This window comes from Endozoicomonas acroporae (assembly GCF_002864045.1).
In the GTDB taxonomy this organism is placed as follows: Bacteria; Pseudomonadota; Gammaproteobacteria; order Pseudomonadales; family Endozoicomonadaceae; genus Endozoicomonas; species Endozoicomonas acroporae.
The window spans coordinates 1-57,671 of record NZ_PJPV01000007.1; the positions used below are offsets into that span (position 1 = coordinate 1).

The window sequence follows — 57,671 nt, forward strand, 5'->3', positions numbered from 1 at the left end:
TGTCTCTTCGTATAAGTAGCTAACCATATGGAATCATATATTTCTGACTCCTTGTTCAGGCACTCTGCTTCGTTACAACTCCGGTCACATAGCTACGGCTATGCTCCCTCCGTTGTGCCTCGCATAGTACCTGCCCAAGTAGCCAGAAATATATGATTCCATATGGCCAGCTACTTAGATGACGTGCCCAAAGGAGTAAGATAATGGCATCATTGATGCCGGGTTATCGATTCAAACAGGTTTTTCCGTTGGGACGTGACTAACCGATGTGTCCCAGTAGGCTACTTTCTCTTTTTTCTGATTGGTTGCTACAACGAATTCTGGCGATTTGACCAGTTCGGGCAAATACTTTTCAAGAAAAATCTTATCATAGAGGAAAAAGCATTGGTCTATAAGGTCTACATAGGAGAGGAAGGCATTAGAATGCGGTAATTTTGAGTCTTGGTTTAGAATATTTGTGTAAATCCGGCTGGAAGCTTGAAGACAGCTTTCCATAACGTATTTAGGCATTTTTATTTGAATATCTGCTTCTGCCCTTGCACAACAGGCTCTGGAGGGTAGAGTTTTATATCCATGAAGCCATAAAAGCAGCTGTGATGCAGGTTTTTTTATATGAGTGTGACCGTTTAAATAGCCCGGTTTTACCAGCTTGCTATATACACTAACTTTAACCCTGATGCCTTTTGTCGGATCCTCTGGATCTTTCGGTTCATAAGCATATTTTGTATAGCCTTGGTTAACGCAGCCGCTAAATTTTTTATGCTCAGGCAAGTTGGGGTAGGCGGGCTGTTGAAAACTTGTAATCTGACCCGTATTCATAATCATTATTTCCAAGGTTTTATGAATTAAATTTAATGGATTTGGAGTGAATCCATTTTCAGGCATCAGAACTTAGAATATCCGTAAGGTTAAAAAGTTCAGTTTTAAAGTATCTGTGCTTCCCGAATCATCACAGAGAGGGTTTTCACAATGACCAGGGCCATAAGCAGCCTTGGAGCCCAATGCATCTCCCGAACGTCTTGTACAAACTGTTTGATCATCATTGCACCTGTAATTTTCACGAAGTGGGGGCAGGTTATCGTTTTTTCCTTAAAAAATAAAAGCCGGATTGTTGTTTGCCCCGCCCTGCTTGCTGTTTGTGGGTAGTCCGATAGACTACGAAGGATTTTTGCAACCGATTTAAATGCCAGAGGGAGTGTGACATGACCAGAGTTGCCATTGCAGGTGCCGCCGGAAGAATGGGGCGAATGCTGGTGGAAGCCGTTGCCGCTGATCAGCAGTGCCAGCTGGGAGCAGCAATTATCAAGCCTGGCGACGCTCTGTTGGGGGTAGATGCTGGAGACCTGGCAGGGGTTGGCTCACTGGGTGTGCCATTAACAGATAGCCTGGTGGCAGCTGTTAATGACTTTGAAGTTTTGATTGATTTTACCACTCCGGAATTGACCATGCAGAATGTTGCCCTGTGCCAACAGTATGGGAAAGGCATTGTGATTGGCACCACTGGCTTAAGCAATGATCAGAAGGTAGAACTCGCCAAAGCGGCAGAAGATACCGCCATCGTTTTTGCGCCCAATATGAGTATCGGGGTTAACCTGGTGTTCAAGCTGCTGGAGATGGCTGCCAGGGTGCTCGGTGATGATGCAGATATTGAAGTTATTGAGGCGCACCATCGTCATAAGGTGGACTCACCCTCCGGAACGGCACTGAAAATGGGTGAAGTGGTGGCAGATACCCTGGGGCGTGATCTGCAAAAGTGCGCTGTTTACGGTCGCGAAGGGTATACCGGGCCAAGAGATCGGGAAACCATTGGCTTTGCCACTGTCCGAGCCGGTGATGTGATTGGTGACCATACGGTGCTGTTTGCCTGTGAAGGTGAGCGCGTGGAGGTAACCCATAAAGCCAGCAGCCGGTTGATCTATGCCCGGGGCTCATTGCGGGCGGTTCGATTTATTTCTGATAAAAAGTCCGGCCTGTTCGATATGCAGGATGTTTTGGGTCTGAGAAACCTGAATCCACTGGATTTCAATGAATGATTTCAGTTCAAGGGTCCCTCAGGTTCTCAGGCTTGACCTGTCATCATCATTACAATTCCCTGGGCTATAACAATACCCTTCATTTTTGCACTGATGGCGTTGTAAGTAGTTAGTGATTTATCTGGGATCAACTGTCTGGCTGCATGATTGATCACTGAAGAGAACTTAAATCACTGCCCGATGCGCTGATAATGCGGAAAATGGGTGAAAAAGGAGGTTGATAGTGATGATAGTATCCGGCGTTGTTACCCCTCAGGAGTGGGGGGATTGGTTAGTGAATCAGAGTCTTGATGGCATTCTTGATGGCATTGAAGGTTTCCCGAGGACAGCTGAAGGACAGAAAAAAATGCTTCCGGGCAGTAATACAGCTTGTGACAGAGCTGCCCGCAGCCTTTGTTCCCGTCATATTGCGCCTTATAATGGCTCTGTTCCAACGGGAAGCATGGGTAAATCGATGAAAAGGCCGTTGCCTGCATGCACGGACCTTGAAGTGGTGCCTCAGAAATTAGCAAGAAATGAGCTATCCACTTTTGGTAAAAACAACCCGCCCGGGGCAGCAAATAACCACAGGGAGAGCCGTAACTCTGATGTATTCAGGATATGCTTTCAGCATCGGATGGAGGGAATCATCAAAAAAAACAGATTTCAGCTCTTGTTCGAAGCACAGAAAAAAAAGAGTGAGCTGAAAAGCAAAGAAAATAAGGCGAAGAGAGTTGTTGAAAATCTAGGTTGCTGCAGACGCAGTCTGGGTAATTTAATGCATCCTATGGAGTATGCATTCAAGGTGCTTGTACACGATGAATCTTTAAGAAAACTGATCGAATTGAAAATAGAGATTCAACAACTGACATTTGAACTTAAGCAGGAGGAGTTGCAGAAGAAGTTTAGGGCGCGTGTGTATAATCAGGCGATCCGTGAGATGTCCAATTGTGCAGAGTTGGCCGGAGGAGTGGGAAGAGCGGTGGAAGAATTTATGAATAAACAAGACTGGGTTGAGTTGCTGCCTCTTGATGCTCTGAATCAAAAATCACCTGACGACCAAAAAAAGTAGTGGAAAAGTTAATTGATTTATAGTCTAATAGCTGAAATTTGCCTTGAATTTATGGTGTGTGCGACAGGGTGCCAGATCAAAAGCGAGATGGTTTTTTAAAACATCTCGCTTTTTTTGGGTCTTCAAACTGGAGGGCTTAAAGCATCATAGCGTTCGGGCATAAGGCGCTCAGGTTCAAGTTCGGGAGGATCCTTTGACTAAGACGGCTGTTTTAGCTCTGGAAGATGGCAGTATTTTCCGGGGAATTGCCATCGGTATTGATGGTGAGACCAGTGGTGAGGTGGTTTTTAACACGGCAATGACCGGTTATCAGGAAATTCTCACCGACCCTTCTTATTCCCGCCAAATCGTTACGCTCACCTATCCTCATATTGGTAATACCGGTATTACTCCGGAAGACGAAGAATCCCCACAAATCCAGGCCGCAGGTCTGATCATCAAGGACCTGCCACTGCTGGCCAGTAACTGGCGCAGTAAAATGTCTCTGGATGACTATCTGAAATCCCGCAATATTGTCGCCATCGCTGGTATTGATACCCGCCGCCTGACTCGAATTCTCCGGGAAAAAGGTGCGCAGAACGGCTGTATCCTGGCGGGAGACGCCCTGACCGGAAAAGCGGCTGAAACCAAAGCACTGGCCAGGGCCCGTGAATTTCCGGGCCTGAAAGGGATGGACCTGGCAAAAGAAGTCACCACTGACCAGCCTTACACTTGGACAGAAGGTGTCTGGAATCTGGAGACCGACAGTCATGCCGACGTGACGGACCTGCCGTTTCACGTCGTGGCTTACGATTTTGGTGTTAAAAGAAACATTCTGCGCATGCTGGCTCAGCGAGGCTGTCGCCTTACCGTTGTGCCAGCCAAAACACCCGCCGAAGAGGTTCTGGCCCTGAATCCGGATGGTATTTTCCTCTCTAACGGCCCCGGTGATCCTGAGCCCTGTGATTACGCCATCGCCGCCATTAAAGAAATTCTGGACACTTCTCTGCCGGTGTTTGGTATCTGTCTGGGGCATCAGCTGCTGGCTCTGGCCAGTGGTGCCAGGACCGAGAAGATGAAGTTTGGTCACCACGGCGGCAATCACCCGGTTCAGGATCTCAAGACCGGTCAGGTCATGATTACCAGCCAGAACCATGGTTTTGCAGTAGCGGAAGACTCGTTGCCAGAGCACCTGCAGGCAACCCATAAGTCACTGTTTGATGGCAGCCTTCAGGGTATTGAGCGGACTGATCGTCCTGCTTTCAGCTTCCAGGGGCACCCTGAAGCAAGCCCGGGTCCACACGATGTGGCCGGGCTGTTTGACCGTTTTGTTGAGATGCTGAAGGCAGCAAAGTAACCAACCCCGTTTTGATGTGAGAACAAGATGCCAAAACGTACTGATATTGAAAGTATTCTGATACTCGGGGCTGGTCCAATTATTATCGGCCAGGCCTGTGAGTTTGACTATTCCGGAGCGCAGGCCTGTAAGGCGCTGAAGGAAGAGGGGTTTCGGGTCATCCTGGTCAACTCCAACCCGGCGACCATTATGACCGACCCGGCCATGGCGGACTCAACCTATATTGAGCCAATCCGCTGGGAGACCGTCGAGAAGATTATCGAAAAAGAGCGCCCGGATGCCATTCTTCCCACCATGGGCGGTCAGACCGCGCTGAACTGTGCCCTGGATCTGTTCCATAAAGGTGTGCTGGAAAAGTACGGCGTGGCCATGATTGGTGCCAACCAGCAGGCCATCGACAAAGCCGAAGATCGCCAGCTGTTTGACCAGGCCATGAAAAATATCGGTCTGGCAACGCCGCGCTCCGGTATTGCCCATACCATGGAAGAAGCCCGCGCCGTTCTCGATCAGGTTGGCTTCCCCTGTATTATTCGTCCGTCGTTTACCATGGGCGGCACCGGGGGTGGGATTGCCTATAACAAGGCAGAGTTTGAAGAGATCTGCTTCCGTGGCCTCGACCTTTCGCCCACCAATGAGCTGCTGATTGATGAATCGCTGATTGGCTGGAAAGAGTACGAGATGGAAGTGGTTCGTGACCGCAATGATAACTGCATCATTGTCTGCGCCATCGAAAACTTTGACCCCATGGGGGTTCACACCGGAGATTCCATTACCGTCGCGCCAGCCCAGACGCTGACCGATAAGGAATACCAGATCATGCGTAACGCCTCCATTGCGGTACTGCGTGAGATTGGTGTGGAAACCGGCGGTTCCAACGTACAGTTTGGTATCTGCCCGGATACGGGCCGCATGGTGGTCATTGAGATGAACCCCCGGGTGTCCCGTTCTTCTGCCCTGGCTTCCAAGGCCACCGGTTTCCCTATTGCCCGTGTTGCCGCCAAGCTGGCGGTGGGTTACACCCTGGATGAACTGAGCAATGAGATCACCGGTGGCGTGGTTCCCGCCTCGTTTGAGCCATCCATTGATTACGTGGTGACCAAAATCCCACGCTTTGCCTTTGAGAAGTTCCCTCAGGCAGATGACCGTCTGACCACTCAGATGAAATCGGTGGGTGAGGTAATGGCCATTGGTCGTTCATTCCAGGAGTCTGTGCAGAAAGCACTGCGTGGTCTGGAAACCGGTGCCACGGGCTTTAACTCCATGTTTGATATCAAACTGGATGCCTGCTCTGATGCAGAACGTGAAGATGCACTGGCCAGAATCCGTCGTGAACTGGTGACACCGAAAGCTGACCGTATCTACTACGTTGCGGATGCCTTCCGTGCCGGTATGACCCTGGAAGCGATCTTTGCTGAGTGCATGATTGATCCATGGTTCCTGGTACAGATTCAGGACCTGGTGAATGAAGAAGCGTTACTGGCTAACGACGCGGCTGATGGCAAAGGCCTGACCTCCCTGTCGAAAGAGCGTTTGTTCCGTCTGAAGCAGAAAGGCTTCAGCGATGCCCGTATGGCTGAACTGCTGGGTATTAAAGAAGCCGAGGTTCGCAACTATCGTCGTGAACAGCAGGTAAAGCCCGTCTATAAGCGCGTGGATACCTGTGCGGCTGAATTCCAGTCTACGACAGCGTACATGTACTCTTCCTATGACGAAGAGTGTGAAGCCGAACCTTCTGGCCGTGAAAAAATCATGGTGATTGGTGGTGGACCAAACCGTATCGGTCAGGGGATTGAGTTTGACTACTGCTGTGTCCATGCGGCACTGGCCGCGCGGGAAGATGGTTACGAAACCATTATGGTTAACTGTAATCCGGAGACCGTTTCTACCGATTACGACACCTCTGACCGACTCTACTTTGAGCCGGTAACCCTGGAAGATGTGCTGGCCATCATTGATGTTGAGAAACCCACCGGGGTTATTGTTCAGTACGGTGGCCAGACGCCGCTGAAACTGGCCCGTGCCCTTGAAGCCGAAGGTGTGCCGATTATCGGTACCAGCCCTGAAGCCATTGACCGTGCCGAAGACCGTGAGCGCTTCCAGCAGATGATCCAGAAACTGGGTCTGTTGCAGCCCGCTAACGCCACGGTTCGCAGTGAGCAGGAAGCGGTGGCCAAAGCGGCGGAGATTGGCTATCCACTGGTGGTTCGTCCCTCCTATGTTCTGGGTGGCCGTGCCATGGAAATCGTCGCCGGCGAAGATGAGCTGGTGCGTTATATGAAAGACGCTGTTCAGGTATCGAACGACAGCCCGGTGCTATTGGACTACTTCCTGAACCGTGCGGTAGAAGTGGACGTCGATGCGGTGTGTGATGGTGAACGTGTGGTGATTGGCGCGATCATGCAGCACATCGAGCAAGCGGGTATTCACTCCGGTGACTCCAGCTGCTCGCTGCCGCCTTACAGCCTGAACCGTCGTCATCAGGATGAAATCCGTGAGCAGGTTCGTGCCATGGCACTGGAATTGGGTGTTGTGGGCCTGATGAATGTGCAGCTGGCCATTCAGGATGACCAGATCTACGTGATTGAGGTGAACCCCAGGGCTTCCCGTACCGTGCCATTTGTCTCCAAGTGCATTGGCCACTCCCTGGCCAAGATTGCGGCACGGGTGATGATGGGCAAAACCCTGGAAGAGCTGAACTTTACTGCTGAGATTGTGCCGCCATACTACAGTGTCAAAGAAGCGGTTTTCCCATTTAATAAGTTCCCCGGCGTGGACCCGATTCTTGGCCCGGAGATGAAATCCACCGGCGAAGTGATGGGCGTTGGGGCTACCTTCCCGGAAGCCTTCCACAAGGCTCAGCTGGCTGAGAACATGCAGCTGCCACAGGGAGGGAAGGTCATTCTCTCCGTACGGGACTTTGACAAACCGGAGTTGCCGATGGTGGCTCGTCTGCTGATGGATATCGGCTTCGAGCTGCTGGCCACCTCCGGCACGGCAAAAGTGATAGAAGAAGCCGGTTTGCCGGTCACCACCATCAACAAAGTGCATCAGGGAAGACCGCATTTGGTGGACATGATCGTCAATGGTGATATAGCCTTCGTCATCAATACGACTGAGGGTCGTCAGGCCATTGCTGATTCTTACCTGATCCGTCGCTCTGCATTGACCAATAAGGTGCTATATACAACCACCATGGCGGGAGCAGAAGCGATTGCGCGTTCGATCGCCTTTGGATCTGAAAGATTGGTCAGACGGCTTCAGGGTCTACACGAAGGTAACGTTGGATGAAAAGAATTCCCATGACAGTGGAGGGTGAAAAAGCCCTCCGTGCGGAACTGGCTCATTTGAAGGGGGTGGAACGTCCTCGTATTTCTGCGGCTATTGCTGAAGCACGTGAGCTCGGAGACCTTAAGGAGAATGCTGAATACCATGCCGCCCGTGAGCAGCAGAGCTTTGCCGAAGGTCGCATCAACGAGATTGAAGCCAAGCTCTCCAATGCCCAGGTAATTGATATTACCACCATCACCAAGACCGGCAAGGTGCTGTTCGGTACCACGATTGTACTGATCAACCTGGATGATGACCGGGAAGTCACCTACAAGATTGTCGGCGATGATGAAGCGGATATCAAAGTGAACAAGATCTCTGTCAACTCACCCATTGCCCGGGCCCTGATCGGCAAGGAGGAAGGGGATGTGGTTGTGGTTAACACGCCTTCTGGCGGTGTTGAATATGAGATCGATGAAGTGCAGCATATTTGATTAATGCATTACTGAGTGCGGTATCTTTTTCCATACTTATTGAAGCCCTGTGTTGTCTGAGGCAGCACAGGGCTTTATTTTGGCTAACGAATGTGTACTTACTCTTTAGTCATGATGGAAAACTTTTCCTTGCAAAGCGGGGCGGACCATATATGACCCCGTTTTTCTTTCCTTTTTATTTCCTCTTATTTCTTTCTTCTGGGTGTCCTTTATTTCTTTGGCCGATTAGTCAAATTCTTGGGAGTCATCCTTTATTTTTTTTCTTGGGTGTCCTTTATTTTTTTCTTTATTTTTTCTGGGTGTCCTTTATTTTTCTTTATTTCTTCTGGGTGTCCTTTATTTAATTTCTTTATTTAATTTATCGCAACCAAACGACTGCATGGATGCAGGAGCTAGCCCGGATATTTCATAAACTGCCCCGAATCTCGCGCAGGACTTTGTCGCTCTAAGGGATTTTGCGAGGGAGCGCCGTTACCTGGGAGTACGGTCGACTGAGCAAAACTCCCTTAGAGCGGCAAAGGACAAGCGAGATCGGGAGCACGTTTATGAAATATCCGGGCTAGAGCAACGCAGGAGCAGTTGCCGCGCAGGGCAGTCTATTCTCGGACAGCCTCCAGGGTCCTGATACCCCGCTCTCATGCAAGTTGTGGAAATAGCAGAATGCAAAGTTGAAAAAGTCGGTTCGCAAGGTGATACCAACCGAATAAAGCAAATTAATTTTTACGGCAAAAGAAATTGCTGACGACTTTATTTAGTTCAAATCAATCTTACCAAAACTGAAATAACGACAAAAAGTCATCTAGGCTACAGGCTCACTGGCTATGTGCCTTTGTTTTTCAGCCATACGACAATGACACTCAATGTCTAACCGAAATAATATCTATGGAGTAAATTGTGCAACCATTTTCTTCAACTCGTGTACCACTGTCAGATGTAACCAGCAATCTCTACCCTGACGAACCAGCAAAAACAAATCCCTCTGGCACATTAGGAAAGTTTGCAGTTGCTGTCCAGTCAGGTGTTACCTCCTTCTTCAGCTCTCTCTCCCAATTATATTCCTGAGCATCAACGACAAACCAAGCAGGCAACTGCACCGGTTGCCAGTACGCTGCCTGCTGACAATAAAAACGACAAAACAAGTTTAGTGGCGAATGTCTTACAAGGGGTCGGGCTGGCCAGCAAGGCAATTTCCTGCTGGGTACCCAATGCCAGTGCAGTCAGCGATGCGGTAGGAACGCTCTGTTCTTCCTTTTCCCTGGCTCATAGCCTGGACAATATGGCCATGTCTGGCAAGTCGGGTAAAGAATCATCCAGCGGTGCGGAAAATGAGTCAAAAAGCCATTCGCAAAAGATAACTGATAACAACCGGAAGGATGAAAAGCCGGGCAAGCCGGTAACTGCTTCCGGCACAACAAACAGTGTTTCCGGCAGTGTTTCCGGTCCGGCCATAGCAACTGTTACCCTGATGGCGATGGATCGGCTGGCAGGAGCTGCGGCTCAGCCCGCAGACGGAAAACCAGGGACCAGTAGCGCGCGTCAACTGACTTCAAGCCTCCACCAAAGCAAAAATTTTTCGGTTGGCAGTGACAGCTCGCGACCTTATAGCACGCAGACATCAGCATCCTCTAACAGTAGTACCTCGAATACTGTTAGAACCTCACGACAACCGACAATGCCATCACTCAATAAAATGGACAGCACAACCAACCTGCCCAGCCATACTTCGACCGGCACAAGCCCTCTGTTGTCCAGTTCTGCCCAGGCCACCCAGTCATTGCTCAACACAAACATTACAGCAGACACCATCTCAACGCCATTACCGCCCACCGATGCCAGGATCACTACCACAACACCATTGGCAACGGCGGCAATGACAACCACAGCATCAGTGACGGAAACCGTGGTGACGTTACCGGAAGCATCAATGACATTCTCCGGCACGCCCCCGGCAGCGGCACTCCCCATCACGCCTGCACCATTGGCTGGAACCATCAGTACCTGGGTTGTCGTCTGCCTGGGTACCGCTGTCGCGTTCGTTGCAGGCATTGGTCTATCCGCTCTCTACCAATATTATCATCGTCGGGACGAGGCACAGCAACAAGCGGAACCTGAGATACCACTGGAACACTTAAATCAGAAGGCCAATAATTGATTGAGCCTTGAATACCCTGGCCGAGGTCTGTGACCGTTTTAACTGGACAATTCATTCCTGGTGTCTGATGACCAATCATTATCACCTGGTAGTGGAAACGCCAGACACTAACCTTTCTGCTGGTATATTAGCGCTTTTCTGAACTATTCCGATCGTCTGCTCTTACGCTAGACAAAGGGGCTGTTTTAAAAATTATTGATCACTAACTCAGAATAACTCCGTTGTCATTCTGTACAGGGATTGTACAGAATCCATCTTACATGGATGTGAACGGCCGTTGGCTATCCCTGCAAGGTGGATTCCGTACAATCCGGAATGACAGCGGAGTAAGGCAACCGGTTTTTTGCTATAAATTGCTTAATGTCTACCCTGGAACGTCTGTTCACAGCTCTATCAATACCAATTATTGGCCTGTTACGGCTTTTTATTAATTTAATGCATATAAAATTGCCGTAAACACAGACATGACCCATTAAACGAGCAGTACGCTATGTTAAACCGGAAATTACGGGGACACTTTGCGTATTTTGGCATTACAGGCAATCTCAAGGCCCTGAAAGCAGTGCATCATAAAGTACAGGAAATCTGGCACAAATGGCTGGGGCGTCGATCTCGGAAAAGCTATATTCCGTGGGAGAAATTCACCCAGTTCCTGAAACGCTTCCCCCTGACACCGCCAAGAATCCAGCATCAGTACTACCAAGGTTATCAGTTAGTGAACCAGTATCCATGAGGAACCGGATGCCTTAAGTGGGCTCGTCCGGATCTGCGAGGGCTGAGGGCGGTAACGTCCTCATCTACTCGGAATTGTGCATAATAATTGTCGTTTATAGAGAAAAGCGAAAACCGGGGTCGGGTCTTGAAAACCGGGGTCGGGTCTTGAATCTTGAACACATCGAAGATAAAACTGCCTTTCAATTCTTGCCCTAAAATTTTCAACCCACTTTTTCAGTTTTATGATCCATAACTATTCGCACTGTTTTTAATCGATATCTGGTCATTTAACGTCCAAAAATCATAAATAACCCCAAGGCCAAAAAAACCAATGGTAAACAGATAAAAAATTCCCGATATCCATTTCCCCAGGTACATACGATGGACACCGAATACACCAAGGAATGCCAGCAATATCCATGTAACAGAGTAATCATACTGGCCACTATGGAAACGAAAATCCGCTTCCCGATCCATGGCCGGGATAAGGAAAAGATCGATCAGCCAGCCGATGCCAAAGAGACCAAGAGTGAACAACCAGATAGTTCCTGTTAAGTAGTTAACCAAATGAAATCGTATTTTCTGACTAAGTGGGCAGTCACTCTGCGGCGTTACAACTACGGTCACATAGCTACGGCTATGCTCCCTGCGTTGTGCCTTGCATAGTAACTGCCCACTTAGCCAGAAATATACGATTCCATTTGGCCAACTACTTATAATGAAATCGTTGATCATCAGAATTCCAGGGTACATATTGATCCAGAGCTGATTGAGGTATCTCGGGAATATCATTGACGAAAGTGTTTGCTGAAGCGGCAAGGGTTGAAGAATTAATAGTATATTTATTCAATGAATTAAAAGAGTCGGCAAAATTTTCATGTGTATCTGACTGATTATGGTAAACCGGAAAAGGAGCGTTCAGTGTCTGAACAAACAGGCCCAGGTATTCAGGCTGTTGCCCACTGACACCAGATTTATACGTTTGCCCCGGTAAATCTGACACGCCGCAATGAAGGTCGGTAAAATAACAATCGAATGAAGGTATGTTATTAAGGTGATTCATTGAATTGTAGTATTACTGACTTACAGCTAGAGATTACTCTTTCTTATAAAAGTTCCTTTCTGACACGGTTTCAATGTAATTGATGGGTTCCTTCTATCATGCAATTCGTTTAATTGCTCATTCCAAGAGGTTGTTACTATGCAGGCTTCAGGTGTAAACCAGGTTCAACAAGGTGCCCACGATGCAGTTGACAATCTGCCATCGGCTGGTGTTTCACGCCATATAAGGAAAAAAGCAACAGATTTTGGCCGATGCGTTGCCATTATTACTGCGGCAGTACCTTTTTGTGTAGGTTGTATCGGACATCATTACCTGTTGTCCAGTACCGAGCTAGGACGTCGGTTAATAGCACGTGAATCGGATACTGCGTTGAAGGTGGTAACTGTTCTAGAGGCAATTTGTATATATCCTGTGATTGTGACCGTTACGAAAATTGCCGAACAGGTATGTATGCGCCCTGGTGGCTTTATTTTCGAGCGAGTCTGTACTTTGTTGGATGCGTGTGAGCGACAAGCAGCCGGGGATGACGTTCCAGATCGACCAGAATGAAGTAGATAGGGATGCTCTTCTCAATAGGTGCAGATTTGGCTTCTTTTCTGCACCTTAAGATAGTCGCGTGTCAAGCAAGCATCGGTTTCAGGAAGCGGCCGGTATGAGACTCTGGAACATCCGATACGGCTTCCGGGGTGCCAGCGGCAATAATCTGCCCACCACCATCACCACCCTCCGGGCCCAGGTCAATAATCCAGTCTGCCGTTTTAATCACATCCAGATTGTGCTCAATGACGACCACGCTGTTGCCATGATCCCGCAAACGATGAAGGACAGTGAGTAGCTGTTCAATGTCGTGAAAATGGAGCCCGGTGGTGGGCTCGTCCAGTATATAGAGTGTTTTACCGGTATCCCGTTTGGACAGCTCTTTCGCCAGTTTCACCCGCTGGGCTTCACCACCAGACAAGGTGGTAGCGTTCTGCCCGAGATGAATATAGGAAAGCCCTACATCCATCAGGGTTTGCAGTTTGCGCTTGATCGCGGGTATTGGATCGAAATATTGCAGTGCTTCTTCCACGGTCATTTCAAGTACTTCGTGGATGTTCTTGCCTTTGTATTTTACTTCCAGGGTTTCGCGGTTATAACGTTTGCCCTTACAGACATCGCAGGCAACGTAGATATCTGGCAGAAAGTGCATTTCTACCTTGATAACACCGTCTCCCTGGCAGGCCTCGCATCGGCCACCTTTGACATTAAAGCTGAATCGGCCGGGTTTATAGCCCCGGGAACGAGCCTCCTGAGTGCCGGCGAAGAGTTCACGAATGGCGGTAAAAATCCCGGTGTAGGTGGCCGGGTTAGAGCGTGGTGTACGGCCAATGGGGCTCTGGTCTATATCAATGCATTTATCAAAATGCTGAATGCCGGTTAGCTTTTTATAGGGAGCAGCGGTTAATGTCGTTGCTTTATTGAGCGCTGTGGCGGCCAGCGGATACAGTGTGCCATTGATTAAGGTGGACTTGCCGGAGCCCGAAACGCCGGTAACACAGGTCATTAAACCCACTGGAATTTCCAGTGTGACATTTTTCAGGTTATTGCCGTTGCAACCACTGAGTTTCAGGGTTTTCTTTGCGTCTGTGGGTGTTCTTTTGGATGGCACATTGATCCTGCAAATACCTGAGAGGTATTTACCCGTTAAAGAATTGGGTGAGTCCATGATCTGCCCCGGGGTTCCCTGGGCGACGATGGCACCACCATGAACACCGGCACCGGGGCCAATATCGATGACATGATCAGCGCTGCGAATGGCATCTTCATCATGTTCAACGACGATCACCGTGTTACCCAGGTCTCGCAAACGGGTCAGCGTATTCAGAAGACGTTCATTGTCCCGTTGATGTAGCCCGATACTGGGTTCATCAAGAATATACATAACCCCGACAAGACCTGCGCCAATCTGGCTGGCCAATCGTATTCTCTGGGCCTCACCACCGGAAAGGGTATCCGCACTGCGCTCCAGGGTAAGATAGTTCAGGCCGACATTGACCAGAAAGCTCAGGCGATCGCAGATTTCCTTAAGTACTTTCCTGGCAATTTCGCCACGGCGACCAGGCAGGTCAAGATCCTGAAAATAGACCAGCGCTTTTTCAACGGGTAATTTAACCAGGTCCGGCAGGGTTTCATTCTGGACAAATACATTCCGGGCTTCTTTCCGTAAACGGGTGCCTTTACAGGATGGGCATGGCTGGGTGCTGAGGTACTTGGCCAGCTCTTCCCGGACGGACTGGGAGTCGGTGTCCCTGAAACGTCGCTCAAAGTTGGGAATAATGCCTTCAAAAATATGCCGTTTTTTATAGACATCTCCCCGGTCATTGACGTAACTGAAATTGACCTCTTCATCACCGGACCCATGAAGAATAATATTCTGCTGTTCCGGGCTTAAGTCATCAAACGGGGTGTCAATGCTGAAACCGTAGTGAGCGGCCAGTGATTTCAGCAGGTGAAAGTAGTAAACACTGCGCCGGTCCCAACCACGGATTGCGCCTTCTGCCAGGGTCAATTCAGGGTGCTGTACTATACGATCCTGGTCGAAGAACTGCTTAACACCCAGCCCATCACAAGTGGCGCATGCTCCGGCCGGATTGTTAAAGGAAAAAAGCCGTGGTTCCAGCTCATTGAGGCTGTAACCGCATTCCGGGCAGGCGAACCGGGAAGAGAAGACAATGTCGTCTTTAGCGTCATCATCCATGTAGCTGACAGTAGCAAGACCATCAGTCAACTCAAGGGCCGTTTCAAACGACTCGGAGAGGCGCAGTTGTAAATCATCACGCACCTTGAAGCGGTCTATGACCACTTCGATGGTGTGCTTCTTCTTTTTATCCAGTTTTGGTGGTGTATCAAGATCCGTAACAATCCCGTTGATTCTGGCACGGATAAAACCGTTGCTTCTCAGTTCGTTGAATACATGGAGGTGTTCACCTTTGCGCCCCCTGACCACCGGGGCCAGCAGCATCAGTTTGGTGCCTTCAGGCAGTGCCAGAACCTGGTCTACCATCTGACTGACGGTTTGAGCTTCCAGGTGCAGGTGGTGTGTCGGGCAGTGTGGAATGCCGACGCGGGCAAACAGCAACCGGAGATAGTCATAGATTTCTGTGATCGTACCGACGGTGGAGCGCGGGTTATGGCTGGTGGATTTCTGCTCAATGGAGATAGCCGGCGAGAGTCCTTCGATATGGTCTACATCGGGCTTTTCCATCATGGATAGAAATTGGCGGGCATAGGCTGACAGGGACTCAACATAACGACGCTGACCTTCTGCATACAGCGTGTCAAAGGCCAGGGAAGATTTACCGGAACCCGATAGGCCGGTGATTACTATCAGGCTGTCACGGGGCATCTCCAGGTTGATGTTCTTCAGATTGTGTGTACGTGCGCCCTGTACGGTAATCTTTTCCACAGCCTTTTCTCCGTGCCAGTGAGAGAGCCTGTTGGTGGCCTTTCTGCAAGCTGAAAAAGGTCACCAACAGGCTCTGAGAGCAAACGGAGTATTATAAGTAGTCGATCGCCAAGTCTGTAGTAAAAATTGCGACATTCAGCAAAAGCATCCAGAGGTGGCCGTTGAAATAAAGGCCACCTTTGCTGTCGGTAAAATAGCCGGGGCATCGACAGTCCCATTTCAGTGCGGCTGAATCCAGAGCCAAGGTCAGAATTTGACCGGCATAAGGATACTCTGAAACTCTGGATATGACGTGGTTCAGTGTGTCGGACCATGCAATTTCATCATTCTTGAATTCAGATGTTTTGCTGTCAGGGGCTGCAGCACCGGGATTTATATAGGATTGAATATAACGCCAGCCATGATATCCGAGGCTCAGGAGGTAGTAGGTAAAAAAGAAACCTTTGGTCATTAACCGGTCCGGGTTATTGCTGATGTCCATTAATTTCCCGCTGCAGGGGCAGGCTTCCTGTTGAGTCCAGAGGATATTTCCCGAGTCCAGAAGTTTGTAGACGTGCACGGCCATATAGGACCACATCAGCAGGTTGCGGGTAGTGAGTAATATCTGTTTGGTTTCATGGTAGGGGCTATGGGAGATCAGAATGACTGACTGATCATTAGGGTCAGTTGACATGGGGAGCTTACAGTCTGTGCTTTTCAACGCTTGCAATTTTTCAATGTGATCGTTACTTGAGATTGTGCAAAGGGTTTCTTTTCCGTGTTCATTAATTGTCGTGTAGCTGGCTGACATCGAGAAGCCTGTGGTTTCTTCTTTGATAGTGTCGGACAGACATGGGAGAGAAATGGTAAGCAGCATGGACAGGATGCATTGAAACCAAAAATTAAACAAATGTCGTTTTATTCTGATAATTTTATTATGGGCAATGTTATAGGTGCTTTTTGACATGGATAAAGTTTATCCCTCTGGTTTACTCTCCAACCAACTTACTGGCTCTGAATAGCTCTCTAAAAGGGTACCAACCAAAAGATTGATTTATTTGATTTTGCAGGCTCCTACGTCAGTCAGGCACTTTATTGGAAATGCCTTGTCCGGTTTATATTGCCATATCAAGGACAAAGTGTAATAAATCCAGATCGAGCATCAGACTGTTTATGTTAAAGCCAAAGTTAGGGGCCTCCAGCCACCACATAATAAGATCTGCGCTGATGACCAGCATGTGGCCTCCAAGGCCAAGGCTTTCAGGTTCATCGTTATTACGGTTATCCCGGCCATCAGGATAAAAGTAAGATGAGAGGTGTTTACCAAGGAATGGGTAGAGTGTCTGGTTGGCATTACGGGACAAGCCTACATTATATAGTGCTGAAAAAACCAGGTATTTCAGTGCTTCACCAGGATGAAAAACCACCAGATTGAGGACCGCAAAAGGTAAGGTGCGAGAGATATTGACGGCATGGAGGCCGCTGTTTAACCACATTAAATAGTATTTGGAGGTCATCAGGATCGATCTGGGACCAGTGTTTGTTTTTAATGTGACCTCAACATCAATATCAGGGTTATTTCGCAGTGTTTCCAGAGTACAGCCAGCTATGTGCAGCCTTTCCCGTTCTTCTTGAGTTTCATTCCCGGTCACAATGCAGCTGATTTCTGTACCATCACTATTTTGCTTTTTGTAATGTGCCGAAATAGGGGGGTCGGAAACTAATGTATCAGCAGGAAATGCCGTAGATGCAGCAAGTAAGGGAATACAAATGACCAATATAATAAAGGTGTTTTTTTTTAAAGTATCACTCATGAATTAATCTACTCACGTGAGGATAGCGTAATAATTCCTGATAGTTTCGATGTCAGGCTGCTGCCGCTAGCGTTAAACCAGATCATGATACGTGTGCTCGGCTGTTGTTCTTGATATTTGTGATGTTTTTGATAGGCACACAACGAATTTTCAAGAGGCTCTGACTTGTATTTATAGTCAGCATGTCAGGGTAGCAACAGTGACATTTTGTCGCAGACGCAAGAGAGTGTTTTTGCCTGACCACCTGACCTGGCGACGATTGCCTGAGTGCCGGTAAAACATCAACGGGTCTCATCATCACTGATGATGACTCCCCCTGGGCTATAATCCGTGAGCATGCTTTGTGCATAGCATCCGGGATCCGAATCCTGATAGACTTGCGGCGACACTGTTTATCAGTAATTTTATCAGTTATAACCACCAAAAAAATTCAGGACTTTGCTGTTATCCCATGTCATTTGTTGAATTAAAAGCGGCTGTATCCCTTACCCTGGTCTTTGTCTTTCGGATGCTTGGACTGTTTATGGTACTGCCTGTTCTGGCTCTTTTTGCTGACGATCTTCAGGGAGCTTCGCCCAGTTTGATCGGGGTGGCCATTGGTGCCTATGGGTTCAGCCAGGCCATATTACAGATTCCGTTTGGCTGGCTTTCTGATCGCTGGGGCAGGAAGCCCGTTATTCTGCTGGGACTGTTTATTTTTCTACTGGGAAGCCTGCTGGCGGCACAGGCTACCACCATCGAGGGAGTGATTGCCGGGCGTATTTTACAGGGGTGTGGTGCCATTGCCGGCGCGGTGACAGCGTTGATGGCTGACCTTACCCGGGATCAGCATCGAACCAAGGCCATGGCCATGATTGGCATGGGCATTGGCCTTGCCTTTGCCATTGCCATGGTACTGGGGCCGGTGGTCAGTGATATCTGGGGGCTGTCCGGACTCTTTATCGCTAATGCCCTGATGGCGGTGGCAGCGATGCTGGTGATTATCCTGCTGGTGCCAACGCCGGTCATTAAACGGCGGGACTTAAACAGTTCTGTTGATCGTCAGGTGTTGCATCAGGTCTTCACTAACCCGGAGTTGCTGAGGCACATTATTGGCATTTTTACCCTCCATTTTGTGTTGATGGCGTTATTCATTTTTATTCCCGAGCTGTTGAGCAAAGATTTTGATCGCTCTGCTCATGGCGGTATTTATCTGGCCGTCCTGGGCCTGTCATTTGTCATGATGATTCCCCTTATTATTTTCAGTGAGCGTCAGCGACTGCTCAAGCAGTGTTACAGCTTCAGCATTGTCATTCTGTTCGTGGCTTTTGCGCTGTTTTATCAAGGCATGCTCAGTGTCACGATGTTGTTGGCGGGCTTATTGATTTTCTTTTTTGGTTTTAATTTTCTGGAAGCCACGCTGCCATCCCTGGTCAGCAAACTCGCGCCAGTGGGAACCCGTGGCACGGTCATGGGAGGCTACTCAACCAGCCAGTTTCTGGGGGCTGCCCTGGGCGGCAGCCTTGGGGGCGTTGCCATGGAGTATGGCGGTGCTCCCGCTGTCATAATGCTTTGTACAATTCCCACTGCCCTGTGGTGCTGGTTGTCTGTTACTATGAAGCAACCACCTTATGTGAGTACTATGGTAATGGCCCTGAATCCTGAGCTTGGTGATGTCAGTTCGGTGGGAGAACGACTTGCTGGTATTGACGGTGTTCAGGAAGTGACTGTGCTTGCCGCAGAGAAAACAGCTTATCTGAAAGTTGATAAGCAGGCACTGAACTGGTCCGAGTTAAGGCAGTTTGGGCAGTGCTAGCAATATATGTGGTTCAGATATCAAGCTTGCGGTTTGATACAGAATAAAAACGGGGAACCAGATACAGGGCCTTTGTTTTAATAGAGCATTTTTAATATGGAGTGGTCCTGTAAGGTCACTCCATGGTGTCTTCAATGAATGGACTCTGTTCTTGGAGGCTATTTGAGTTTGAGTGAATATGGCGGAGAAGCTAAATGGCTCGAGGCGTTAATAAAGTAATACTGATTGGTAATCTGGGTAACGATCCGGATGTACGTTTTACTCCCAATGGCAGTGCCGTTGCCAACCTGAGTCTGGCAACCAGTGAGTCCTGGAAAGACCGTAATACCGGTCAGCAACAGGAGAAAACGGAGTGGCACCGGGTGGTTATTTTCGGCAAGCTGGCTGAGATCGCTCAACAGTACCTTCGTAAAGGATCAAAAGTCTATATCGAAGGTAAGCTGCAGACACGTAAGTGGCAGGGTCAGGACGGTCAGGATCGGTATACTACCGAGATTGTTGTTGATGGATTCAGCGGCCAACTGCAGATGCTGGATGGCCGCCAGGAAGGCGCTATGGGTGCTCCGATGGGAGGTGGCGGTGGCTACCAGCAGCAGGCACCGCAACAGCAGCAGTCTTATGCTCCGCAGCAGCCTCAGCAATACGGATCACCACCACAACAACAACAGCAACAGCAACAGCATCAACCAGCGCAGTCGCAGCAACCGCAATCAAATCCCCAGCCACAGCCTGCTGGTGGTTTTGACGATTTTGATGATGATATCCCGTTCTAAAAAACCAAACTTAAAAATGTATACTTATTTGTATACAGGATCAAGTGAACCCCTTGCATTGTAAGGGGTTTGTTATTTTTGTTGTGTATAGACATATCTTGACAGCTTGGCTCTGCTCTTCTAAAGTATTAATAAGTGTTTTGTATAGACACATCGGGAGCATTTCTATGAGAGTCAGGGTGGTTAATGTTGAGGGGAGAAATGAGCGGTTTCCATTGGTCGTGGATGACAGTGGTATGCCTATTGACCGTATTAATACTTTCGTTATTACTGACCTGATTGATCATTCCAGCGCCACGGCAAACCAAAAGGCCAATATTATTATTCACATTGAGCGTTGGGCAGCGAGCCGAAATATAGACCTGCAAGATGAAATGGCTGGCTCTTTCCTTGGACAGTCGAACCTATTTGCCTCTTTTATAAAGCATCTCCAGACGAAGGTGGTGGATGTGCAGGGGGAAACAGTGGTTCAAATGCATCCAGAGAAAGTCTGTCCTGATTTTTTTAACCATCGTTTGGCTGTTACTGTCAGCTACTTTACTGACCTTTTTGATCGAAATGTAGCCAGAAGGCGAAGCAATGATCCTGTTTTGCCTAATTGGCATAAATCTTTTGAAAATCTGATTAAACGATTAGGAAACAGAAAAATAAAGGGTAAAACCCAGTCGCTGGTTCATGGCTTAACACCACTTCAACAGAAAACGCTCTTTTATGCTCTGGAGAAAGATGGGGTTATTAATTGGAATAAAGAAACACGCATCAGAAACAGGCTTATTATCCTCATCCTTTATGAGACAGGGGTTCGGAGGGGGGAGTTGCTCTCACTAACCATTGAGAACTGCCATACCCGTGAATATAAGCCCTACATCTATATAAAGCAAAACGTGAAATATCCTGACCCCAGAAAGGATATTCCTGATACTAAAACGCTGGAGCGTATTATTCCCATATCAAAAGAGCTGGCAAAAATGATTGATGAGTATTGCTCTATCAGGTCTTTAAAAAAAGAAGCACGTAAACAGCCACCATTTTTATTATTGGCCACCAGATCACCTTGCCTCCCTATGTCCAAGGGGGCGCTGAACAATGTTTTTGCACAAATCCGCAAGGATATTCCTGAAATTGACAGGCTGAGACCACATATCCTTCGGCATACAAGAATGGAAAACCTAGATCGTCATCTTCTGCGCCAAGGCTATACAGACGATCAGAAAAGTAAAATTAAAAACCTCATAGGTGGATGGAGCCCAAACTCCAAAACCGGAGAGAACTACGAAAAGCTGTCAACTGAAGAGCAGGCTTATGACGCCCTGAGTGCTTTGCATATCGAAATAGAAAGGGGGATTTCCTGATGTTGGATCAAAAAATAATAACAGTCCAGAGTGACTTGAGTGAATACGCTGATTTTTCTTATGACCCATATCCTGTATCACAGGATAATCATCGTTATGACTTGACGCAGGATCGCATTGTCTTAAAAAGTATCAGGGTGTCTGTGAGTTTTGCCAGTATATCCCCTTTTATAAAGGATCATGTGAAAGCCTTCGTTTCATTTCTTTTTTTATCTTATGCTGAAAAAAGTGTGGATGGTTATGTGGCAAGGATTAAAAGGCATATAAAGATTAAGAGCATGAACTCTTCTGGGGTGGAAGATGAGTTAAGGGATCTGTATTTTAACTTGATGAACTCTGAGGATGTTTCGGTAGAAGATAAGTCTTCATTGAGAATATTTTATAGGTGGTGTGCAGATGAGAAAATGCCGTTCTTTGATGAAGACTTTGTTGATTTTTACCTTAATGGCTTAAGGTTTGGTTCGAACCCCAATAAAGGGATGGATGTCATTATCCCAATGGAGGGTAGAGGGGCGTTAACTATTAAGGAGGATCGTAAATTCAAAGAAGCTGTTTCAACAACACGAGCAGATCTTTCCAGACTTACAATACTTCAATTACAGGGGTTTATTGGCCTTAGAATTGCTCAGCTCACTGGAGCTAGAGACGTTCAGGTGATGAACATGCGGGTAAGCGATTTTGTTGAAAAAGAGGATGGTAGCTACTGGCTGATGATCCCAAGGGCGAAGCAAAGAGGCAGAGGGGCTAATAAAAAACGAATACCCAGAGTCATCACAAAGTTCTTAGCTGAAGATATAACCCACCTGATAGAAAGGATGAAATTGTCTGAAAAGGATGCCCCCTCTCTTGATGATTATTTTCTACTTTGCCCTACCCAGAATCGTAGCGGTGGGTTCAGGAATGAATATTTAACGGATCAATTGTATGCTCGTAGGATTTTATTAATTTCAAATTTTATGAAGCTTGATTTTAGGATAAACAACCGAAGGTTACGAAAAACATTTTGCTCCAATCTTGTGGCTAAAAATACTCCGTTAAAAGTAATAGCTCAATTAATGGATCACACTGATCTACAACAATTACAGGTATATTACCGACAGACCAAAAAAGTTGCTGAAAAGCTCAATCAAATCTTGCAGAGTGAGGCTCAGGATATATTGGATGCTTTTCAGGGGAAAGTCATCAAGCAAGATGAAGCATCAATCCCCGGACAGCAACTTTTTGGTGCTGATAAAAACGCTAGGTTACATTTGATTGGTTCTTGTGGTAGTAGCCATCCCTGCGGTCTTAACCCTCCTCTTAGTTGTTATAGCTGCCCTTCGCTAGAGGCTTTTGAGGATGCAGATCATGAGCAGGTTGTCCAGAATCTGGTCGATGATACTTTAAAAATTTACGGTGAGAAACACAGCATTCAGCTTGCCAAGCACCGTGACTTTATTGCTGCAAACGCATTAATTAAAAAAATCAAGGAAGGTGATTATGAATAATGTTTTTCAATCTCCGAAGGTCGGAGTGGATCACGTAGGAAATCTAAAAATTCGCATTGAGCATTACCAAAAGTTCTGCCCTTTTGACGTTGAATGGAGTGATTTTATCTGGGATGTCACTGATAGCTGCCCATCCCACTCGAATAAAGCGCATACTAAAAGTTTTTTGTATTTTAGTAGAGATAATGGGAAGAGGGCAAAAGCAAAGAGTGCAGTAGCCGACATGAAGCCATTTCATAATGAATCGTTGGCTGAAATTGCAAAATGTCATATCTGTGATCTGCAAATCCAGAAAGTAAAGACTGTTGGATATTTGCAATCAATAATCAATGCTTATCGCTTTGTTGATCTGGCTTTGTTGGGAAATCAACTTGGTGTTGATGGCTTGACAAACAATGTTTTTGTAAAGGCTGAAAAGCTTAGTATCGACAAACTAGAAAATTCAACTGCTTACTGGGGTGGGAGTAGACTCTCCGGAATATCTCAATTTATTGATAAATATCGTTTGACACCAGTTAAGACAAAATTTAATTCAACTCTTAAGCGGCAGGATACGCAAGTACCCTCAGATACTAAAATTGATCTGGAAAACAGCACCATTAGCCACAAGAAGATGCCTGATACTGAGGTGCTTAAGGCAATCGGTTTGTTAAGCTCTGAAGGGCTAGATGGTGATGATGGGCTTTTCCTTGCTATCACTGAAATTATCTTTGCTACAGGTTTGCGCTTTGATGAGGTAATCACGCTCTCCACCGATTTTCTCTATGAAGTAGAGGAGGAAGAATACAATGAGATAACTGGGGATTATGACACTATAAGCTACTGGGAAATTAAGTATTATGGTAAGAAAAAAGGGCATTGGAGAACAAAGGTAATTCCTGATGTTTTAGTTCCTATTCTAAAAAAAGGGTTCGACTTTATTTTAGAGTACTTGGCTCCTGTTAGAACGGTGCTCGAAGAAATAGAAGAGAGTGGCGGTTATAACTTCTTTCCGTCCATTAGTGGTGTTTGTTTTATTGGTGACGAAAATATTTATAAGTTATTAGGTTCTAGTAACTCAAATGCCACATCACGACTAAAAAAACTAAATGTAACCATTGAAGAACGAAAGCGTGAAGTGCCTGTTGAAGGGAAAGCGAATGTTGCAAATTCATTCATTGCGAGCGAGCTTAAAGACATTACATCTGACAAGGCAGCAAAAAGTGCCAAAGATCTATGGACGAAGTTAAAAAGCAAGACAACAGCTACAAGCTTGTCAAGGATGCTGTTGATTACTCAGCATCAACGTCATCATGATAAGAAAAAAACTAACTATTGGAGCTTCTGCACTATAACGGATACTCAATATAGAGATTTTATAACCGGCAGAGATACAATGGATGATGTGAATTCTATCTTTCAGAGAAGGAATATCATTGTTGACGGTATAAACTTCCGCATAACTTCCCACCAATTCAGACATTATTTAAATACCATATGTAGGCTTGGTGGGAATATTTCAGAGCTTGAAATAGCCCGATATTTTGGTCGAGCCTATATGGGTGATAATCAGGCTTATGACCATAGCAACAAAGCAAAAATGGTTATGGATAAGGCGGACGATATTCTGGCTGCCAACAATATCACCAAAGAACAAGCTGTTGACGCAATGACTATTTTTAACTTGGTTGACAGTGAAGAAGCACTTGATGCTATGCAAAATATGGCAACTTCTCAAGTTTCCTCCATTGGCCTTTGTCAGCACGACTTTAATGACAGCCCCTGTGGTAAACATTATGCCTGCCTTCGTTTTTGTGCCAACTACAAAAGAATAAAAGGTGAGCAGTCAGAAATTGACGAATTAATCCGAATCAAGGAACAACAAGAGCAGCACATAGAAGAAGCAAAAGAGGCTGTAGCAGAGGAATACTGGGGGGCAAACAACTGGCTGCACTCACATCAGGAACTGCTGGATGGGTGCATTGCAGCGTTGGCTATCGAAGATGATGATTCGATTCCTGAGGGTTCAGTTATTCAGGTCTTTCCTGAAGGTAAAGACAAGTGCGAGGCTATCCAATGAAAGCCTCCAGATATATTACCCCGGAAGCGGTAGATCAGATCAAACATTCTATTGATGTGTTAGCAGCCCGTAATCCAAAGCTCACATGGGCGATGATTGCAGAAGCCACGGGTTATACCCGTGCGGCTCTTTCCCGTCATGAGGAAATCAAGAAAGCCTACGATCTGGCTAAGTCTGATAAGAGAACCATTATTAGTGATGGTGAACAGGTAGAAGAACTTAAGGCCAAAAACGCCAAGCTGAGAGCAGAGGTGGTCAAAATGAAAACCATCTTGGAAGAGTATGACAATAAATATATTCGCTGGTTAACAAATGCCATTAATGCTGGCCTCTCAGAGGAGTTGTTAAATCGCCCGATCCCTAAAACGATGAAAACAACGGTTCGGGAAAGGGGGAAGTCCAAGTGAGCAAGCCGATGAATGAGAAGTCCAGAAAGAGCCTTGAGAAACTATTGGGCTTTGCTGCTCAGATAGCAGAAAAAGACTGGACTGAGTACTGTGACAGAGGAGGGCTGAATCTTAAGTTGATCGGTAAGGATGCCGGTATAACCAGAAGTGTTCTCTATCACAACGATCATGTGAAAAATGCCCTGCTGGATATTGCAAAACCACTGCTTGAGAAAGGGGTTATCGAGAAACTGCCTTATGAATCAAAGCAGGAAGTGAAGGCTGATTCATCCTTCATTAGGGAACGAAAGAGCCAAGAGATTAACAAACTAAAAGAAGAAAACCGAAGGCTGGCAAATAAGGTGGCGGATCTACAGGCAGAGGTGAAAAGCCATAGGGAAAAGCTCAAACGATTTGAGCTTCAGGAGCGGATTCTGACAACGACAGGGAGGCTACCGAGATGAGCAGTTATACACAGGTAGAACCCTTGTTTTTGCGTGTAACTAAAGACCCTGTTCGACAAAGTAAAGGGTTGACTTTTTTCGGAGTAAAAATTGATCCGAATACGTGGTCAAAACTGGATTCCAGATCCCATTACGTTGTCGAGGTGCAGGATAAAGATACGGATGCCTACATCAATGAGCTGGGGCAGGGTGCGGTCTGCAAAATACTTCCAGAAACCCATATTTCAAAGCAGGTTGAGGTTAATGGCTTTACCCTGACACGGCATCTCATCACGACAATGAGCTTTATGCTGGAGCGAACCAGTGGCAAATTCCTGATCAACCTATTAGCTGAAAACAGCCGGTTTCGAAGCATTGGAGCTGTAAAAGCACAAAAATTATGGAATACCTTTGGTGAGGATTTGTATGGGGTTCTGGACAACGGTGATACGGACTCTCTGAACTCAGTTCTGTCACCAGATATATCCAGTGACTTGATAGAAACATGGCAGTCTTATATCCATAGCGATGCATTGTTCTATTGCTGTCACGAGCTGGGGCTGACTGCTTCTCAGGCGTTCAATATTCATCGCTTTTATGGTGAAAAGACAAAAGACAAAATTGAAGGAGATCCGTACAGGCTATTGGCATTCAATCTCTCCTTTAGTAAATGCGATGATATTGCTCTGGGTATGGGGATTTCCAAGCATGACCCAAGGCGTTTGCTGGCGGCATCAGAGCAAGCCCTATACACCATGCTGGATAAAGGCAGTGTTGTGGTTACTCATGAACAACTGATAGAGCTGATGGCGCATACGTTGGCTGATGCTGATTTGGCTGAACAAGCCATTGCTGAGCTTAATGAAGCACCAGAGAACTTTCAAAAGCTGGAGGGCGGTTTTTACCAGTCAAACGGGGCATACGTTATGGAAAAATACGTGGCGTCTCGTTTGGCTGATATGTTGCAAGCTCCTGCCCAGCTTGGGCTTGAGGGTAGTGCCATTGAAGAACATATTGCTGAGTATGAAAAGGCTAATGCCTTTACCCTGACCGAAAAGCAGAAGCAGGCAGTTATTGGAGCAGCCAAGCATCCGTTCTACCTCATTAACGGTGGTGCAGGGGTGGGTAAAACCACGGTATTGGATGCCCTTTACCATGTCTTCGATCATGCAGGCATGATACCCATACAGGTGGCACTGGCGGCAAAAGCTGCAAAGCGTATGAGCGAGGCTACTGGTAGGGAAGCATTTACCATTGAGCGTTTTATCCGTAATTTCCAGTTTAAGGGCGTAGACAGCAGTAAACTTGTACTGGTGATTGATGAAAGCTCCATGGTTGATTTGCACAGTATGTACCGGCTGCTTTCCTTTATCCCTGACAACGTAAGAATCATCATGGTAGGGGATGTTGGGCAACTACCACCCATTGGCTTTGGTCTGGTGCTCCACGAAATAATCAAAGCAGATAGTGTTCCGCAGGTGACGCTGGATGAGGTTAAGCGTCAATCTCATCAGTCCAATATACCGACAGTGGCAGGCCAGATAAGAGTGGGGCAGTCACCGGAACTACAGCATCAGGACGTTCAGGTCATACCCGGCAGCTCGAAGAAAAAAATCTTGGATAAGGTGGTTGAAATCTATTCACAATCGCCTGATCAGGTTCAGGTGATCTGCCCGACAAGAGCCTTGGTAACAGCCGTAAACCAGCGCTGTGCAGCCCTGAATAAAGGTCGCCAAGTAAAGCGTTATAACGAGCAGTACGAGGCGTATGAGGAAACATGGTTTCGAGAAGGGGATAAGGTGATGTGTATTGCCAACCTCTACGACTGGGAACTAATGAATGGATCTTTAGGCACAATTACTATCGTCTACGGTCAGCGGGAAACACTGACTACTGGCGCTCGATGTACGACCTATAGCTATGGTCAGATCACATGGGATGATGGACTGATAACGGAAATCACCGATGAGATTCTGGAGAACCTTGAACATGCTTACGCCATGACCATTCATAAGTCGCAGGGGTCTCAGTTTCATACGGTGGTAATACCGCTGTATCTGGCGAAGAACATGGATAGGTCAATGCTTTATACTGCCGTTACCAGAGCCAAAGAGTCAGTACTGTTTGTTGGACAACAGGGTTTGATTGATCAGGCTATTGCGAAGGTGGCGCATGAGGAGCGGAAGGCGCATCTTGGGCAGAAGTTGGAAAGTCACTTGCTTTGAGCAGGGGATTCTCTGGCTTAAGGTCGTACTTTTCTGGCCATTTCGCTACTGACCGATAGCCTTCGTTGATTCCGAAAATATTGAATTTATTGATGTAGTTATGACAACAATAAATATTGATGTTATCGTTTAAGTAAGCATAAAAAATATTCGGAATAAATCCGATGGAGGTTAAAAATATGATTGGTGGAATTATTTTCATTTGGATTGGAACCATGTTGTTTTTTGATGTATTGCCTTGGTTTTTTAATCGTATATCCCATGAGTTTTACGATATGGTTTGGGCAACAAAAAACTACACTTATATGTCCTTATCTGAAAATTTTACCGAGATCGCCGCAGTTATTCGGGCATATAATACTGAGGGCTGGCTAATTAGCGCAACAATACTGACTGTTCTTTTTATTAATAATGCTAAAAAGAAAGGTTACGTTAAATAAAATTAAGGTTGCGTTTCATTCGGCCAGCCTTGATATGCTTCCATCAGAATTTCCTGCTATTCTTTGGAAGCCTTGCTGTATTTAACCAATTGTTAGCAGGAATCGGTATCTTTCATAAAACAAATGATGATTATTTCCTAGTTATCATCATTCTTGTAAGCGTATTTGTCATCCAAAAAAAACCTGAAATTATCATAAATGCAACTGTATATCCAAGCACTCTACCAAGCAGGTGGTCTGTACCTGATGGTAAAGCAATGAATCCCGAAAATACTGCTGCTGTGGCTAAAATGATTTTGTTATCATGCCTCATTCTGTAGTCCTTGATATTTTTGAGTCTTTACGATCCATCCTACAGTGGCTGCTAAGGTCGTTCAATATTGGAATTGGCACTTGAAGTGAATGACCGCCTGAAGGTTAGAAGGGCATAAAATATACAGGAAGCCTTCTGGAAAATCTTGTACATGCATCAGTTTCATAAGGAGGTGATACCGCTTATCTGGCGAAGAACATGGATAGATCTATTTTGCCACTGCTGTCACAAGGGTTAAGGTATCTGTGCTATTTGTTGATCTCTCAGTGATGACCTTATCCTCAGTTGGCAAAATTACTGAATTTAATGCCTGAGATAGGCAGCAGGGAAGGGGTAAAAATTGTATAGTCGTACCAAGGTGAATATATACGTCTATACTTTTTGGTTCATTAGACGGTAAAAAAAGCTAAATGCTGTGTACGGTTTTATGTGAATCCTAATAAAATCAGCATATTGATGATACAAAACAGACACACACGCCGAGGTATACACTTTTTATGTCTTGTTCCCGTTCTGAGTTAAGAACCTCTCTCCGCGAACGCCGCCGGGCATTAAGCGCTGACCAGCAGGTCAGCGCTGGTGTAATGTTGTGTGATATTCTCAGTGCCCGGCCTGAGCTTGCAGATAGCCAGCACATTGCAATTTATATAGCCAGTGATGGCGAAATAAATCCGGACGTTCTCCGTGATTTTCTCTGGAATTCTGGCAAACAATGTTATCTGCCAGTGATTGGGAGCAATAACAACCTTCTGTTTATTGAATACCTGCCCGACACTCATCTGGTTTTGAATCGTTTTGGAATCCCTGAGCCTTCCTTGCAGGAGGTAGAACCGATTTCACCAGAAAAGCTGGAGGTTGTCCTTGTACCTTTAACCGGTTTTGATGAAGCTGGCAGAAGGCTTGGCATGGGTGGAGGCTTCTATGACAGAACATTTGCTTTTACCCGGACTGCGAAAAAGCCAATACTTATCGGCCTTGCCCATGAGTGTCAGAAAGTTGAGTCGATTCCTGTAGAACATTGGGATATAGACATGTCTGGTATTGCAACGGACAGCCGCTATTACCCAATATAATTTGTTCTGGTAAAAACCACCCTGTTTTACCAAGAGGGTGGTACTGTTTGGGTATTGTCAGAGATTAACATTCATCATTCAGAATACCGGACTAATAGCTTTCGCAGGCTTCCCCGGGAATACGCATAAGAGCTGGTTTACCGTAGGCAGATGTTAGCGCAGTAATCGTTGATACTTTTGAATCGGTTCCAGAATTTGTCAGACAGAAAGATACATCATCACCCTTTATGATAGAGGCTTGAGCTTTTCCATAACTGTACAATGTGCATGAGCTTTTCTGAACATTGATAGTAGACGTTTGTCGACCATCAGAAACAGTGATGAATAAGTCAATTGGGTTTTCAGTGATGTATGCGCTTCCTGCCGTTGACCACCCGGTCATCTGCTTAACTAATAACAGGTTGGTGATACCTCTGTTTTTTGGCACAAAAAGATTGTCGCCAATATGCTCAAATTGTGAGTCGTTCTGTATTGATCCCTGATTTACCAGAACGCTGTCAATATAATAGCCATCCTCGGTCGTCAGTGTCATCATGCCACAGACGTAGTCGTTGGCAACGGGCAGTAATCTTAATAGCTGGCTCAGGAAGACGTTGTGGGCAACACGGTTGGAAAGAACGTTGGTAGCACCGAAGTCATAAACCTTTTGCGGGATGTATGACAATACTTTTGTAAAGGGGCTTTCCGGAGCATAGTTTCCGCCACCTATAAGAATGGTCGCATGAGCAGCCAGTTCAAGGAAAGAGAAAGTACCGCTACTGAGAATGGCTGACAAAGAACTCCCGCCTGAATACCCATCCTCAACCCCGACTCTGGTATCGGAAGGGGCTCCCCATGTTGCCGATGTGATTGATAACAATAAAACGATGAATAAACACTTTCCTCTAAACATGCTAACCCCTTATCCGGATGGCTGTTTTTAATTAAGAAAAACGGTTCTCTCTAAATAAAGATCAGAACCGAACGGTTGGACAGTAAGCGAGCCTTATTATTCCTAGCTTTAAATATATTTTTTTGAAATATTTCATGACTGTTTATTAATTTAAGCTCGGTAATGGAACTCGCTTACTGCGTGGAGAGATACTAAGAGGGATTCTAGAGTAATATTTTATTTCCGCAAAATGGTATGGCTATATAAAAAAATAGATAAATGTTTTTTTTTCATATATGGGGATTTTCATAATCAATATATATAAAGCAGTAGTTGTTATATTTCTTGTCAGGTTGTTTTAATTAGTACTATGGTTTTTATCTTGTGGTTAATAAAATGGTTTTTCTGGGAATCGTTATATGATTTTGCAAATAATCTTTGAGTGATTTTTAATTTATGCGATTTAACCATTATGCAAAAGCAGGCGTGCTTTCTGTTGATTTCTGTTGATTTCTGTTGATTTCTGTTGATGTGGCAAGGCATGCGTTCATGGATCATCCCGGACTGTTGGCAATGATTCGCCCTGTGGCTGATGGCTTCTTTTATTCCATGGATGAAATTGTCCTGATGGAACACCAGATTAAAGATGCAGCCATGGCAGGTGCCAATGCTATGGAAACGTCAGCTCTGTGAAGGTTGGTCAGATGAAGTCTATGATGGTACCAACATAAGATGTACCCCTGTTCTTAATCGCTAACCTTCGTTATCTTAAAGATATTGTCAGGGTGATCGTTCGTTCTTTGGGGCAATTCAGGAGTTGTTGCATTGAAGAACCGTTGGTTTTGGGATTGCCTCCTGCTCGCATGGCCGGTCGACGCGTGCGACAGTGGATGTTAAAACTCATACAGGGAAGCTAATGATGAAATGGATGACCATCATTGTTTTAATGGTGTTGTTTCTTGTTCCCACAGGAAGGTCAGGAGCAAATTATCCGGGCAAGTTTGCCCAGGTTTCACCGCGAGAGACCTTGAGTGGTAAAACAAACGATGCGGTTATTGTCGATAGTCAAAATAGCTGGCTAACCGGGATATTGGTTGGCATCCCTGGCTCCAGAGAGTGGGTTAACGGGGTTTTGTGGAGTTCCGGGGAGTTGGCGGTGCATGCAAGTAAAGCGTCGCAGCTTTCTCAGTACCCTTCATTTCAATATTTACTTTCTGTCGAAGCATCGGGTCGGGAGCTTTGGAAGGATCTGGTTGCTACACCAGGTTCAGATGCGCTCATTTTTTTCTTTAGAAGTAAAGCTTTCTGGAGCAGTCCTTTCAGTTCCGAAAGTGACTTCATTCTTACGGATATTTCCTCTCTGGCAGAGGATTTTTCCGTTTCTCACTCTTTCAAAGCATTTCCGGAAGGGGCTGAAGTTGATTGGGATTATCACAGCAACTGGTTTTATCGTGAGAAAGTCGACAGTGGGCTGGTCACCAGAGTTCAGCGGATAAACAGACGTTTGTTCAGTGATCTTTGTATTATTGATATTCATTTAGGCGGCAATCGACGTGTTGTCAGTTATCGGGATGAATGGATACCCGAACAGAGCTTCCACCATGAATCGGGTGAGAAAACTGTAAGTTTGCCCCTTAAAAAACGTGGGGCAGGAAACAACCATCTGTTTGTCCCTGATGTTGGACAGTTTACCACTTATCAGGAAAGCCTTTGCCGCTATGCAGAAGATGCTGCTGCTGCGAATCAGGAGGTGAATATTCTCTATTCGGATTTTTGGGATTCCAGTGAGCGCCTGGTCGAAGCAGAGGTTTATAAAATATGGGTTGAAGCGGCAGAGTAGCTGTTTCGATACCACCTGTTCAAAGCATAACGCCATTGCAGACTGTCAATTTATGCGGGTTTTGCAGCAACAGGCTGAGATTGTAAGTTCATTGCTCGCGGGGCTTGTTCAGCCAGATCAATTTAATCCGGGTTAAGTTATCAGTTATACATTTGAACCTTTTTGAGGAATGAGTGTCTTAGGGAATAAAAAAGATTTCATGCAGCATGCAAGAAGCAATCCGATGCAAAGCCGTTTCAGTCATGGCACAGGCAGTGACACTAGTCCAATTACCAATACTCCGGCAGTTGACCGTGGCAGTGATGGGCAGCGTAATCGACCCGATCCTGATTCTGGTGAGCGCAGCACCCAGCGACAGGTGCCTGCTGAAAACCGTTGTCGTTTAAATGTGTGGCTGGTCGACAGAGTCGCTAACACCCGTCATGAGGTTGCCTCGGCGTCGATTTGCCTGGATGGGGCTGCTGCTGATCAGATTCGCAGCCGTGGTATTAGCATTGTTGCAAGAGTGGTGAATTATTCTGAGCCACCCGGTACTGAAAATGCAGCTTCTGCAACAGCTACGTCACAAGAACCACAGACCGATGTCGTGCAGGCGGCAACAAATCAGGGTAGTGATGGCAATTCTGGGCTTGAATACTGGCTTGACCGCTTTCTGGATATTCCCCTGGATCGGTTTGCGGTACCCGGTGACGACGTTTTGGAAATGTTTGCCAACATTAACCTGCAAGTAGATGGTAGCAAGTTGACCGCAGAGGAATTGCGGTCTGCTGGTTTAAAGCGGGTGCTGAACAGGCATGTGGCTGCCTGGCTGGAGAAGAAGCAAGATCGGAACCAGACAACAGGAAAACTGCTGGGCTTGCAAAAACTGATGCATGAGGATATCACCACCTATTTCCGAAACTGGGTGCTGTTGAAGTGTTACAGCGATATGCTTCGGGGTAAGCCGGTGTCTGAAACTGACCGTCAGCATCTGATACAGGCCCTGAATCAAAGTGTGTTGAATGATTTTGCTGAGTTGACCAGTCAAGCCAGCATGATGATGGATTTTTATTCATTAAGTCTGCTCTATTTTATGGGAGGGTTGCCGTTCTTTGAGGATGGCGTTAACTACCACAAGGGCGTTACCTTGCTCGCCTATTGCCCGACAATCATCAAGGAAATGTTTTTTTATTTGTCCCCGGTCAGCTTCTCTCCCTACGATTATGTGCGTTTTGCCCCGGTGAGTTTCACGTCATTGTTTGTCGGTCAGCCTAATGTGCCACCACAGACCAAGCTTGGTGCTGCAATGCAGATAATGGTGATGTCTTATTTGCAGCAGGTGAACGCTCACTTTCTGGTAGACAAGCGGTATAAATGCTCACGCTGGTTCTCTGACTCAGAGTTAAGATCTGAACTCTTTCTGATAGTCAGGGACTTGATTGCAGAATGTCTGTTGTATACCGGAGGTATGAACGGAAGAAATAAGCCATGCAGGCGTAAAATATTAGAGGTTGACAGGAGGTTTCAATCAGCCGTCGCTCGTGCCCGAAAAGACTACATTCAAGGGGAGGGCGACATTCATGCTTTAGTCACCTGTCTTCTGGCAAGCATCCATCAGCGTGCACATTCTGCTTCACCAATGTATAGCTGGAAAGTAGCCAACTTATATCGCAAAGCCGCACAAATGTCTCCTAATCACTGGTCAAGTGCCTATATTTTTTTCCTTAAAGCCCGTAAGTGGGAGCTGGCTGCCGATGCAGCAACTGAATATGCCAGATATTATCTGAAGAAAAGCCCTCTGCTGGCTGAGTATTGGAGGGATACCAGTGAGCGGACCATGGAGTTGTCTGCCTTTTCGGAATCACCAACAGGGCAGGCAGTGGCTTCAGATAAAGACTACGATTTTGACGCAGTTTTACGACAGTTTTCTGAAGAGGTACCAAAGTTTGCCAACCTGCCGGTGGGGCTTGCCCGAAATAAAGGCAGGAAGCGCAATGGTCAAAAAAATGAGTCTGTTAACAAGTCAGAGCATGATGTCATTGAATCCCCGAAGGTGAGTGGAGCTGAGGGGCGCGAGCCGGAGGTGAACAAGCCAGGTCACCAGGAGGTTGCGCCAGTGATCAGGGTGGTTCGATCCGGCAGACATCATGCTGCCTGTCCATCGGCTGATTCTCAGGGTTTCCAGGTACAGTCGGCCAGGGGGCCCATAAAGCCATTTGAAAAACTGCTCTCCCGACACTGGAATCCGGTTATTCTGCAAACACTCCGGTGTATCCGGGCGGCCAGGGCGCGTTCGGATATCACCGGCGAGCGGCAGATATACCAGAAGTTGTTGAATCAGCCTTTATTGAAAACCTGTATTGGCATTGAGCGAATCTGGGAGGAGTGCGCCTGGACGGAGTTGCATCAGTTTGATGATTTTTTCCGCTCGGCTATCATTCCCGATGCACCGATGAGACAGAAGGCCAGGCAATGGGTGCTGGATGCCAGAAATAAATTTATTTTGCCGTCACTGATGCATTGTCTGGAATTGGATCAGATTGACCCTGACATCAACCCTGAAGTCATCTGGAATGCGGTGCAGGCAATGCTGAAACAACCGGAAATCGCCGACGACCCTCAGGTCGATGCTGAAATCAGATTCAGACTGCGTTGTCTGTTCAGTTCCATGGGGCATACTTTCAGTCTCTGGGCTATGACAGATTTATCCAAGGCTAACCAACACCGGCAAAGGGCACAGACATGGTATGGATACAAAAGAATCGATCCGGGTTATGTATGGGCCTAGGAGGCTGACCGAGAATAGACTGCCCTACGCGGCAACTGCTCCTGCGTTGCTCTAGCTCCTGCATCCATGCAGTCGTGCGGTGGCAGCAAATTGGTCTAAAAAGTCGGAAATTTTTAGCAAATAGAACCACTATTCACTAAAAATTTCCGACTTTTTATCCTCAATTTTCTGCCATCCTCGCTACGGGGTCGCCTAGACGGGCGCTATTCTCGGTCAGCCTCCTGGGAGCAAGGGCGGTTTCATTCTCATCCTGATCATGCCGCCAGGCAGTTACTCGCATTAACGGATCTTAAAATGATTATTGATGGCATTGATACCCGCTCAGTCTGTTACCACAAACGTTATGTAAAATCTGATATATCGGCCAGCAAACATTCTGAATAGTGACTACAGTCAAATGCTATGACTCTTTTGGAAATAGCACCTGTGCCTGCCACTCAGCTTTCTCACCTGCAACTGCTCCAGGCGTTGTTGCATGAACAGAGATCTGTCGCTGAGTTCCTGAAACAGGAAAACGCATCTCTCAAATATCAGCTGGACTGGTTTAAACAACAGTTGTTTGGTGATAAGTCTGAAAAATGGTTGATCGACAATCCGAATCAATTTGCATTTGGCGAGATCCTCCAGGACGTTGGATCTGAGCAGCCACCAGAAACGGAAAGCATTACCTGCGAGCGCAGAAAAAAACATCGACCTGATGGCTGTGTCACTGATCAGGGGTTACGCTTCACAGAAGGCGTACCGGTTGAACTGATTCATATTCCTGCACCTGAAATACAGGGTAAAAATGCCGACCAAACCCTGAGCACGGCTGCAGCACCCTCCGGTCTGTTTGATCGTAGCTTTGGCGATGTAAGTTTTATTGCTGGCACGCCGGTTGAGAAATATCGTTACCACCTGCCTCATCTAAAAGAATTTGAAGGTGTATTACTTAGCAACTTTTTGAGAGATAACATGGATATTCTTCGGACAGGTTTGAATACAGTGTCAATGGGCGATCATATGCCTGTAAACTCTCCCCAAAGTGATAAGGGCTCAAATGCAGGCGAGGGTATATCTATTCCAGGGATGCAACAACATGCAGAGTTGTCTTTTCTGGAGTCTCGCACAATTGTTAGCGTAAATTGTGAAAATAAAGTTGAACAGCCATTAAAAATGATGGCTGAAGGCAGCCGCAAAGAGGAAGATGCTCTAGAGAGGGTACACTCACTCGCTTCATATTATCCGTTAGCCTCCTGCCCTTATCCATTTATCAAGGAGAATGCCATCTCTGGATATTGTTTTGACATAGATGGTGTTCAGTATGAAAGCTTAGAGCAAGAAAAAGCTTTTCCCCTTTTAACTGAATCAGCGATCATTGGCGACATTCCTGAAAAGAATAAGACTTTGTATCAACAATGTTTTGAGTCCAGGATTGTACAAATATTGCAAAAAGGTGTTGCAGGTTGTATCTCATACAGGCAAACGGACAAAATACGTAATTGGTGGGGATCTGGTGAGGTAACCCTTGGAGCGAGTTGTCATATGCTTGCTAATTATTTGGCATTCGGGATAAATTTTTACGACGATATCGATCGTACCCATGCACAATGGGAGGACTGGTATATGTCTTTGCCAGAGGCAAAAACACTCCCCTTCGACCCGGCAAGCCTCCTAAAGGGCGATATTGTCCAGTTTTGTGAAACCTTTGTTGATGGCGTTAAACCAATACACTCTCAATTTTATCTCGGGAACTCGTTGTATATATCTGCATTTGGTTGTCTGTCAAATATAGCGATTCATAAGCTGGAGGAAAGTATCAGTAGATATAGTGAACAATTCAACACGATTCGCATTGTCAGACGAGATAAAACAGAGATCGATCCAGTCCCTGAGTGGATTAATTGTCCACAATCTGACTCATTTTTTCCTTTGATAGCCAAGTTTGTCGAAAGATAGAGTCATAGAGTAAAAGCCTCAAGTCGTTTCTACAGCTACTTAGGAATTGTCCCGGAATAACTTCCGCATTTCCGACGTGATCCTGTCAAGAAAAAAACCTTGCCACAGAGACACGGAGAAAAGAAAAAAATCTTTTCCTCTGTGACTCCGTGGCAAAAAGAGGAAGTTATTTTTAGACTGTTCCTTATACGCCGATAGACTTGTAAAGCGCATCCAGTCCCATCTTACCCGCCATTTTTTTGGTTTCCTGGCGGGACGATTCATCAAAGCCGGTATACACCAGGTCTTCCTGTGGCAACTCATCCAGGAAGCGGCTGGGCAGCGTATCAATGATCTCGCCAAACTGCTTTCTTTGCCCGGCCAGTGTCATGGTCAGTGATTTCCGGGCCCGGGTAATGCCAACATAAGTAAGACGACGCTCTTCCTCAATATTATCTTCTTCAATACTGGTTCGGTGAGGCAGCAGCTCTTCCTCCATTCCCATCATGAAGACGTGGGGGTATTCAAGCCCTTTGGAGGCATGGAGAGTCAGTAACTGAACACGGTCGGCATCTTCCTCTTCCTCATTGCGTTCCAGCATATCCCGCAGAATCAGCCGGGCAATGGCATCGGCAACCGTTCTGTCTTCATCACCCCGTTCCAGGGTTTGCTGCAGGGCATCCACCAGAAACCAGACATTGGCCATGCGCTTTTCAGCCTGGGCTGGCGTTGAGGAGTGCTGCATCAGCCAGTTTTCATAATCGCTATCAGCAATCATTTCACGAACCACCTGCATAGGGTCTTCGCTGGTTTGCAGCCGTCGTGAAACGTCGTCCATCCACCCGGTAAAGCGTCGCAGCCTGTCGACATACTGAGGTGCCAGGTCCTCTGCAAGGGCAGCTTCTCCACAGGCTTTGTACATACTGATGTGGTGTTTGTTGGCGTAGTTGCCCAGTTTCTCCAGTGTTGATGGCCCAATCTCCCGCTTGGGGGTATTCACCACCCGTAGAAAGGCGTTGTCATCATCCTGATTAATCAGCAGGCGAAGATAGGCCATGATGTCTTTCACTTCTGCCCGGGCAAAGAACGAGGTGCCGCCATTAATGTGGTAAGGAATACCATGGTGCTGAAGTTTCAGCTCCAGCAGCCGCGACTGAAAATTTCCCCGATAGAGAACTGCATAATCTTTATAGCTGTTATCGTGGCGAAGTTTGTGGGCGATGATCTCTGTGGCAATTCGCTCACACTCCATTTCGTCGTTCCGGCATTTAATCACGCGAATTTCATCCCCAACCCCCATCTCACTCCACAATGTTTTTTCAAATACATGTGGGTTATTGGCAATCAGGGTATTCGCTGCTTTCAGGATACGGCTGGTAGAACGGTAATTCTGTTCCAGCTTGATCACCTTTAAGCTGGGATAGTCTTCTTTCAGTTGCGCCAGATTTTCCGGTTTGGCTCCGCGCCAGGCATAAATGGACTGGTCATCATCACCCACGACGGTTAACTTACGACGGTCGCCCACCAATCGCCTGACCAGCTCATACTGGGCACCATTGGTGTCCTGGTACTCATCCACCAGCATATAGTGAACTTTGTCCTGCCAGCGTTGCTGGACCTCCGGATAATGTCTGAACAACTCCACCGGCTTCATGATCAGGTCATCAAAGTCCACTGAGTTATAGGCTTTCAGCATGCGATTATAGTGCTCATAAACAATCGCTGCCGTCTGCTCCCAGGGCTGCCTGGCCATCTGTAACGCCTGGGCCGGGGAGACCAGATCATTCTTCCAGTTGGAGATACAGTGCTGGATCTGATCCACACCATTATCATCTGCAGACGTGTCCCGCTGCATCAGGTCGGTAATCAGTGATCGGGCATCCTGCTGATCAAAAATCGAAAACCCTGGTTTATAGCCCAAAATCTGGTACTCACGACGGATAATATTCAGCCCGAGATTATGGAACGTAGAAACCGTCAGTCCGGAAGAGGCCTTGCCTTTCACCAGCTTGCCAACCCGCTCTTTCATTTCCCGGGCGGCTTTGTTGGTAAAGGTAACGGCCACAATGTTTTTGGCGCTGATACCACACTGTTGAATCAGATAGGCAATTTTGGTGGTAATAACACTGGTTTTACCACTGCCAGCACCGGCCAGTACCAGCAGGGGAGTATCGATGTATTTTACGGCCTCAGCCTGTCGATCATTGAGTCTTTGCACGCGTTCTGTTTCAGGCAAGTCATGGAAGTTAAGCGTCTCAGTATAACAAGGTTAGGGGAGTGGACGATATGTCTGGTCTTCAGAGCATTGCATAGAGGGATTTACTTAAGCCGACTCCCAATCGTCTTTTGATTTACCTTCTTATGATCGCTTTTCGGTGGCAGTATCCCACAACGTCTTTTTCAGAGTTTTAACCCACCATCCAGTTCTAAAACCCGGCCATTGTAATAATCATTTTCAAAAATAAAACCAACGGTCCGGGCAATCTCTTCCGGGGTACCCATGCGTCCAACAGGAATGCCTGCGGTTAACCGGGCTTTGGCTTCTGGCTTCATGCCGCCGGTCATTGCGGTTTCAATAACGCCCGGAGCGACGGCTGCACAACGGATGCCGTATTTGGCCAGCTCTTTGGACCAGGTCACGGTCATGGCTGAGACACCGGCCTTGGCTGCGGAGTAGTTGCTTTGTCCAAAGTTCCCTTCTCGGGCAATGCTGGCGATATTGACGATGACGCCCTCTGAGCCACTGTCAATCATGCTGGCGGCCACTTCACGGCCGCAGAGGAAGACGCCAGTGAGGTTAACATTGATTACGGACTGCCATTTGTCGAAGGAGAGTTTGTCGGTCACTTTGCCATCTTTGGCTTTGATCAGCAGGCCATCTCTGAGAATACCGGCGTTGTTGACCAGGCCATTCAATGGGCCGAGTTCTGCATAGGCTTTCTGAACAGCCGCTTCAACCTGAGCTTCTTCAGCAACATTGACTGGGAGTGCTATCGCGTTAACCCCTTTTGAACGACAGAGTTCCTCTGCCTGATAAAGTTCGGGAGTATCAAGGTCCATAAGACCCATATTGGCACCACGCTCTGCAAACCAGTTGGCCATTGCCAGACCAAGTCCTCTGGCAGCACCGGTGATCAGGATATTTTTATTTTTGATGTTCATGATTGTTCTTATGCTTTATTGGTAGAAGGTATACTGATCATCCTGAAACGAATGTGAATAAAAGACAATAATTTATAATAAGAGAATCCTTTCTTTGGAGAAGCGGGCAGGACAGAACCCGACTTACTGGTCGGTCGGATTTTTTGGTGAGGCCGGTGTACCAAGGCAAGAAGTTTTTTTCATTAAGGGGCGAGTACAACCTTCCTGCTACCTGCGATCAGGAAATCCCTTCCTGGGAACAAAATCAGGGTTTAGCTCAGGGGGTGGATCAGCAGCATCGCGGGATTGTTCAACAAACTGCCATAATGCCTCGGACAGTTGTTGTACCTGGGTTGTTCTCAGAAATATTTGCAGTTCTTTTATAAACACCTGATCTAGCGTTAGACAATCACGTGTCAGTGGTGGCGGCGAATCCCACGGGTGAGCGACCCTTCCCCACAGTATATTGCCAGTGACTCCTTCCGATTTAAGGAAATTTAAGAATTTATTTCTCTGGTCGTTAATGGTTTCAATTGATCTACGATCGACCTTATGAAATAACAATTCAAGAATGACGTTCTCTTTGTATCCATTGGGGCTCCTCCAGCCAGCCTCAGGGCTTACATAATAAGTACCAGAGCAGAGCCTTGTTGCATAGTAAGGAAAAGAGCAGGTCCGGTTTTCCCTGAGCATGTCGCATATCTCAATCCATTGTTTGACTCTTTCGTCATCTGGATTGTTGGCCTGCATCCGGTTCAGTTGATCTCTCAAATGTTGCGCATTGTTTTCCCCGAAAATCTCAATCAAGGCGTCTTCATTGCTGTGTGGGCCCAGTTCTTTTCTCCAGACATAATCAGCAGGGTCTTTTGGCAGGTTGATATATGAACGAAAACGTTCTGACCCGGAATTCGGGCTATCACCATGACATTCAAGAATTTGTCCAAGCCCCCGTTCAAAGAATTCACGGATGCTGCCCTCAGCCACTAAGTTATTTCTTAACATATTGGGTTTGATTTCTGTGTCCGTAATACGCCATCTGCGAGTCCACCGGGGAAATTGCAAGCGTGCTTTGAGGATGGTTCCATATTCTCGTTCACCATCCAGCAAATTCCGACTGAAAATCTGAACTTTGAGAGGCATGTGATCGGGATCATCGAATTTCCTGAGTTCCTGAGCAGCAGAAACCTGGTGCCCGCAAAAGCGTTTTGAGGATTCTGGCGGGTTATGGGTTGTTGCCGGATCAACCGTTGCTGCCGGACCGGGGGCTGGATTAACAGTGGAAGTATGCATCGTGTAAGGTTCTCCGTATTTTCTGCCCGAGGCAGTCTGGATTAGATCCTGATAATTGTCTGGCGCTGCTCTAAAATTTCTTGGACAGTTCATTGAGTCGATTGGTTCCTGCCTTTTGGAATTTCGGACGGTTGTTTGGACTTTTGGCTGAGTGAGAATGCTGAAAGTGCCATGTAGGTTCGCCAGCCGCTGGTTGCCATGGCCAAAGCTGATTTAAGGTGCTTGATGCCACTGTGCGACCACCCTTGAAAAAAAACGACACTGCCTTTATATAGGAGGCTCCAATGATTAACGGGGCCTCTTATGCGCTTCCTCTCTGTGCTATTTATTCTTTTACCCATTCTGGAAATGGTGGTGCTGATTAAAGTGGGCAGTATCATCGGAGCCTGGAATGCGGTTGCCCTGGTTATTCTGTCGGTATTTATTGGCATCGAAGTGATTCGCCGCCGGGGCTTCAGAACCACATTAAGAGCCCGGCAGAAGATGGCGGCAGGTGAACTGCCCGCTATGGAAATGCTGGAAAACCTGGCTATTGCCCTGGGTGGTCTGCTGCTGTTGATCCCCGGTTTTATCACTGATTTTCTGGGGGTATTCCTGTTGATTCCACCGGTTCGTCAGCTGCTGATCCGCCGCTGGCTGAAAGTGAGCGGGGTCAAGGTGCAGCAAACCAATATTTATGAGGCTGAGTATCGTCGTGAGCCATCATGGCGTCATGATCAAACCCATCTCAACCACACCATTGATGGGGACTATACCCGGGAAAATGATGATGGCCGTTCCGGAAGCCAAAAGCGCCATTAATTGATAAGCCTTGATTTCCGGGCATATAACGAATTTTTCACTCTTTCTTGAGTTTAGAGCCTCAGTTTTGTGGAAAAGTCAGTTTTTTTTCCATCTGCCTCTTGAAAACTGTGCCAGCTACCCATACTAAGGGGAACACCTGATAAAACTTCGGCATGGCCTTGAGCTGTTAATAAAGGCCTGTGCCAAAGTAAACTTCATCCCGGGTGCAAACCAGGGAGGTTCGGGTAAACCGGGCCATAGTGAAGCGATAGTGCATCGTTTTACTGCCATTACGTTGATAGCGAGCAGCCTGTAAAAGGTTGCACGGCATAAGCAAACTGTTGGAGAAAGAATCGATGAAAATCCGTCCGTTGCGTGATCGCGTGGTCGTTCGTCGTGTCGAAGAAGAAACTACCTCTGCTGGTGGTATCGTACTGCCAGGTTCTGCCGCTGAAAAGCCTAACCAGGGCATTGTGGTTGCAGTCGGCGATGGCGTGTTTCTGGACAATGGTGAAAAGCGTCCTGTTGGCGTTAACGTTGGTGACAAGGTTATCTTCGGCAAGTATGCAGACTCAAACACCGTGAAGATTGACGGTGAAGAGTTGATCATTCTGTCTGAAAGCGACATTTCCGCCGTTCTGGAAGGCTGATTGTCAGGCAATCACACGGTATTTTTCCGATTTCACAAAATAGTGCACAGGGTCACCAACCATGGCAGCTAAACAAGTTAAATTTGGCGACGAAGCTCGCAAAGAAATGCTCAAGGGCGTCAACATCCTGGCTGACGCTGTAAAAGCTACTCTGGGTCCCAAGGGCCGAAATGTTCTGCTGGAGAAGTCCTTTGGCGCGCCTACCATCACCAAAGATGGTGTGTCTGTTGCCAAGGAAATTGAATTGAAAGACAAGTTCCAGAACATGGGTGCCCAGCTGGTTAAGGAAGTGGCTTCCCAGGCTAACGATCAGGCCGGTGACGGTACGACTACGGCGACCGTTCTGGCCCAGTCTATTCTGAACGAAGGTCTTAAGTACGTTGCTGCCGGCATGAATCCAATGGATCTCAAGCGCGGTATCGACAAGGCGGTCATTGCTGTCGTTGAGCAGCTGAAGGCTATGTCTACTCCTTGTGCCGACAGCAAATCCATCGCTCAGGTTGGTACTATCTCTGCCAACTCCGATGAACTGGTTGGCCAGATCATCGCCGAAGCCATGGAAAAAGTTGGCAAAGAAGGTGTTATCACTGTTGAAGAAGGCAGCGGTCTGGAAAACGAACTGGAAGTAGTTGAAGGCATGCAGTTCGACCGTGGCTACCTGTCTCCATACTTCATCAACAATCAGGAAAGAATGTCCGCTGAACTGGAAAGCCCATTCATCCTGCTGGTTGACAAGAAAATCTCCAACATCCGCGAACTGCTCCCGGTTCTGGAATCCGTTGCCAAAGCTGGCAAGCCACTGATGATCATCGCTGAAGACGTTGAAGGCGAAGCCCTGGCGACTCTGGTGGTGAATAACATGCGCGGTATCGTGAAAGTCACTGCTGTCAAAGCACCGGGCTTCGGTGACCGTCGCAAGGCCATGCTGCAGGATATCGCTATCCTGACTGGCGCTACGGTTATCTCTGAAGAGGTAGGCCTGTCCCTGGAAACGGCAACTCTGGATGACCTGGGTACTGCCAAGCGTGTACAGATTACCAAAGAAGACACCACCATCGTTGACGGTGCTGGCGTTCAGGCTGACATCGTTGCCCGTGTTGAGCAGATCCGTGCCGAGATCGAAAACTCTTCTTCTGACTACGACAAAGAGAAGCTGCAGGAGCGCGTAGCCAAGCTGGCTGGCGGTGTTGCCGTTGTTAAGGTAGGCGCTGCTACCGAAGTTGAGATGAAAGAGAAGAAAGCCCGCGTTGAAGATGCCCTGCACGCTACCCGTGCTGCGGTTGAAGAAGGCGTGGTTGCCGGTGGTGGTGTAGCCCTGGTTCGCGCCCTGTCTGCCATCAACGTTGAAACCATTAACGCTGAGCAGCGTGCCGGTGTTGAGCTGATCCTGCGTGCCCTGGAAGGCCCGATCCGTCAGATCGCTACCAACTCTGGTGACGAAGCTTCTGTGGTTGTTGACAAGGTTAAGGCAGGTTCTGGTAACTTCGGTTACAACGCTGCTACCGGTGAATACGGCGACATGATCGAAATGGGTATCCTGGATCCAGCCAAGGTTACCCGTTCTGCCCTGCAGGCAGCAGCTTCTGTTGCAGGCCTGATGATCACTACTGCCGCCATGGTTGCTGATGAGCCACAGGACGATGCGCCAGCTATGCCTGATATGGGCGGCATGGGCGGTATGGGTGGCATGGGCGGCATGATGTAGTGCGACGAGAGTCGTGCAGGTAGCTAGCCTGACTGGGTTACACCGCAAACGACCACTCACTTATCGAGTGTCTGGTCGTTCCACCTCCAGTAGAAAATAGCATGTCAATCTAACCGGTATCCGGTCTGAATCATGACCGAATACTGGTCTCTCTCTTATAAAAATGGACTTAGACCTAAAATTGACTGGATCGAAAAACGTTCATTAAATGGATTATTAAAAGACACCGATGGCCGCTGAAGGTGGTTTTTAGTCATCTCATCAGTACATATGGAACACAGAGTAGAGTCTGCTTCTTCAACTCCACGGGAGAAGGCCTGCCCTGAAGCACCAGGCTTAGAAATAGTAACATCCTGAACAGAAAGAAATTTCAGAATCTGCTGGTAATTGAAAGTAAGTAATAAGGCTATGCATTGAAGTATTGAATAACTGAACTAAAGCATAAGATCACGTCCTCTTGTAAAAGTTCCTCCTTGATATTACCCATTCAATATTTATTTGTAACCTTGCATAATTCATGATTAAAAGGATTGGTACATGCGATAGCCAAGCAAGCGGGGTCTTTGCGAAGCTCGCTACGGCGCTTCCTTCGGTATTCCCTGAGGTACTCTCTCTGGCGCTCCCTTTTGCGTATCTTATCGCTCTCCAGCTTGGCAGGATCTTTCATACGCTCCATCATGCGCTTTCTCATCCGTTTTGAGTAGCCGGGATCATTCTGGTAACGCTTCTGCATGTTCTCTCTCATGCGCTTCCTCATGCGTTCTGCGAAATCGGGATCATTCTGGTAACGCTCCCTCCGCAGCCTGTTATTGCGTTCAACATAAACGGGATCTTTGAGACGCTCCCTTTGGCGCTCCCTTATGCGTTCTGCGTAATCGGGATCATTGCGATAACGCTCCCTTTGTTTCTCCCTCTGGCGTTCTGCGTAAGCTGAATTATTCCGATAATGTCTCCTTCTTTGGTATGTCCTGATGCGCTTTGAGTGATCAGGATAATTCTGATAGCTCTTTTGGTGCTCAACTGCTGAAGTGTTATCACTAACATCTTCTACTGCCTGGTTCGTTTGATTATCAATTGTCGTCTGGTTCTGGTTATGCAGGTTAACTACAGTAACTGGCCCTGAATTTTGTGGGTTAGAGAACATATCAGGAAGATTAGTTAACTGATAATCCGGGGCAGAATGGCTCGGTGGCATTGGCTCGTTAACCTCAAGCTCGCTCCCCAATCTGCATAGCAGCTGAGTAAGGGGGGTGTCTGGCGTTGAAAGTAGCGCATCCTCTAAGGGGTTAGTGTCAGAATGACAAAAAGAATATTCATTTAGTTCTGACTGTGGAACCTCAGAAATATCAGTTCCATGAGGGGCTTCCTGATCGGCATGAGTTAGAAATGCAATATTATATTTATTCAATGACCCAAATGGATCAAGGTTATTGTTGTGGCTGTCTGATTGACTATGGTAAACATGAAAAGGAGTGCTCAGTACCTGAACAGATATCCCTTGATACGTCGGCTGTTGTTCATTTTGGGTATCTTGGTGCTTTGGTTCTTGTGAGCTCATATAAGGCTCGCCAAAAGCAACCTCGAATGGCAGTAATTGAGTAAAGTGATCCATTGAATTATCAAATTATTGAATTCCAGTTTAAGACATTTCCTTTTTGTATTAGTTTCTCTCATAAACACTCTATCCAATAATTATTTCAGACAAATATAATTATTTTTTATAGCTATTAGTAATATCTTCGATGCGGATGGCTTCTCTCATATCGTGGGAAACTTTACGATCATCGATCTTGCTTATGCGCACCTCAAAAACTGAGGTGCCGTATTAAGAAATGTGATGTGATGCAGGGTAATAGCTCGTATCGGGTATCAGTATCACGTAAACGTAGGCTTTTTTATCTGGCCTTAATCGATTTAATGCGATGCAGTTTAATGGGCATTGTGATGCTGCCCCCGGCAGATCGCACCTTCAGTAACAGTCTTTCGCGCTCGACGCCAAGCAGTTCTCCGCTGAAACGTTTCGACGGTTCGACATAAACCTCTAACCAGGCACCAATATGATTTGGTAACTCATAGATTGGAATGTCCCTGGACTGCTGGTTCAGTAATTCCGGTTCCTGATTGGTTGCAGGCAGTTCATCAACAAAGAAGTAGGTTTTGGATGCTTCTCCATGGGCGGGCTGAGACTGCCACTCTTTCTTGCTATTTGCATTGGTATTCCCGGAAGAGGGTTCCGTCATGTCCATATCATATGAATCCTCTGCTGGGCCAAATTGCCCCGGGGTGATGATTTCAAAAGGAGAGACGGGGCTGTTGTTCACCAGCAGAGTGAGACCAAATGATGAAACCCAGAGCTCAGTGTCATAGACAGAAAAGGCCTGAGGATGGAAGTTGGGGGGGAAATGCGCCTTGATGGTGACTGTGTCAGGATTCTTCAGAAAGTTGATGTAGGCATTTTTCATCGCTTCATTCGGAACAATGCCTGCTTTATGGAAGTAAAAGCTGTCTGGTAGGTTGATTAGACGGTTAATGTATGCGTTTTTGGAAATGCCTGAGCTATTGGCACAATGCTGGCTGCTCATCCTGATCAGGCCCTCATCCTGATAGGTCAGTTCAGCATTGGTCAGGGAGGGTATTTGCATAAAGTCGTTGATAACAGGAGACTCTTTTTTGTAAAAGCTTGCCTGTAGTGATGCCTTGTATAGATTTGTGGCGCTGATACCCAACCGAAAAAACATTTTCTGATTTTCGGGGGTGTATTTATATTCCCAGAAATGTCTGTCAATGAGTGTAGCAATGCCCATCTGTTGAAATTCATTCAGGCCGACAATATATTCAATTCCACAGGTAGGTTCTACAATGCCGCTCAGCTCTTGTTTGAGTAGTAACTGGCGTTGATCATTGAATAAGGAATAAAACTCTTCATTACCCTCCAGTGGCAGTTGAATTCCATCATACTGGACGCGCAGGGAATCAGGCAGCTCTGAGAGTTCTCCATTGCTGACATCATACACTGTCTTCATCATTGTCAAAGTGCTTGGGAAAACAACGGTTAATCTTTTTATAGTGATTGGGGTTTTGAACGTTTTTTTAGGTGTTAATGTTATTTTTGTTATTGATACTTTGCCAGTTATATGAACATTAACGGTATCAAATTCAACTTCTGCGTAATGAGATGTTACAGGTTTGTATTTGTCTATTGCTTGTATTAATTGGGTTTCAGCATAAAATTTAAATCCAAACCATGCGGCAGGAGCAATAAGAAAAAAAGGTATTAAGAATGATTTGATCAAGAAGTTAATCATAGGCTTACCTGAATTCGGTATTGCTACGTAAGGTGATCATCTGATGATGATTCACTCCTTTATAAAAATATGTTCTTGATCTTTTTGTTTATCAAGTAGTGAGTGCTTTATTTTTAATTGGCTGTATGAGGTGCTGAGCAAGTGTCACATTTTGAATTTTTTCTGGTTTCTGTATGTTGCTTGTCAAAAAAACAAATGTTTCTAATATTTTGTTTTTTATAATATTGTTATATTCATCGTAAAGGGCTGGCATGTTTTAAACTAACTTATTAATGGACTCTTAACTTAATCAATGTTGATTGAAAAGGATTTTCTATGAACCCTCCAGGCTCGCCGCCATCTGGAACACCCGTTGGTCCTTCAGTGCTTCCACCTCATTCCGGTGCTGGAGAAACAGCTCAGACAGGTCAAACGTCCACCAGGCAAACAGTCTCTCCTCATCATCCAGTCGAAAAGCGCATTCCCACAAATGATAACCCTGTCAGGAGTAGTGGGCTACCTGACAATATTCAGCCAGCAAATGCTCCCGGAGGTACGGTTTCCCAAAATAGACCGGGGGGGGCAGAAGGAATCAAACGTGATCTGAATAGGCTTTTGGCCGATGATAAGCCACTGGAACAAGGCTTCCGAAAAAAGGAGGAGATGAAATACATAGATGCATCAATAACTGCACTGGAAAAAATCAAGGAAGAAATGAATGGCAAATGGGATCTTTCAAATGACGATTTAAAGGCTGCATTTAAAAAAGCGCACAAGAAGGCCATTAAAAAACTGAAAGAAAATAATTCGAATGATGTCAAAGTAACCTTTAATTTACCCGGTGGGCAACGGGTTCGTTTAATTCCACCTGAGCTGGATAATCTGGATTTATCTGACTTGAAGTCATGGTTGCAGGGATCTCTGGGGTTAGTAAATGAGCTGAAATCGGAAAAACAGTCTGCTTATGATGCTGGTCTTATCGAGCAGGCAATTACTGATGGTGCGCGGGAATTGAATACTCTTCTTTCCCAGCTGGCGCAGACCGGCTCATCCGAGCAAGAGCTTCTGGGCTTCCAGGCTCGCTATCATGCCATACAATACCCGATTATCAGCCTTTCTTTTGATGGCAGCAGCCAGCATTCTTCCGATAGACCAGAGCACCGTAGTACTCCCGAGTCTGTGAAGCCAAGTCCTTCTATTAAAATTACCAATGATCCTGAGAGGGCATTGACAGTTCCTGACGAGGGGGATTCAGCTTTTGGGGATGAAAGTCTTCTTGACGCTGATCACTTGAAACGGGTTGAAAGAGCCAGAAAAGCATACAAAGACCTCGGTTATGCCTGGTATCAGCAAGAAAAAAACACCAGTGAAGAAATTCTTGATGACAAAGCGATGTTAATGGCGGAGTTGGAACAACGTTTACAAGGCAAGCCTGAGAGTGATGATGACTCTGGTGTCTCGGTATCTTCCCGGACCAGCCCACAACGCTCAAATCCTCGCAGACGTTCTGGTGATAAAACGGGAGAACCGTCTTCATCCGCCCGCATGTTACAGGTGAAGGATGATGATGGTGTCGGCTTATTCCGTGCGTTGTTTGCCTGTTATACCGAAAACAGTGACTGGCAGAATGCGTCGAAAGATCAGGTACGTAAAAAGATAAGAGACGAGGCTATGGCTCAACCGATAAAACTGGCCATTGACGTTGCTACCCATAAGTACCTTGAGCTGGATCCTTACAGCAGTGACGTGATGGACGTTCAAAACCTGTCTCAGCGTGCCGTGGCTCAGAAGATCAAAGCGTTGGACGACCAGGGGATTTTAGTCCGGGAAATTTTTGCCCAGGTGATTCTGGATGGTACGTTCTCTGAACACTCTTTTCGTCGTCTTCCAGAGGTGCTGGGTATCACCGAATTAATGACCAATGATCCTGATGACCCCTATGCTTTTGAAATGAAAGTTTTTTCACAGCTTATTATAAGTGAACTCTGCACGACGCTGGGCGTGCCTGAATCCAATGGTGATGACCGAGGATTTCATAGGCTGAACAGAGGCTTTGGTGTGGTGTTAGACGCTGAAAAAAAGAAGGATGACGATAAGAGAAATAGTGCCAAAGAAGCTGATAAAGCTTCCGGTTTATCTCCAGCGCGGGAAGATACGAAGGTTATGGCCCCGTCAGAGGATAGCATGATACCTGAAACGTCAGGGGATGACGCTTCGAGTGCAGTTAGTCAACCACCTCCACCACCTCCGCCCGGGAGTTTTGCTGAATGGTTTGAAGATAAAAAATCTACTGACAGTAGATAGACAGTCTTTAGCGAAAGAGTTTTGCGCCTGTTAACCCGGATATTTCATAAACAGCTATCCTTGATCTGACCCTGAGACTACCCCGCTGTGTCAGGATAGTTGTCTTGTTCATGATATCCATATCCTCAAACTGAATAACCGCAATAATGAATCACCGTTGAACTATTTCCGGGAAAAAATGTCCAGATGAAAAAGCGTCTGGATACCAATGGCCAATTTATCCAGTGAATGAACAACGACGTGCGGCCAATCAAAACAGGAAAATATACATGGAAATAAGCTCTGTTCCTGCCAATCATAGTGTGAGTCACTGTTTGATTTGCATGGAAGATTTTACCAGCCAGCCTGGCCATGATGCAGTTAACCTGAATTGTCATCATGTTTTTGGCCGATCGTGTATTATTCGCTGGGGAAGCAACAACCCGACCTGCCCTGCCTGCCGGGCACCGCTCGACCTTGATCAGATATATGGCAGGAGTATCACCATAACCAGGCGTTTAATAAGAACAGTACCAGCTACTGCCTCGTACCTCAGGACTAACTTTCTGGACAGCCCCTTCGCACTTGGCAGCATGGTCTTTACCACTGGAGGAGGATTGATCAACACCTTTGCTCGATTCCTCCCTCATCAGTCGAACGCTGCCTATATGGTCGCAGGTTATTCCATTGGCGGCATCGGCGTCAGTCATATTTTATCTGGTGCTTCTGCATTAGCCTATGTTTATAATAACCTGCCCACAAACAGTGGTCGCAGCTTGGCCGTTTCCGTGAGCACGGGCGGAGCCCTTGGCATTGGGGCTGCTGGCCTTGTCGGCTTCTTTGTTGGTGCCTTGGTACGTCCTGATAGTTCCAGTCTTCTTGCCTCTGGTATTGATTCAGGCATCAATGGCATGGCCGGAGGGCTGATGACCGCAGCGTCTATTAGCATGGCAGCTTTGGTAACAAGCACGTATCTGGAATCGTAATACCTCTCCTATTTACTATGAAAGTTGCCCGGAATGAGTTTTTTTAATGTTTTGCTCATTGCGCAGAAACTCGCCTTAAGTAGTTGGCCAAATGGAATCGTATATTTCTGGCTAAGTGGGCAGTTGCTATGCAAGGCGCAACGTAGGGAGCATAGCCGTAGCTATGTGACCGGAGTTGCAACGCCGCAGAGTGGCTGACAACTTAGTCAGAAATATATGATTCCATTTGGTTAACTACTTATAAGGGCGGGAAGGTCATGTTCCGGTTTTCTGGATATTGCAAAGGCTGGAGTAAAAGGTAGGATAGCTGTTGGTTGAAAACAATAATTATAGAGGATGTGACCATGAGTAAGCTTTATGGGGTGCCACTGTCGCCCATGGTTCGAAAAGTACTGCTGGCTCTTGAAATAAAACAACTTGACTATGAGTTAGTGCCGGTTACCCCGTTTATGAAACCGGCAGGCTTTGAAAAAATCAGCCCCCTGAAAAAAATTCCTGCCTGGGAAGATGACAAGGTGACGATTGCTGACTCCTCGGTGATCTGTGAGTACCTTGAGGACCGTTATCCAGAACAGGCTCTCTACCCAAAGACGCCGGAGGAAAAAGCCAGGGCCCGCTGGTTTGAAGAGTATGCCGATACGGCGATGCTCCAGGTACTGGGAACGGTCTTTTTTGAGCGTGTTGCCAAGAAGCTGATTAACCAGCCTGCTGATGAAGACAAAGTGCAGGAAATTTTACAAACCAAACTGCCGCAGATTTGTGTTTATCTGGAATCTCAGGTTCCGGAAACTGACTTTCTGTTTGGTGGGGTGGTTCAGTTAGCTGATATTGCCCTGGCCAGTCACTTTATTAATCTCATCCATGCTGGAGTCCAGATTGACTCTGCTGAGTATCCAAAGCTGGCGGCGTATATTGATCGGATTTTCCAGCATCCAGCCGTGGGTCACCGGATTGCAGAAGATAAAAAAGTGTTTGGCGGTAAGTAAAAAAGATCGCCGCCCGCCACCCGTTGCCCGTAAAAGCACAAGTGGTTCTGGCTTTTCGGGCAGCGTCTGTAGAAATGTGGAAGTTATTTCAGAACTGTTCCTTACATACGCTTGAAGGCTATTAATTCTGGAATGGATAGACTGAACCCAGGTTAAGAATGTGTGTCAGTTCATCCAGGGCCGTTCGGGATTCCATCAGTAAAAGCGGGTCGGCCAGGTCTTTTTCAGACAACTGATCACGATAGTGCTTTTTGACCCAGCGGCTGAGGGTGGCAAAGCGCTGGTTGTTGATCAGACAATGTTGATTGGTCGCTGCCAGTTCCTGGTCGTTTAATACGACTCTCAGTCGCAGGCAGGCCGGGCCTCCACCGTTATTCATGCTTTGGCGCAGATCAAAAACCTTCAGATCCGTAATTGGGCAACTTGCGTCGTTGAGTATGCTTTGCAGGTAGTTCCAGACAGCGGGTTCATTTTCACACTCAGAGGGGACAACGATCATTGTCCCGCCATGGTCCAGCGACAGCAGTTGGCTATTGAACAGATAAGTCCCAACTGCCTGTGCTATAGAAACCTGTTGATCTGCTACTTCAACAATATGGAAGTCCTGCGACCCATAAGCCTTTCTTAATGACTCATAGACACCAGCCTGCTCCACAAATGCCTGTTCATGGCAGAACAGCAGGTTGCGGTTGCCCACAGCGATAACATCATTATGAAAAACGCCCTGATCAATAACCACCGGGTTTTGCTGGGCAAATACCACTTTGTCCGGATCAAGCTGATGCAGGCGGGCGACAGCCTGACTGGCTTCAAGACTCTGGCGGGCAGGGTATTTCTGTGGTGAGGTACTTTGCGGGTTAAATGCTTCCCGGCCATAAACGAAAAATTCAACGCCCTGTTCGCCATATTCATGGCAAAAACGGGTGTGGTTTGCGGCCCCTTCATCACCAAAGTATTCGGTGGATGGCAGAGCCTGGTGGTGAACAAAGTGGTTCGGGTTATTAAACGTCGATTTTAGTATTTTTCCGGTAACGTCATGCTCAATGGAGCGGTGGAATTTATTGATTAAGTTAGCGGGCGTGAAATGTACTTTACCATCAGCACAGTCTGCACTGGGGGAGACCGTCGCTGCATTAGCGGTCCACATGCTGGAAGCAGAGCAGCAGGCTGCCAGAACTGCTGGCATCTGTTGCGCCGCGTCAGACAGGACCCGTGAATCACTGCCGGTGAAACCGAGCCTTCGCAGTGTGGCAACATCCGGGCGCTCCTGGGGGGCTAACACACCCTGGATAAAGCCCAGTTCACTGAGCGCCTTCATTTTCTCCAGACCCTGGAGAGCCGCTTCCCTTGGGTTTGCTACTTTGCCCGCATAATGGATTGAGGCTTTGTTACCCCGGGATAACCCTGCATAGTTGTGGGTAGGGCCGACCAGTCCGTCAAAGTTGGCTTCTATTGTTTTCATTATTGACTACTTCACCATTGGTTGAACGCGAAGGTACCGTTTACAAATCAAGCCCGGGCGCGAGTTCTTTGGGCATACTCAGTGACTCCGACTCAACACTGGCCACCGGGTAGGCACAGTAATCGGCAGCGAAATAGGCACTGGGGCGGTGGTTGCCACTGTCACCTGGGCCACCAAAAGGTGCGGCACTGCTGGCACCGGTGATTGGCCGGTTCCAGTTAACGATACCTGCACGTATTCTCTGCAAAAAGAACTGGTACTGCTCTGGTGCTTCACTGAACAATCCGGCGGAAAGACCAAAACGGGTGTTATTGGCGTCTGCAACGGCATCTTCAAAACGATCGTAACGGATAATTTGCAACAGTGGGCCAAAGTGCTCTTCATCGGGAAGGTCTTTGATATTGGTCACATCAATAATACCCGGAGAGACTAAGCCGGTTCCCGCTTGAAGATGTGTTGATAAAAGCAGGCTGTTGCCGCCCAGCTTTTGCAGCGTTTCCTGGGCTGACAATATCTGTTTGGCCGCTGCTTCAGAGATAAGCGCTCCCATAAACGGCGCTTCCTGATCATCCCATTGACCTACTTTGATCCTCGCTGCCGCTACAGTCAGCGCATCAACAAACTGATCCCCCCAGGGCGTTGTGGGAACAAAAAGTCGGCGGGCACAGGTGCAGCGTTGACCGGCGGTGATAAATGCTGAATGAATAGTGTCGTGTACTGCGGCTTTGATATCTGCCATCTCGGTGACAATCAGCGGATTGTTGCCACCCATTTCCAACGCCAGAATTTTACCCGGCTGGCCGCCGTACTGCTGGTGGATCATCTTGCCGGTGTTTGAACTGCCGGTGAAAAACAGACCATCAAGACCGGGGTGCCCGGCCAGAGCGATGCCAGTTTCTTTTTCTCCCTGAACCAGATTGATAACTCCGTCGGGTATTCCCACCTGCTGCCAGAGTTTTATCGTGTATTCCGCAACGGCCGGTGTTAACTCGCTGGGCTTGAAAACCACGGTGTTGCCAGCCAGCAGTGCGGGAATAATATGCCCATTGGGAAGGTGGCCCGGAAAGTTGTAGGGGCCAAATACCGCAACAACCCCATGTGGCTTGTGACGAATCACGGCTTTTCCTACGGGCATGACATTTTCAACGGTGCCCGTTCGCTCATGGTAGGCTTTTATTGAAATGGCGATTTTCCCGGCCATAGCAGCCGCTTCCGTTTTGGCTTCCCAGAGCGGCTTACCAGTTTCTCTGGCAATGATTTCTGCCAGGGCCTCTTTATTCTGCTCCAGCTCATTGGCAAACGCCTTAATGAACGCCTCTCGTTCTTGAAATGGGCGAAAGGCCCAATGATGACTGGCTTCCCGGGCGGCGCTTATTGCCTGGTCTACTTGCTCTGTGGTGGCACTGGCTCCTTGCCAGAGCTCATTGCCTGTTCCCGGATTTTCGGATGAAAAGGGTTTGCCATTTGCCTTAAGCCATTGTCCATTGATAAACAGGCATTGTTGTTCATTTGTGTCTGGCATGGTCTTAATCCTCTCAATTCGTTGACTAGCTGGATAAAGGCACTACCCGCAGCAATTGGCCTTCTTCAATGTTAAGTGCTGATGCCTGCTCTTTAGTGATCATGACAAACTCCAGTCCTTCGTAGGAAAGATTGCCCATGATGCAGCGAAAATCGTTCAACTCACTATTGGCCATCAGCCAGCGGCGCTGATCCGTTGTGTTGTTTTCAACAATTTTAACTTTGTACTGTCGTGAATCTCTTACTGAGCGTACGTCCTTGACTCTGGCTTCCAGTAGCGGACCTCCATCAAAAATATCCACATAGCCAGTGTAGTAGAAGCCTTCAGATTCCAGCAGATGTCGGGCAGGCGTTGTGCTTTCGTGGGTAACACCAATGACCTCCCTGGCTTCATCCGGCAGCAAATTGGTGTAGATTGGGTGGCGAGGCATCAGCTCGGCAATAAACGCTTTATCGACAGTGGATTGGCGATCAGCTTCGGCAAAGTCCACTGCAAAGAAGTGACGGCCCAGGGCTTCCCAGAAAGGAGACACTTCCTGATCATCACAGTAGCCACGCATTTCTGCAAAGAGGCCTTCAGCAAACAGTTCCGGAAAGGCTGCCATAAACAACATGCGACTCTTGGAAAGAAACGTACCGTTTTTGGAGTGACGATAATCCGGCAGCAAAAAGAGCGTACAAAGTTCTGAAAAGCCGGTATGGTCGCTGCAGAGCATCAGGGTGTCCACCATGGTGTAGACATCCAGTTGTTGTGAGGCATGGACCTGTTTACTCACCTTGTAGTTATACCAGGGAGCCTCAAGCCCGACGGCGGACTCGATACCCGCAGTGCCCATAATCTGACCGGTTTCGGTATCTTCCATCACAAACAGATAGAGATTGTTTTTCGGTTCTGCGGCAGAAGTACCTGTTTTCTGCGATGCTGCCAGCGAAGCCTGCTTAAAGGAGGTGAGCGCCCATGCCAGTTTATTATCAACCATGGGGCGGTGAGGTTGCAGGGAGGTGAATCCGGCACCCGTCTGGTTGGCAATTTGCCAGAGGGCCTCACGATCCTGCTCATGAATGGGACGAATAACAATCATAGTCAGACTTTGCCTTTGTTTTAATAGTCAGTTAGTTATCGCGACATAAAGAGACCTGGAAATGTTACCTCAACTTTTATTGATGGAAAGACCCTGCAAAGAGAAAAAATGCACCTATAGTTTAGCTTCAATAATTCAGGAAATGATACCGTTTCGCTCACTTTGTTAGTGGTAAAAACAGTTCACCAAAAATACCTATGATTCAGTCACCCGTTCTTTTGCCTGTGGTTCCGCGGCCTCGTGAGCCGAGTGAATCCTCTTCTGAGCAGCCTGCAATTGCCAGTAGCAGTATTGCACCTGGCGAGCCTGATGGAACCTATATAACAAAAGAACCCTTCTCTTTTACTGAGCGCTGTAAGTCGCTGTTCAGCAGGGTTGTCTGTGCCGTAGAAACGAGCATGTGGCATATTATGGACGCATTCAACTGGGCCGGATATCTCGCTGTCTGGGCCATGGCTGGCGCTACTTTTATGGTTGGTATGATGGCCTTGCCGATCATTCTTAAATCGGCCCTGACCGGCATCATTATTATGGCTTGTGAAGCGATAGGTGAGGCCGTACTGCGATATTATTCAAGTGACCAGTTCCCAACGGATCGCCTGCCCGTACTATTAGATAGACTCCCGATAGAGGATCTGCCTGTTCTTGGAGATTTTCTGAGCTTTCGCTGGCTGAGACACTTGCCGTTTCAGGGGGAACGCTGTGATGAAAATAAACTGACGTATTTTGGCAGTCGCATGGTGGTTGGTGGGGTCTATGGCAGTTTACTTGGTTTTTTCACGTCGTTAATCACTCTGTCTCCCTACAGTATTCTGGCTACGGGAGCAGTAGCTGCAGGCACCGCTTTTGGCCTGAGGTTTCTGGGATGCGCCAAGGTAGCCCTGGATTTTGTATTTCTCTCCAATCATGAAATGAATGAGGGGCGTCTTTACCATAAAGACAGCTTTATTAATCGCCCTATCAGAGACAGGTTGGTTGGGAACACAGAGTCGTCGAATTACTTTCCCATGCCACCTCCTGAGAATATCGGTGCAGCAATACAGCTGCTGAGAATTCATCAGGATATAGAGGCAGTTACCAAAGACGATATTTATCAGGCGGCAGAAGCCCGTTGCAATGAGAAAGCGCAGTCAGGACTACCAAAAGAGCTCTTTGACCGGGAGGTGAGTCTGGTCAAACACGCTCAGGAACAATTATATCGATTTGTCACACAACGGGATTTGCAGGAGGCAAAAAGGCGGGCGTTACAGGCCAGGCTGGTTCATCAGGCCCGGGAGCAAGACAAAATAGACCGGAATTTGCTGGGTTTACCGGCGGAGGGAGAATTGACGCCTGAGCAGATCGAAGCAGGCTACCGACAGGCGCTGAATGATTATGAGCGCTACAGGGATCAGGATATCAATGAGATT

General features: G+C 47.0%; 46 protein-coding genes and 1 pseudogene (1 of these 47 running past the window's edge). 30 read left to right on the plus strand and 17 right to left on the minus strand.

Going from position 1 to position 57,671, the window contains the following annotated elements; all coding sequences use genetic code 11:
• Positions 1-231: 231 nt before the first annotated feature.
• Entirely contained in the window at positions 232-885 is a 654-nt protein-coding gene (locus tag CX664_RS01140; RefSeq protein ID WP_101744940.1) for a hypothetical protein, read from the minus strand.
• A 317-nt stretch (positions 886-1,202) separates the two neighbouring features.
• Between CX664_RS01140 and dapB the strand changes: the two genes are divergently transcribed.
• From dapB to CX664_RS28415, 8 genes and pseudogenes are all read left to right on the plus strand, one after another.
• On the plus strand, positions 1,203-2,033 hold the full coding sequence (dapB, locus tag CX664_RS01145; protein WP_101744941.1) for a 4-hydroxy-tetrahydrodipicolinate reductase: 831 nt from the start codon (positions 1,203-1,205) through the stop codon (positions 2,031-2,033).
• A gap of 223 nt (positions 2,034-2,256) precedes the next feature.
• Positions 2,257-3,084 carry a hypothetical protein gene (locus tag CX664_RS01150; RefSeq protein WP_145999747.1) on the plus strand — a complete coding sequence of 276 codons (828 nt, stop codon included), beginning with the start codon at positions 2,257-2,259 and terminating at the stop codon, positions 3,082-3,084.
• 193 nt (positions 3,085-3,277) lie between these two features.
• Positions 3,278-4,420 (plus strand): glutamine-hydrolyzing carbamoyl-phosphate synthase small subunit, encoded by a 1,143-nt coding sequence (gene carA, locus CX664_RS01155; RefSeq protein ID WP_101744943.1) that lies wholly within the window; start codon positions 3,278-3,280, stop codon positions 4,418-4,420.
• A 27-nt stretch (positions 4,421-4,447) separates the two neighbouring features.
• Complete coding sequence (gene carB, locus CX664_RS01160) at positions 4,448-7,708, plus strand: carbamoyl-phosphate synthase large subunit (protein WP_101744944.1); 3,261 nt, start codon at positions 4,448-4,450, stop codon at positions 7,706-7,708.
• Positions 7,705-8,181, plus strand: coding sequence for a transcription elongation factor GreA (gene greA / locus CX664_RS01165; RefSeq protein WP_101744945.1), 477 nt, complete (start codon positions 7,705-7,707; stop codon positions 8,179-8,181). Before carB ends, greA begins: the two co-directional genes overlap by 4 nt.
• A gap of 997 nt (positions 8,182-9,178) precedes the next feature.
• Positions 9,179-10,333 (plus strand): hypothetical protein, encoded by a 1,155-nt coding sequence (locus tag CX664_RS01170; protein WP_101744946.1) that lies wholly within the window; start codon positions 9,179-9,181, stop codon positions 10,331-10,333.
• A 7-nt stretch (positions 10,334-10,340) separates the two neighbouring features.
• Positions 10,341-10,475, plus strand: coding sequence for a transposase (locus tag CX664_RS01175; RefSeq protein ID WP_206679207.1), 135 nt, complete (start codon positions 10,341-10,343; stop codon positions 10,473-10,475).
• A 321-nt stretch (positions 10,476-10,796) separates the two neighbouring features.
• Positions 10,797-11,066, plus strand: a pseudogene (locus CX664_RS28415) (hypothetical protein); the annotation flags it as partial.
• A gap of 221 nt (positions 11,067-11,287) precedes the next feature.
• On the opposite strand, the gene CX664_RS01185 reads toward CX664_RS28415, so the two are convergent.
• Both CX664_RS01185 and CX664_RS01190 read right to left on the minus strand, forming a co-directional pair.
• Positions 11,288-11,782, minus strand: a complete 495-nt coding sequence (locus CX664_RS01185) for a TM2 domain-containing protein (RefSeq protein WP_101744948.1) — start codon at positions 11,780-11,782, stop codon at positions 11,288-11,290.
• Positions 11,757-12,110 (minus strand): hypothetical protein, encoded by a 354-nt coding sequence (locus CX664_RS01190; RefSeq protein WP_101744949.1) that lies wholly within the window; start codon positions 12,108-12,110, stop codon positions 11,757-11,759. The genes CX664_RS01185 and CX664_RS01190 overlap by 26 nt, the downstream gene beginning before the upstream one ends.
• Before the next feature lie 138 nt (positions 12,111-12,248).
• Here CX664_RS01190 and CX664_RS01195 point away from each other — a divergent pair, with 138 nt between their 5' ends.
• Entirely contained in the window at positions 12,249-12,659 is a 411-nt protein-coding gene (locus CX664_RS01195; protein ID WP_101744950.1) for a hypothetical protein, read from the plus strand.
• 70 nt (positions 12,660-12,729) lie between these two features.
• Here CX664_RS01195 and uvrA read toward each other — a convergent pair whose 3' ends face one another.
• From uvrA to CX664_RS01210, 3 genes are all read right to left on the minus strand, one after another.
• Complete coding sequence (gene uvrA / locus CX664_RS01200; protein WP_101744951.1) at positions 12,730-15,555, minus strand: excinuclease ABC subunit UvrA; 2,826 nt, start codon at positions 15,553-15,555, stop codon at positions 12,730-12,732.
• Positions 15,556-15,646: 91 nt separating this feature from the next.
• Entirely contained in the window at positions 15,647-16,411 is a 765-nt protein-coding gene (locus CX664_RS01205) for a hypothetical protein (RefSeq protein ID WP_145999748.1), read from the minus strand.
• Between the two features lie 238 nt (positions 16,412-16,649).
• Positions 16,650-17,186, minus strand: coding sequence for a hypothetical protein (locus CX664_RS01210; protein WP_145999749.1), 537 nt, complete (start codon positions 17,184-17,186; stop codon positions 16,650-16,652).
• A gap of 613 nt (positions 17,187-17,799) precedes the next feature.
• Between CX664_RS01210 and CX664_RS01215 the strand changes: the two genes are divergently transcribed.
• The 10 genes from CX664_RS01215 to CX664_RS01265 all read left to right on the plus strand — a co-directional run bounded on the left by CX664_RS01215 (position 17,800) and on the right by CX664_RS01265 (position 29,694).
• On the plus strand, positions 17,800-19,143 hold the full coding sequence (locus CX664_RS01215; RefSeq protein WP_101744954.1) for an MFS transporter: 1,344 nt from the start codon (positions 17,800-17,802) through the stop codon (positions 19,141-19,143).
• A gap of 194 nt (positions 19,144-19,337) precedes the next feature.
• Entirely contained in the window at positions 19,338-19,916 is a 579-nt protein-coding gene (gene ssb / locus CX664_RS01220; RefSeq protein WP_101744955.1) for a single-stranded DNA-binding protein, read from the plus strand.
• A 221-nt stretch (positions 19,917-20,137) separates the two neighbouring features.
• The gene (locus tag CX664_RS01225; protein ID WP_180966345.1) at positions 20,138-21,268 is read left to right on the plus strand and encodes a tyrosine-type recombinase/integrase; all 1,131 of its coding nucleotides are present in this window, start codon (positions 20,138-20,140) and stop codon (positions 21,266-21,268) included.
• Positions 21,268-22,755 (plus strand): tyrosine-type recombinase/integrase, encoded by a 1,488-nt coding sequence (locus CX664_RS01230; protein ID WP_101744957.1) that lies wholly within the window; start codon positions 21,268-21,270, stop codon positions 22,753-22,755. The genes CX664_RS01225 and CX664_RS01230 overlap by 1 nt, the downstream gene beginning before the upstream one ends.
• A complete protein-coding gene (locus CX664_RS01235) occupies positions 22,748-24,814 on the plus strand; it encodes an integrase (RefSeq protein WP_101744958.1) in 2,067 nt (688 codons plus the stop codon). The genes CX664_RS01230 and CX664_RS01235 overlap by 8 nt, the downstream gene beginning before the upstream one ends.
• Positions 24,811-25,221: a hypothetical protein gene (locus tag CX664_RS01240; protein WP_101744959.1), complete on the plus strand. Its 411-nt coding sequence runs from the start codon at positions 24,811-24,813 to the stop codon at positions 25,219-25,221. Before CX664_RS01235 ends, CX664_RS01240 begins: the two co-directional genes overlap by 4 nt.
• On the plus strand, positions 25,218-25,664 hold the full coding sequence (locus CX664_RS01245) for a hypothetical protein (protein WP_101744960.1): 447 nt from the start codon (positions 25,218-25,220) through the stop codon (positions 25,662-25,664). The genes CX664_RS01240 and CX664_RS01245 overlap by 4 nt, the downstream gene beginning before the upstream one ends.
• Positions 25,661-27,868: an AAA family ATPase gene (locus CX664_RS01250; RefSeq protein WP_101744961.1), complete on the plus strand. Its 2,208-nt coding sequence runs from the start codon at positions 25,661-25,663 to the stop codon at positions 27,866-27,868. The genes CX664_RS01245 and CX664_RS01250 overlap by 4 nt, the downstream gene beginning before the upstream one ends.
• Before the next feature lie 179 nt (positions 27,869-28,047).
• Complete coding sequence (locus CX664_RS01255) at positions 28,048-28,308, plus strand: hypothetical protein (protein ID WP_180966346.1); 261 nt, start codon at positions 28,048-28,050, stop codon at positions 28,306-28,308.
• Between the two features lie 810 nt (positions 28,309-29,118).
• A complete protein-coding gene (locus tag CX664_RS01265; protein ID WP_101744964.1) occupies positions 29,119-29,694 on the plus strand; it encodes a 5-formyltetrahydrofolate cyclo-ligase in 576 nt (191 codons plus the stop codon).
• A gap of 91 nt (positions 29,695-29,785) precedes the next feature.
• Here the strand turns inward: CX664_RS01265 and CX664_RS01270 are convergent, their stop codons facing one another.
• Positions 29,786-30,586, minus strand: coding sequence for a hypothetical protein (locus CX664_RS01270; RefSeq protein WP_180966347.1), 801 nt, complete (start codon positions 30,584-30,586; stop codon positions 29,786-29,788).
• Positions 30,587-31,114: 528 nt separating this feature from the next.
• On the opposite strand from CX664_RS01270, the gene CX664_RS26095 reads away from it, so the two are divergent.
• From CX664_RS26095 to CX664_RS01285, 4 genes are all read left to right on the plus strand, one after another.
• A complete protein-coding gene (locus CX664_RS26095) occupies positions 31,115-31,258 on the plus strand; it encodes a hypothetical protein (protein ID WP_163369559.1) in 144 nt (47 codons plus the stop codon).
• A gap of 223 nt (positions 31,259-31,481) precedes the next feature.
• Positions 31,482-32,405 (plus strand): hypothetical protein, encoded by a 924-nt coding sequence (locus CX664_RS01275; RefSeq protein ID WP_101744966.1) that lies wholly within the window; start codon positions 31,482-31,484, stop codon positions 32,403-32,405.
• 223 nt (positions 32,406-32,628) lie between these two features.
• Positions 32,629-35,172, plus strand: coding sequence for a hypothetical protein (locus CX664_RS01280; protein WP_101744967.1), 2,544 nt, complete (start codon positions 32,629-32,631; stop codon positions 35,170-35,172).
• A gap of 402 nt (positions 35,173-35,574) precedes the next feature.
• The gene (locus CX664_RS01285) at positions 35,575-37,110 is read left to right on the plus strand and encodes an IS66 family transposase (protein WP_101744968.1); all 1,536 of its coding nucleotides are present in this window, start codon (positions 35,575-35,577) and stop codon (positions 37,108-37,110) included.
• A 184-nt stretch (positions 37,111-37,294) separates the two neighbouring features.
• Here CX664_RS01285 and rep read toward each other — a convergent pair whose 3' ends face one another.
• The 3 genes from rep to CX664_RS01300 all read right to left on the minus strand — a co-directional run bounded on the left by rep (position 37,295) and on the right by CX664_RS01300 (position 41,520).
• Positions 37,295-39,307 carry a DNA helicase Rep gene (gene rep, locus CX664_RS01290; protein ID WP_101744969.1) on the minus strand — a complete coding sequence of 671 codons (2,013 nt, stop codon included), beginning with the start codon at positions 39,305-39,307 and terminating at the stop codon, positions 37,295-37,297.
• A 182-nt stretch (positions 39,308-39,489) separates the two neighbouring features.
• Positions 39,490-40,251, minus strand: coding sequence for an SDR family oxidoreductase (locus tag CX664_RS01295; RefSeq protein ID WP_101744970.1), 762 nt, complete (start codon positions 40,249-40,251; stop codon positions 39,490-39,492).
• A 207-nt stretch (positions 40,252-40,458) separates the two neighbouring features.
• Positions 40,459-41,520: a hypothetical protein gene (locus tag CX664_RS01300; protein ID WP_101744971.1), complete on the minus strand. Its 1,062-nt coding sequence runs from the start codon at positions 41,518-41,520 to the stop codon at positions 40,459-40,461.
• A 303-nt stretch (positions 41,521-41,823) separates the two neighbouring features.
• Here CX664_RS01300 and CX664_RS01305 point away from each other — a divergent pair, with 303 nt between their 5' ends.
• Positions 41,824-42,321: an FxsA family protein gene (locus CX664_RS01305; RefSeq protein WP_101744972.1), complete on the plus strand. Its 498-nt coding sequence runs from the start codon at positions 41,824-41,826 to the stop codon at positions 42,319-42,321.
• A 169-nt stretch (positions 42,322-42,490) separates the two neighbouring features.
• Here CX664_RS01305 and CX664_RS26100 read toward each other — a convergent pair whose 3' ends face one another.
• Complete coding sequence (locus CX664_RS26100) at positions 42,491-42,634, minus strand: hypothetical protein (RefSeq protein ID WP_163369566.1); 144 nt, start codon at positions 42,632-42,634, stop codon at positions 42,491-42,493.
• Between the two features lie 25 nt (positions 42,635-42,659).
• Here CX664_RS26100 and CX664_RS01310 point away from each other — a divergent pair, with 25 nt between their 5' ends.
• Complete coding sequence (locus CX664_RS01310; protein ID WP_101744992.1) at positions 42,660-42,953, plus strand: co-chaperone GroES; 294 nt, start codon at positions 42,660-42,662, stop codon at positions 42,951-42,953.
• A gap of 61 nt (positions 42,954-43,014) precedes the next feature.
• A complete protein-coding gene (gene groL / locus CX664_RS01315; RefSeq protein ID WP_101744973.1) occupies positions 43,015-44,658 on the plus strand; it encodes a chaperonin GroEL in 1,644 nt (547 codons plus the stop codon).
• A gap of 487 nt (positions 44,659-45,145) precedes the next feature.
• Here the strand turns inward: groL and CX664_RS01320 are convergent, their stop codons facing one another.
• The 3 genes from CX664_RS01320 to CX664_RS26105 all read right to left on the minus strand — a co-directional run bounded on the left by CX664_RS01320 (position 45,146) and on the right by CX664_RS26105 (position 48,432).
• Entirely contained in the window at positions 45,146-46,270 is a 1,125-nt protein-coding gene (locus CX664_RS01320) for a hypothetical protein (protein ID WP_101744974.1), read from the minus strand.
• Between the two features lie 283 nt (positions 46,271-46,553).
• Positions 46,554-47,684, minus strand: coding sequence for a hypothetical protein (locus tag CX664_RS01325; RefSeq protein ID WP_145999750.1), 1,131 nt, complete (start codon positions 47,682-47,684; stop codon positions 46,554-46,556).
• A 592-nt stretch (positions 47,685-48,276) separates the two neighbouring features.
• The gene (locus tag CX664_RS26105; RefSeq protein ID WP_163369567.1) at positions 48,277-48,432 is read right to left on the minus strand and encodes a hypothetical protein; all 156 of its coding nucleotides are present in this window, start codon (positions 48,430-48,432) and stop codon (positions 48,277-48,279) included.
• A 173-nt stretch (positions 48,433-48,605) separates the two neighbouring features.
• Between CX664_RS26105 and CX664_RS01330 the strand changes: the two genes are divergently transcribed.
• The 3 genes from CX664_RS01330 to CX664_RS01340 all read left to right on the plus strand — a co-directional run bounded on the left by CX664_RS01330 (position 48,606) and on the right by CX664_RS01340 (position 52,197).
• On the plus strand, positions 48,606-50,246 hold the full coding sequence (locus CX664_RS01330) for a hypothetical protein (protein WP_145999751.1): 1,641 nt from the start codon (positions 48,606-48,608) through the stop codon (positions 50,244-50,246).
• Between the two features lie 269 nt (positions 50,247-50,515).
• Positions 50,516-51,211, plus strand: coding sequence for an RING finger domain-containing protein (locus CX664_RS01335; protein ID WP_101744977.1), 696 nt, complete (start codon positions 50,516-50,518; stop codon positions 51,209-51,211).
• 344 nt (positions 51,212-51,555) lie between these two features.
• Complete coding sequence (locus tag CX664_RS01340) at positions 51,556-52,197, plus strand: glutathione S-transferase family protein (protein WP_101744978.1); 642 nt, start codon at positions 51,556-51,558, stop codon at positions 52,195-52,197.
• A gap of 121 nt (positions 52,198-52,318) precedes the next feature.
• On the opposite strand, the gene astB is transcribed toward CX664_RS01340, so the two are convergent.
• Genes astB through astA form a run of 3 tightly spaced genes read right to left on the minus strand, consistent with a single transcriptional unit; the run spans position 52,319 to position 56,262 of the window.
• Positions 52,319-53,659: an N-succinylarginine dihydrolase gene (astB, locus tag CX664_RS01345; protein WP_101744979.1), complete on the minus strand. Its 1,341-nt coding sequence runs from the start codon at positions 53,657-53,659 to the stop codon at positions 52,319-52,321.
• 40 nt (positions 53,660-53,699) lie between these two features.
• On the minus strand, positions 53,700-55,181 hold the full coding sequence (astD, locus tag CX664_RS01350; protein WP_101744980.1) for a succinylglutamate-semialdehyde dehydrogenase: 1,482 nt from the start codon (positions 55,179-55,181) through the stop codon (positions 53,700-53,702).
• 25 nt (positions 55,182-55,206) lie between these two features.
• Positions 55,207-56,262: an arginine N-succinyltransferase gene (astA, locus tag CX664_RS01355; protein ID WP_101744981.1), complete on the minus strand. Its 1,056-nt coding sequence runs from the start codon at positions 56,260-56,262 to the stop codon at positions 55,207-55,209.
• 410 nt (positions 56,263-56,672) lie between these two features.
• Here astA and CX664_RS01360 point away from each other — a divergent pair, with 410 nt between their 5' ends.
• Positions 56,673-57,671, plus strand: the 5' portion of a protein-coding gene (locus CX664_RS01360) for a hypothetical protein (RefSeq protein ID WP_145999752.1). 63 nt of this gene lie beyond the right edge of the window; the window shows 999 of its 1,062 coding nt (coding positions 1-999); its start codon is at positions 56,673-56,675; its stop codon lies off the right edge, out of view.

Bases quoted from the DNA above. Each gene is read 5' to 3' on its own strand.
- dapB (WP_101744941.1), top strand. From the start codon at position 1,203: ATGACCAGAGTTGCCATTGCAGGTGCCGCCGGAAGAATGGGGCGAATG.
- CX664_RS01295 (WP_101744970.1), bottom strand. From the start codon at position 40,251: ATGAACATCAAAAATAAAAATATCCTGATCACCGGTGCTGCCAGAGGA.
- CX664_RS01250 (WP_101744961.1), top strand. From the start codon at position 25,661: ATGAGCAGTTATACACAGGTAGAACCCTTGTTTTTGCGTGTAACTAAA.
- groL (WP_101744973.1), top strand. From the start codon at position 43,015: ATGGCAGCTAAACAAGTTAAATTTGGCGACGAAGCTCGCAAAGAAATG.
- CX664_RS01185 (WP_101744948.1), bottom strand. From the start codon at position 11,782: ATGATCAACGATTTCATTATAAGTAGTTGGCCAAATGGAATCGTATAT.
- CX664_RS01340 (WP_101744978.1), top strand. From the start codon at position 51,556: ATGAGTAAGCTTTATGGGGTGCCACTGTCGCCCATGGTTCGAAAAGTA.
- CX664_RS01215 (WP_101744954.1), top strand. From the start codon at position 17,800: ATGTCATTTGTTGAATTAAAAGCGGCTGTATCCCTTACCCTGGTCTTT.
- astB (WP_101744979.1), bottom strand. From the start codon at position 53,659: ATGAAAACAATAGAAGCCAACTTTGACGGACTGGTCGGCCCTACCCAC.
- CX664_RS01275 (WP_101744966.1), top strand. From the start codon at position 31,482: ATGATGAAATGGATGACCATCATTGTTTTAATGGTGTTGTTTCTTGTT.
- CX664_RS01280 (WP_101744967.1), top strand. From the start codon at position 32,629: ATGCAAAGCCGTTTCAGTCATGGCACAGGCAGTGACACTAGTCCAATT.
- CX664_RS01300 (WP_101744971.1), bottom strand. From the start codon at position 41,520: ATGCATACTTCCACTGTTAATCCAGCCCCCGGTCCGGCAGCAACGGTT.
- CX664_RS01325 (WP_145999750.1), bottom strand. From the start codon at position 47,684: ATGATGAAGACAGTGTATGATGTCAGCAATGGAGAACTCTCAGAGCTG.
- CX664_RS01230 (WP_101744957.1), top strand. From the start codon at position 21,268: ATGTTGGATCAAAAAATAATAACAGTCCAGAGTGACTTGAGTGAATAC.
- CX664_RS01330 (WP_145999751.1), top strand. From the start codon at position 48,606: ATGAAATACATAGATGCATCAATAACTGCACTGGAAAAAATCAAGGAA.
- CX664_RS26100 (WP_163369566.1), bottom strand. From the start codon at position 42,634: ATGCCGTGCAACCTTTTACAGGCTGCTCGCTATCAACGTAATGGCAGT.
- CX664_RS01265 (WP_101744964.1), top strand. From the start codon at position 29,119: ATGTCTTGTTCCCGTTCTGAGTTAAGAACCTCTCTCCGCGAACGCCGC.
- CX664_RS26095 (WP_163369559.1), top strand. From the start codon at position 31,115: ATGGATCATCCCGGACTGTTGGCAATGATTCGCCCTGTGGCTGATGGC.
- ssb (WP_101744955.1), top strand. From the start codon at position 19,338: ATGGCTCGAGGCGTTAATAAAGTAATACTGATTGGTAATCTGGGTAAC.
- CX664_RS01205 (WP_145999748.1), bottom strand. From the start codon at position 16,411: ATGCTGCTTACCATTTCTCTCCCATGTCTGTCCGACACTATCAAAGAA.
- CX664_RS01285 (WP_101744968.1), top strand. From the start codon at position 35,575: ATGACTCTTTTGGAAATAGCACCTGTGCCTGCCACTCAGCTTTCTCAC.
- CX664_RS01140 (WP_101744940.1), bottom strand. From the start codon at position 885: ATGCCTGAAAATGGATTCACTCCAAATCCATTAAATTTAATTCATAAA.
- greA (WP_101744945.1), top strand. From the start codon at position 7,705: ATGAAAAGAATTCCCATGACAGTGGAGGGTGAAAAAGCCCTCCGTGCG.
- CX664_RS01320 (WP_101744974.1), bottom strand. From the start codon at position 46,270: ATGGATCACTTTACTCAATTACTGCCATTCGAGGTTGCTTTTGGCGAG.
- carB (WP_101744944.1), top strand. From the start codon at position 4,448: ATGCCAAAACGTACTGATATTGAAAGTATTCTGATACTCGGGGCTGGT.
- CX664_RS01195 (WP_101744950.1), top strand. From the start codon at position 12,249: ATGCAGGCTTCAGGTGTAAACCAGGTTCAACAAGGTGCCCACGATGCA.
- CX664_RS01255 (WP_180966346.1), top strand. From the start codon at position 28,048: ATGATTGGTGGAATTATTTTCATTTGGATTGGAACCATGTTGTTTTTT.
- CX664_RS01305 (WP_101744972.1), top strand. From the start codon at position 41,824: ATGCGCTTCCTCTCTGTGCTATTTATTCTTTTACCCATTCTGGAAATG.
- CX664_RS01310 (WP_101744992.1), top strand. From the start codon at position 42,660: ATGAAAATCCGTCCGTTGCGTGATCGCGTGGTCGTTCGTCGTGTCGAA.
- CX664_RS01190 (WP_101744949.1), bottom strand. From the start codon at position 12,110: ATGAATCACCTTAATAACATACCTTCATTCGATTGTTATTTTACCGAC.
- CX664_RS01240 (WP_101744959.1), top strand. From the start codon at position 24,811: ATGAAAGCCTCCAGATATATTACCCCGGAAGCGGTAGATCAGATCAAA.
- astA (WP_101744981.1), bottom strand. From the start codon at position 56,262: ATGATTGTTATTCGTCCCATTCATGAGCAGGATCGTGAGGCCCTCTGG.
- CX664_RS01235 (WP_101744958.1), top strand. From the start codon at position 22,748: ATGAATAATGTTTTTCAATCTCCGAAGGTCGGAGTGGATCACGTAGGA.
- CX664_RS01335 (WP_101744977.1), top strand. From the start codon at position 50,516: ATGGAAATAAGCTCTGTTCCTGCCAATCATAGTGTGAGTCACTGTTTG.
- CX664_RS01270 (WP_180966347.1), bottom strand. From the start codon at position 30,586: ATGTTTAGAGGAAAGTGTTTATTCATCGTTTTATTGTTATCAATCACA.
- astD (WP_101744980.1), bottom strand. From the start codon at position 55,181: ATGCCAGACACAAATGAACAACAATGCCTGTTTATCAATGGACAATGG.